Annotated in this window: 55 protein-coding genes and 1 riboswitch (2 of these 56 running past the window's edge); of the genes, 23 read left to right on the top strand and 32 right to left on the bottom strand. The window is 65.2% G+C overall.

Going from position 1 to position 56,151, the window contains the following annotated elements:
• On the bottom strand, window positions 1-38 hold the beginning of the coding sequence (locus MHM97_RS05780; protein ID WP_239320539.1) for an Lrp/AsnC family transcriptional regulator. 463 nt of this gene lie to the left of the window's left edge; 38 of the gene's 501 nt are visible here — the first part of the coding sequence; the start codon lies at window positions 36-38; its stop codon lies beyond the left edge, outside the window.
• A gap of 243 nt (window positions 39-281) precedes the next feature.
• On the opposite strand from MHM97_RS05780, the gene trxB reads away from it, so the two are divergent.
• Window positions 282-1,223, top strand: a complete 942-nt coding sequence (gene trxB / locus MHM97_RS05775; RefSeq protein ID WP_239320537.1) for a thioredoxin-disulfide reductase — start codon at window positions 282-284, stop codon at window positions 1,221-1,223.
• A 143-nt stretch (window positions 1,224-1,366) separates the two neighbouring features.
• Here the strand turns inward: trxB and MHM97_RS05770 are convergent, their stop codons facing one another.
• Window positions 1,367-2,371 (bottom strand): endonuclease/exonuclease/phosphatase family protein, encoded by a 1,005-nt coding sequence (locus MHM97_RS05770; RefSeq protein WP_239320535.1) that lies wholly within the window; start codon window positions 2,369-2,371, stop codon window positions 1,367-1,369.
• A 284-nt stretch (window positions 2,372-2,655) separates the two neighbouring features.
• Here MHM97_RS05770 and MHM97_RS05765 point away from each other — a divergent pair, with 284 nt between their 5' ends.
• From MHM97_RS05765 to MHM97_RS05745, 5 genes are all read left to right on the top strand, one after another.
• Window positions 2,656-3,387 carry an SDR family NAD(P)-dependent oxidoreductase gene (locus MHM97_RS05765; protein WP_239320533.1) on the top strand — a complete coding sequence of 244 codons (732 nt, stop codon included), beginning with the start codon at window positions 2,656-2,658 and terminating at the stop codon, window positions 3,385-3,387.
• A 114-nt stretch (window positions 3,388-3,501) separates the two neighbouring features.
• On the top strand, window positions 3,502-5,184 hold the full coding sequence (locus MHM97_RS05760) for an adenylate/guanylate cyclase domain-containing protein (protein ID WP_239320530.1): 1,683 nt from the start codon (window positions 3,502-3,504) through the stop codon (window positions 5,182-5,184).
• 226 nt (window positions 5,185-5,410) lie between these two features.
• Window positions 5,411-7,129, top strand: coding sequence for a bifunctional sulfate adenylyltransferase/adenylylsulfate kinase (locus MHM97_RS05755; RefSeq protein ID WP_239320527.1), 1,719 nt, complete (start codon window positions 5,411-5,413; stop codon window positions 7,127-7,129).
• A gap of 157 nt (window positions 7,130-7,286) precedes the next feature.
• Window positions 7,287-7,492: riboswitch (cobalamin riboswitch) on the top strand.
• A gap of 124 nt (window positions 7,493-7,616) precedes the next feature.
• Window positions 7,617-7,928 carry a hypothetical protein gene (locus tag MHM97_RS05750; protein WP_239320524.1) on the top strand — a complete coding sequence of 104 codons (312 nt, stop codon included), beginning with the start codon at window positions 7,617-7,619 and terminating at the stop codon, window positions 7,926-7,928.
• 324 nt (window positions 7,929-8,252) lie between these two features.
• Window positions 8,253-9,737, top strand: a complete 1,485-nt coding sequence (locus tag MHM97_RS05745) for an inorganic phosphate transporter (protein WP_239320521.1) — start codon at window positions 8,253-8,255, stop codon at window positions 9,735-9,737.
• A 142-nt stretch (window positions 9,738-9,879) separates the two neighbouring features.
• Here MHM97_RS05745 and MHM97_RS05740 read toward each other — a convergent pair whose 3' ends face one another.
• From MHM97_RS05740 to MHM97_RS05725, 4 genes are all read right to left on the bottom strand, one after another.
• Window positions 9,880-10,236, bottom strand: a complete 357-nt coding sequence (locus tag MHM97_RS05740; protein WP_239320518.1) for a GFA family protein — start codon at window positions 10,234-10,236, stop codon at window positions 9,880-9,882.
• A gap of 323 nt (window positions 10,237-10,559) precedes the next feature.
• Window positions 10,560-11,450, bottom strand: coding sequence for a PhzF family phenazine biosynthesis protein (locus MHM97_RS05735; RefSeq protein WP_239320515.1), 891 nt, complete (start codon window positions 11,448-11,450; stop codon window positions 10,560-10,562).
• A 259-nt stretch (window positions 11,451-11,709) separates the two neighbouring features.
• Window positions 11,710-11,934: a DUF1150 family protein gene (locus MHM97_RS05730; RefSeq protein ID WP_239320514.1), complete on the bottom strand. Its 225-nt coding sequence runs from the start codon at window positions 11,932-11,934 to the stop codon at window positions 11,710-11,712.
• 3 nt (window positions 11,935-11,937) lie between these two features.
• Window positions 11,938-12,351, bottom strand: coding sequence for an Hsp20 family protein (locus tag MHM97_RS05725; protein WP_239320512.1), 414 nt, complete (start codon window positions 12,349-12,351; stop codon window positions 11,938-11,940).
• A 241-nt stretch (window positions 12,352-12,592) separates the two neighbouring features.
• On the opposite strand from MHM97_RS05725, the gene MHM97_RS05720 reads away from it, so the two are divergent.
• Complete coding sequence (locus MHM97_RS05720) at window positions 12,593-12,817, top strand: YdcH family protein (RefSeq protein WP_239320510.1); 225 nt, start codon at window positions 12,593-12,595, stop codon at window positions 12,815-12,817.
• A 132-nt stretch (window positions 12,818-12,949) separates the two neighbouring features.
• On the opposite strand, the gene MHM97_RS05715 is transcribed toward MHM97_RS05720, so the two are convergent.
• Window positions 12,950-14,152, bottom strand: coding sequence for a hypothetical protein (locus MHM97_RS05715; protein ID WP_239320508.1), 1,203 nt, complete (start codon window positions 14,150-14,152; stop codon window positions 12,950-12,952).
• 309 nt (window positions 14,153-14,461) lie between these two features.
• Between MHM97_RS05715 and purE the strand changes: the two genes are divergently transcribed.
• A complete protein-coding gene (gene purE / locus MHM97_RS05710; RefSeq protein ID WP_239320506.1) occupies window positions 14,462-14,950 on the top strand; it encodes a 5-(carboxyamino)imidazole ribonucleotide mutase in 489 nt (162 codons plus the stop codon).
• Complete coding sequence (locus MHM97_RS05705) at window positions 14,943-16,040, top strand: 5-(carboxyamino)imidazole ribonucleotide synthase (RefSeq protein WP_239320504.1); 1,098 nt, start codon at window positions 14,943-14,945, stop codon at window positions 16,038-16,040. Before purE ends, MHM97_RS05705 begins: the two co-directional genes overlap by 8 nt.
• Before the next feature lie 187 nt (window positions 16,041-16,227).
• Here the strand turns inward: MHM97_RS05705 and MHM97_RS05700 are convergent, their stop codons facing one another.
• The 8 genes from MHM97_RS05700 to MHM97_RS05665 form a co-directional block, all read right to left on the bottom strand.
• Window positions 16,228-17,391: an alpha-D-ribose 1-methylphosphonate 5-triphosphate diphosphatase gene (locus tag MHM97_RS05700; protein WP_239320502.1), complete on the bottom strand. Its 1,164-nt coding sequence runs from the start codon at window positions 17,389-17,391 to the stop codon at window positions 16,228-16,230.
• A gap of 3 nt (window positions 17,392-17,394) precedes the next feature.
• Entirely contained in the window at window positions 17,395-18,126 is a 732-nt protein-coding gene (locus tag MHM97_RS05695; protein ID WP_239321404.1) for an alpha/beta fold hydrolase, read from the bottom strand.
• A gap of 85 nt (window positions 18,127-18,211) precedes the next feature.
• Window positions 18,212-19,069 (bottom strand): DMT family transporter, encoded by an 858-nt coding sequence (locus MHM97_RS05690; RefSeq protein WP_239320501.1) that lies wholly within the window; start codon window positions 19,067-19,069, stop codon window positions 18,212-18,214.
• 386 nt (window positions 19,070-19,455) lie between these two features.
• Window positions 19,456-19,719, bottom strand: a complete 264-nt coding sequence (locus tag MHM97_RS05685; protein ID WP_239320499.1) for a hypothetical protein — start codon at window positions 19,717-19,719, stop codon at window positions 19,456-19,458.
• 574 nt (window positions 19,720-20,293) lie between these two features.
• Window positions 20,294-21,163 (bottom strand): hypothetical protein, encoded by an 870-nt coding sequence (locus MHM97_RS05680; RefSeq protein WP_239320496.1) that lies wholly within the window; start codon window positions 21,161-21,163, stop codon window positions 20,294-20,296.
• A 182-nt stretch (window positions 21,164-21,345) separates the two neighbouring features.
• Window positions 21,346-22,992, bottom strand: a complete 1,647-nt coding sequence (groL, locus tag MHM97_RS05675; RefSeq protein ID WP_239320494.1) for a chaperonin GroEL — start codon at window positions 22,990-22,992, stop codon at window positions 21,346-21,348.
• A gap of 60 nt (window positions 22,993-23,052) precedes the next feature.
• Window positions 23,053-23,340 (bottom strand): co-chaperone GroES, encoded by a 288-nt coding sequence (locus MHM97_RS05670; RefSeq protein ID WP_239320493.1) that lies wholly within the window; start codon window positions 23,338-23,340, stop codon window positions 23,053-23,055.
• A gap of 275 nt (window positions 23,341-23,615) precedes the next feature.
• On the bottom strand, window positions 23,616-24,320 hold the full coding sequence (locus tag MHM97_RS05665) for a DUF2161 domain-containing phosphodiesterase (RefSeq protein ID WP_239320492.1): 705 nt from the start codon (window positions 24,318-24,320) through the stop codon (window positions 23,616-23,618).
• A gap of 173 nt (window positions 24,321-24,493) precedes the next feature.
• Between MHM97_RS05665 and MHM97_RS05660 the strand changes: the two genes are divergently transcribed.
• Together MHM97_RS05660 and MHM97_RS05655 are read left to right on the top strand one after the other, a co-directional pair.
• Window positions 24,494-25,480 (top strand): TraB/GumN family protein, encoded by a 987-nt coding sequence (locus tag MHM97_RS05660; protein WP_239320490.1) that lies wholly within the window; start codon window positions 24,494-24,496, stop codon window positions 25,478-25,480.
• A complete protein-coding gene (locus MHM97_RS05655; protein ID WP_239320488.1) occupies window positions 25,477-26,499 on the top strand; it encodes a TraB/GumN family protein in 1,023 nt (340 codons plus the stop codon). The genes MHM97_RS05660 and MHM97_RS05655 overlap by 4 nt, the downstream gene beginning before the upstream one ends.
• 109 nt (window positions 26,500-26,608) lie before the next feature.
• Here the strand turns inward: MHM97_RS05655 and MHM97_RS05650 are convergent, their stop codons facing one another.
• Window positions 26,609-27,343, bottom strand: a complete 735-nt coding sequence (locus tag MHM97_RS05650) for a hypothetical protein (protein ID WP_239320486.1) — start codon at window positions 27,341-27,343, stop codon at window positions 26,609-26,611.
• Window positions 27,344-27,544: 201 nt separating this feature from the next.
• Between MHM97_RS05650 and MHM97_RS05645 the strand changes: the two genes are divergently transcribed.
• A complete protein-coding gene (locus MHM97_RS05645; protein WP_239320484.1) occupies window positions 27,545-28,465 on the top strand; it encodes a manganese-dependent inorganic pyrophosphatase in 921 nt (306 codons plus the stop codon).
• 176 nt (window positions 28,466-28,641) lie between these two features.
• Window positions 28,642-28,878, top strand: a complete 237-nt coding sequence (locus MHM97_RS05640) for a hypothetical protein (protein ID WP_239320482.1) — start codon at window positions 28,642-28,644, stop codon at window positions 28,876-28,878.
• A 76-nt stretch (window positions 28,879-28,954) separates the two neighbouring features.
• Here the strand turns inward: MHM97_RS05640 and MHM97_RS05635 are convergent, their stop codons facing one another.
• Window positions 28,955-29,788: a M48 family metallopeptidase gene (locus tag MHM97_RS05635; RefSeq protein ID WP_239320480.1), complete on the bottom strand. Its 834-nt coding sequence runs from the start codon at window positions 29,786-29,788 to the stop codon at window positions 28,955-28,957.
• Between the two features lie 140 nt (window positions 29,789-29,928).
• Window positions 29,929-30,261, bottom strand: coding sequence for a DUF1801 domain-containing protein (locus MHM97_RS05630; protein ID WP_239320478.1), 333 nt, complete (start codon window positions 30,259-30,261; stop codon window positions 29,929-29,931).
• Between the two features lie 233 nt (window positions 30,262-30,494).
• Between MHM97_RS05630 and MHM97_RS05625 the strand changes: the two genes are divergently transcribed.
• From MHM97_RS05625 to MHM97_RS05605, 5 genes are all read left to right on the top strand, one after another.
• On the top strand, window positions 30,495-32,549 hold the full coding sequence (locus MHM97_RS05625) for a DEAD/DEAH box helicase (RefSeq protein WP_239320475.1): 2,055 nt from the start codon (window positions 30,495-30,497) through the stop codon (window positions 32,547-32,549).
• Between the two features lie 179 nt (window positions 32,550-32,728).
• Window positions 32,729-33,604, top strand: a complete 876-nt coding sequence (locus tag MHM97_RS05620; protein ID WP_239320472.1) for a TIGR01459 family HAD-type hydrolase — start codon at window positions 32,729-32,731, stop codon at window positions 33,602-33,604.
• 210 nt (window positions 33,605-33,814) lie between these two features.
• Window positions 33,815-34,258, top strand: a complete 444-nt coding sequence (locus MHM97_RS05615; protein WP_239320470.1) for a MaoC family dehydratase — start codon at window positions 33,815-33,817, stop codon at window positions 34,256-34,258.
• Between the two features lie 521 nt (window positions 34,259-34,779).
• Window positions 34,780-35,712 (top strand): bifunctional riboflavin kinase/FAD synthetase, encoded by a 933-nt coding sequence (locus MHM97_RS05610; protein WP_239320468.1) that lies wholly within the window; start codon window positions 34,780-34,782, stop codon window positions 35,710-35,712.
• 10 nt (window positions 35,713-35,722) lie between these two features.
• On the top strand, window positions 35,723-36,193 hold the full coding sequence (locus MHM97_RS05605) for a YcgN family cysteine cluster protein (RefSeq protein ID WP_239320465.1): 471 nt from the start codon (window positions 35,723-35,725) through the stop codon (window positions 36,191-36,193).
• A 35-nt stretch (window positions 36,194-36,228) separates the two neighbouring features.
• Here MHM97_RS05605 and MHM97_RS05600 read toward each other — a convergent pair whose 3' ends face one another.
• Together MHM97_RS05600 and MHM97_RS05595 are read right to left on the bottom strand one after the other, a co-directional pair.
• A complete protein-coding gene (locus MHM97_RS05600; RefSeq protein ID WP_239320462.1) occupies window positions 36,229-37,065 on the bottom strand; it encodes an alpha/beta fold hydrolase in 837 nt (278 codons plus the stop codon).
• Entirely contained in the window at window positions 37,062-37,676 is a 615-nt protein-coding gene (locus MHM97_RS05595; RefSeq protein ID WP_239320459.1) for a 2-hydroxychromene-2-carboxylate isomerase, read from the bottom strand. The genes MHM97_RS05600 and MHM97_RS05595 overlap by 4 nt, the downstream gene beginning before the upstream one ends.
• A gap of 104 nt (window positions 37,677-37,780) precedes the next feature.
• Between MHM97_RS05595 and MHM97_RS05590 the strand changes: the two genes are divergently transcribed.
• The 3 genes from MHM97_RS05590 to MHM97_RS05580 all read left to right on the top strand — a co-directional run bounded on the left by MHM97_RS05590 (window position 37,781) and on the right by MHM97_RS05580 (window position 40,697).
• Window positions 37,781-38,803: a ribose-phosphate pyrophosphokinase gene (locus MHM97_RS05590; RefSeq protein WP_011539399.1), complete on the top strand. Its 1,023-nt coding sequence runs from the start codon at window positions 37,781-37,783 to the stop codon at window positions 38,801-38,803.
• Between the two features lie 256 nt (window positions 38,804-39,059).
• Complete coding sequence (locus MHM97_RS05585) at window positions 39,060-39,479, top strand: hypothetical protein (protein WP_239320456.1); 420 nt, start codon at window positions 39,060-39,062, stop codon at window positions 39,477-39,479.
• A 633-nt stretch (window positions 39,480-40,112) separates the two neighbouring features.
• A complete protein-coding gene (locus MHM97_RS05580; protein WP_239320453.1) occupies window positions 40,113-40,697 on the top strand; it encodes a hypothetical protein in 585 nt (194 codons plus the stop codon).
• Between the two features lie 21 nt (window positions 40,698-40,718).
• Here MHM97_RS05580 and MHM97_RS05575 read toward each other — a convergent pair whose 3' ends face one another.
• The 9 genes from MHM97_RS05575 to MHM97_RS05535 all read right to left on the bottom strand — a co-directional run bounded on the left by MHM97_RS05575 (window position 40,719) and on the right by MHM97_RS05535 (window position 50,272).
• The gene (locus tag MHM97_RS05575) at window positions 40,719-43,166 is read right to left on the bottom strand and encodes a heavy metal translocating P-type ATPase (RefSeq protein ID WP_239320451.1); all 2,448 of its coding nucleotides are present in this window, start codon (window positions 43,164-43,166) and stop codon (window positions 40,719-40,721) included.
• A 139-nt stretch (window positions 43,167-43,305) separates the two neighbouring features.
• A complete protein-coding gene (locus tag MHM97_RS05570; RefSeq protein WP_239320449.1) occupies window positions 43,306-43,599 on the bottom strand; it encodes a hypothetical protein in 294 nt (97 codons plus the stop codon).
• Between the two features lie 240 nt (window positions 43,600-43,839).
• Window positions 43,840-44,196, bottom strand: a complete 357-nt coding sequence (locus MHM97_RS05565) for an H-type lectin domain-containing protein (RefSeq protein ID WP_239320447.1) — start codon at window positions 44,194-44,196, stop codon at window positions 43,840-43,842.
• A gap of 117 nt (window positions 44,197-44,313) precedes the next feature.
• Complete coding sequence (locus MHM97_RS05560) at window positions 44,314-44,727, bottom strand: F0F1 ATP synthase subunit epsilon (protein WP_239320445.1); 414 nt, start codon at window positions 44,725-44,727, stop codon at window positions 44,314-44,316.
• An 11-nt stretch (window positions 44,728-44,738) separates the two neighbouring features.
• Window positions 44,739-46,163, bottom strand: a complete 1,425-nt coding sequence (gene atpD, locus MHM97_RS05555) for a F0F1 ATP synthase subunit beta (protein WP_239320443.1) — start codon at window positions 46,161-46,163, stop codon at window positions 44,739-44,741.
• Between the two features lie 20 nt (window positions 46,164-46,183).
• Window positions 46,184-47,059, bottom strand: coding sequence for a F0F1 ATP synthase subunit gamma (locus MHM97_RS05550; RefSeq protein ID WP_011539411.1), 876 nt, complete (start codon window positions 47,057-47,059; stop codon window positions 46,184-46,186).
• Between the two features lie 15 nt (window positions 47,060-47,074).
• Window positions 47,075-48,616, bottom strand: coding sequence for a F0F1 ATP synthase subunit alpha (gene atpA / locus MHM97_RS05545; RefSeq protein WP_239320442.1), 1,542 nt, complete (start codon window positions 48,614-48,616; stop codon window positions 47,075-47,077).
• Window positions 48,617-49,177 (bottom strand): F0F1 ATP synthase subunit delta, encoded by a 561-nt coding sequence (locus MHM97_RS05540; protein ID WP_126136533.1) that lies wholly within the window; start codon window positions 49,175-49,177, stop codon window positions 48,617-48,619.
• Window positions 49,178-49,525: 348 nt separating this feature from the next.
• The gene (locus MHM97_RS05535; RefSeq protein WP_239320441.1) at window positions 49,526-50,272 is read right to left on the bottom strand and encodes a class I SAM-dependent methyltransferase; all 747 of its coding nucleotides are present in this window, start codon (window positions 50,270-50,272) and stop codon (window positions 49,526-49,528) included.
• A gap of 55 nt (window positions 50,273-50,327) precedes the next feature.
• On the opposite strand from MHM97_RS05535, the gene gloB reads away from it, so the two are divergent.
• Both gloB and clpA read left to right on the top strand, forming a co-directional pair.
• On the top strand, window positions 50,328-51,143 hold the full coding sequence (gene gloB / locus MHM97_RS05530; protein WP_239320439.1) for a hydroxyacylglutathione hydrolase: 816 nt from the start codon (window positions 50,328-50,330) through the stop codon (window positions 51,141-51,143).
• 201 nt (window positions 51,144-51,344) lie between these two features.
• Window positions 51,345-53,681, top strand: coding sequence for an ATP-dependent Clp protease ATP-binding subunit ClpA (clpA, locus tag MHM97_RS05525; protein ID WP_239320437.1), 2,337 nt, complete (start codon window positions 51,345-51,347; stop codon window positions 53,679-53,681).
• Window positions 53,682-54,037: 356 nt separating this feature from the next.
• Here clpA and MHM97_RS05520 read toward each other — a convergent pair whose 3' ends face one another.
• The 3 genes from MHM97_RS05520 to MHM97_RS05510 form a co-directional block, all read right to left on the bottom strand.
• The gene (locus MHM97_RS05520; RefSeq protein WP_239321402.1) at window positions 54,038-54,595 is read right to left on the bottom strand and encodes a hypothetical protein; all 558 of its coding nucleotides are present in this window, start codon (window positions 54,593-54,595) and stop codon (window positions 54,038-54,040) included.
• A 132-nt stretch (window positions 54,596-54,727) separates the two neighbouring features.
• Window positions 54,728-55,030, bottom strand: a complete 303-nt coding sequence (locus MHM97_RS05515; RefSeq protein ID WP_239320435.1) for a hypothetical protein — start codon at window positions 55,028-55,030, stop codon at window positions 54,728-54,730.
• A 277-nt stretch (window positions 55,031-55,307) separates the two neighbouring features.
• Window positions 55,308-56,151, bottom strand: the 3' end of a protein-coding gene (locus MHM97_RS05510) for a peptidoglycan -binding protein (protein ID WP_239320433.1). 1,511 nt of this gene lie beyond the right edge of the window; only the last 844 of its 2,355 coding nucleotides appear in the window; the start codon falls outside the window, past its right edge; it ends in the stop codon at window positions 55,308-55,310.

Below are 56,151 nucleotides of genomic sequence, written 5' to 3'. Positions count from 1 at the left end.
ATCTTGCGGTCGATCGGGTCCAGACGTGTGGTGACCATGGGGTGCATTCTCCTGAAATTTGCACTTCTTATAGCAGGGGCGCGTACTCACGCAACAATATTTCACAATATCGCAACATTCTTGTAACCCCGGCGCCCGCTGCGATGGCAGCTGCTTTGGAAACAGGCAGCCGGGCTTGCACAGGATGCAAGAATGAGGGTCTTTAAGCATGCGCGCGTCGCAGTTATATGCAGTCTCCGACGGCGGCAAGACCGCAAGCACATCTGACGTGGGGAAACACCATGAGCGACACGCGCCACACCAAGGTCCTGATCATCGGCTCCGGCCCGGCCGGCTACACCGCCGCCGTTTACGCCAGCCGCGCGATGCTGGAGCCGATTCTGGTGCAGGGCATCGAGCCCGGCGGCCAGCTGACCACCACCACCGAGGTGGAGAACTGGCCCGGCCATACCGAGATCCAGGGCCCCGACCTGATGGTCAACATGGAAGCCCACGCCAAAGCGATGGGCACCGAGATCATCGGCGACATCATCACCTCGCTCGACACCTCTGTGCGCCCGTTTGTGGCCAAGGGCGACAGCGGCACCACCTACACCGCGGATGCGGTGATCCTCGCCACCGGCGCGCGCGCCAAATGGCTGGGCCTGCCGTCGGAAGAGAAGTTCAAGGGCTTTGGCGTCTCCGCCTGCGCCACCTGCGACGGGTTCTTCTATCGTGGCCAGGAGATCGTGGTGATCGGTGGCGGCAACACCGCCGTCGAAGAGGCGCTGTTCCTCACCAACTTCGCCTCCAAGGTCACGCTGATCCACCGCCGTGACGAGCTGCGCGCCGAAAAGATCCTGATCGACCGGCTGATGAAGAACCCCAAGATCGAGCCGCTTTGGTTCCACGAGCTGGAAGAGGTCGTCGGCACCGATACCCCCCTCGGCGTCGAGGGCGTGCGGGTGAAACACACCAAAACCGGCGAGATCACCGAGATCCCGGCCAAGGGCGTCTTTGTCGCCATCGGCCACGCGCCCGCCACCGAGCTGGTCAAGGACGTGCTGGAGACCCACAATGGCGGCTATGTGAAGGTCAAGCCCGGCACCACCGAGACCTCGATCCCCGGCATCTTTGCCGCCGGTGACCTGACCGACCACAAGTATCGCCAGGCGGTGACCTCCGCCGGCATGGGCTGCATGGCCGCGCTGGACGCCGAACGGTTCCTGGCCGAGCAGGAGTAACCGCCCGCCCCGGTTTCCTGTCCCGGATCCCGGTTCCGAACCCTGCTCAGGATCTTGGCCCAAGACCCTGGCCCAAAATCAAAAAACGGCTCCCGGAGAGATCTCTTCGGGAGCCGTTTTCCATCGCCTGATCGCAACCGCTGTCAGAGCGTCAGCCAGATCGGACGGTGATCGCTGGCCCGCTGGGTCCGGGCCGCGCCGCTGCCCTCCAATTCGCGCTCGTATTCCGCATGTGCAATCCCGGCATCGCGGATGTCGCCGTGCAGACCCGGCGACACCGCAAAATGATCCAGCAGCAGGGGCCGATCCGGGATGTCGTCGACAAAATCGTCAAACCGCGCCGTGAACAGCGCGGTGGAGGGCACCCGCTCCAGCACCGGATGGCGAAAGATCAGATCGGGATAGAAGGTGCTGCCCAGCACGATGTCGGCGATATTGTGGGTCAGATACTGACGTTCAAAGAAATCCGGCCCCGGACCATCATTCCAGTCGCCGGTGACAATCACCCGTGCCCCGGCATCGGCAGCGACAAGCTGGTCCAGATAGCTGCGCAGGCGGAACCCCTCGGCAGAGATCCGGCGCCGGGCCTTCATCGCGGCGGCGATGAATTCATGCCGCCGCGCCGGGTTGCCAAACAGCGCCTGACCGTTGTGGACATATTTGGACTTGGTGTGCAGCACCACGATCCGCAGCGGCGCGCCCGCATGGGGGTCAAGGTCGACGACCATGGGAAGCCGCGTAAAATCATAGGGTTGCAACAGGAGGTCGCCATCGACATCGGCCTGCCACACGTTTTCCAGCTCTTGCGTCGGCGCATCGGTGGCATGGTCGATCGCCGCCACCGCGCCGCCCACCTTGGTCAGCACATAGAGCTTCTGCGCGCCGCCCGCCTTGCCGATCAGCGCCTCGTAGCGCGGCACGCCGTTATCGGACAGATGCGCCTCGATGAAGAGCTGCATTTCCGGCATCGCACTGGGGCCTTCCTGCACGCAGAGCACATCCGGGTCCACATCGCGGATGACATTGGCCACCCGCGCCGCCACCACATGGGCGTCCCCGGCGCCGAGCGACCCGCTGCCCCACTGCGGATCGTGATTGCCAGAGAACCAGTTGTTCATCCACTCGATGTTCCAGTTCATGATTTTCATCACAGCCCTCCCGATGGCCCGCGTGCCCCATCGGCACCCGCCCATGCAGCCCTGAGTTGATGACACCCGTATAACAGAGCAATAGCGGCCACCGTTAATTGTCCGTCACATACCGGCGCGCCTCCGCCCAGAGGAACGCGCGCGCCGGCAGGGTTCATCCGCGCACAGTCGTCTCCGGTCGCGATCATGACGGAAACCCACAGGTCGGATCCGCCCCGCCCTGCTAGCACGACCCCCTGCGTCGTGGCAGTCTGCGCGCAGAGTTTCACGACAGGAGGGACCCGATGCGTTTCAACGGCAAAACAGCGCTTGTGACCGGCGGCAGAACCGGAATTGGCCGCGCCATTGCCCAACGGCTGGCCGCGGAAGGAGCCCGGGTCATGACCGCGCAACGGGGCGACGACGAGGAGTTCGACAGCATCCGGGCGGATTTCACCGATCCCGAAAGCCCGCAGCAGGTGATCGACGCAGTGATCGCGCGCACCGGCCAGCTGGACATTCTGGTCAACAATGTCGGCATGATGCAGGAGGCCCGGATCGAGGACATGACCCTCACCGATTGGCAGCGCAATCTCGCGCTCAATCTCTCGGCCCCGTTCCTGACCATCAAGGCGGCGCTGCCGCACCTGCGCCGCAGCCAGGGCGTGATCGTCAACACCGGCTCGATCGAGGGCATCGGCACCAATCCCAACCACGCAGCCTATTCCGCAACCAAGGCCGGGTTGCACGGGCTCACCCGCGCAGTGGCGGTGGATCATGGTGCCGAGGGCATTCGCTGCAATGCGGTGGCGCCGGGCTGGATCGACTCCGACCTCAACCGGACCATGATCGCCGCCGCCCCGGACCCCGACGCCTTTGCCCGCGACCTGCGCCACATCCACCCGGTGGACCGGATCGGGCGTCCCGAGGATGTCGCCGGAATGGTGGCGTTTCTCGCCTCGGCGGAGGCCGGTTTCATCACCGGACAGGTCTATGCGGTCGATGGCGGACGCATGGCGAAACTCAGCCTGCCGTGATCCGGCGCCCGTGCCGATCCTGCGTGCGGCGCCCCCGCCTTGCCGATCCCGCAGGTGACAGCCCGTCGCGGATCGCCTAAACCGGGTGAAACACCTCATGGGGAACGTTCACACGTGGCGCAGGCACTCTGGCAGGGCAACTGGATTCAACGCAGTCGGCTGGTCTCGGGGCTGGTGCTGTTCACCTTTGCCTTCTTCCATTTCCTCAATGTCGCCGCCGGGCTGGTGTCGCCGGACCTGCTGGAGGCGGTGCAGGAGGCGCGCGAGGCGGTGACCAAATCCCTGCCCGGCCAGATCGTGCTCTATGCATCATTGCTGGTGCACGCCGGGCTGGCGCTGTGGCAGGTGGCGATGCGGCGGACCCTGCGCATGAGCCTCACCCAGTGGCTGCAACTGACCCTCGGGGTCTTGATCCCGCTGCAGCTGATCCAGCATGTGGTGCACACCAACTACGCCGCCCGGGTTTACGGGCTGGAGGACGAGATGTCCTCGATCATTCTCATGCTCTGGACCGGGCCGGAGGCGCTGCACCAGTATCTGCTGCTGCTGGCGGTCTGGGTGCACGGCTGCATCGGCCTGCACATGTGGCTGCGGCTGACCCGCTGGTGGCAGCATGCGGTGCCCTACATGATCGGCGTCGCGGTTCTGGTCCCGGCGCTGGCGCTGGCCGGTCTGGTGACCGAAGGGCGGCGCATGTGGGACTTTTTTGCCGAGGATGGTTTTGCCGCCCAGATCATGGCCGATTACAACTGGCCCGACGCCGCCGAACGTGTGGCGCTGGCCGATGCCACCAACATCGGCGTCTTTGTGTTCTTCGGCCTGCTCGGGCTGGCCCTGGGCTGTTTCGCACTGCGCCGCCTGATCCAGCGCAGCCGCTCGGTGCGGATCAGATATGAGGACGGCCCCGAGATCACCGCCGACCGGGGGCTGACGCTGCTGGAAATGTCGCAGATGAAAGGCATCGCGCATCCCTCGCTCTGCGGCGGCAAGGGCCGCTGCACCACCTGCCGAGTCGCCGTGACCGACGGGCTCGACAGCCTGCCCGCCCCCAGCCCCGCCGAGGCCCGCAGCCTCAGGGCGGTGAACGCCGCCGACAACATGCGGCTGGCCTGCCAGATCCGCCCCACCTCGGCGCTGACGGTGAAACGGGTCTATTCCCCCAAGGGCCGCCGCCAGGTCCATGCCGCCGGTGGCGAGGAAAAGACCATCGCGGTGCTGTTCCTCGACATCCGCGGCTTTACCGCGCGCTCGGCGGGACTCTTGCCCTATGACGTGGTGTTCCTGCTCAACCGGTTCTTTGACGCCATCGTGCCCGAGGTCACCCGCACCGGCGGCACCGTCGACAAATACATGGGCGACGGCATGCTGGCGCTGTTCGAAACCCGCGATGCGGCCTCCTCTGCCGAGGCGGCGCTGGCGGCGGCGGCCAATATCGGCGTCGCACTGGCGCGGTTCAACCGGGTTCTGGCCTCCGAAGGCGAGGATCCGGTGCGCATCGGCATGGGGCTGCACCTGGGCACCGTGGTGCTGGGCGAGATCGGCGCCGCCGGGCTGGCACCGCGCACCCTGATCGGCGCCACCGTCAATGCCGCCAGCCGGCTGGAGGCCAAGACCAAGGACCTCGGCGTCGAGATCCTGGTCTCGCGCGAGGTCTTCGACGCGGCCGGAGTGGCGGAGGTGCCGCTGGCCTTTGAGACCTTCACCCTGCGCGGCGTCGACGGCCCGGTGACCGCCCTGCCCCTGCCGCGCGCCTCCAGTCTCGACAGCCTGATTGCCGGCCAGCCCGCCGCCTCGTGACACAGCTCGCGCCCGCCCGCGGACCATCCGGCCTGCGCAGCTTTGCAAAAGGCTGAAATCTGTTCCGTTCCCGGCGCCAATTGCGGACCAGCGATCCAATCTCGGCAAAAATCGCCCATGTTTTCCTTTTTCTGTTGCATCACTAGACTTTCGTCATACGCACAGGCTATTGCCCGCCCGAGCACTGCCATTGCGCAGACCCGACGCCAGACGAGAGAGACGCCTCATGACCATGTTGAGCAATTTGGCTCCGATCCCGGAGCTCTATGTATCTTATGACTCCGCGCAGAAACTGAAGGTCGAAGCCGCTGAACTGACCAGCCATGACCTCACCCCGCGCCAGATTTGCGATCTAGAACTTTTGATGAACGGCGGGTTCAACCCGCTCAAGGGCTTCCTCTCCGAAGAGGACTATAACGGCGTTGTCGAGAACATGCGCCTGGCCGACGGCCAGCTGTGGCCGATGCCGATCACCCTGGACGTCTCCGAGGATTTCGCGTCCTCGATCGAGATCGGCCAGGATATCGCCCTGCGCGACCAGGAAGGCGTGATCCTCGCCACCATGACCGTCACCGACCGCTGGGAGCCGAACAAGGCCCGCGAGGCGGAAAAGGTCTTTGGCGCCGATGACGAGGCGCATCCGGCGGTGAACTACCTGCACAACCAGGCGGGCAAGATCTATCTCGGCGGCCCCGTGACCGGCATCCAGCAACCCGTCCACTACGACTTCCGCGCCCGCCGCGACACCCCGAACGAGCTGCGCGCCTATTTCCGCAAGCTGGGCTGGCGCAAGGTCGTGGCCTTCCAGACCCGCAACCCGCTGCACCGCGCCCACCAGGAGCTGACCTTCCGCGCCGCGCGCGAAGCCCAGGCCAACCTGCTCATTCATCCCGTCGTCGGCATGACCAAACCGGGCGACGTGGACCATTTCACCCGCGTGCGCTGCTACGAGGCGGTGCTGGACAAATACCCGGCGGCCACCACCTCCATGAGCCTCCTGAACCTGGCGATGCGTATGGCCGGCCCGCGCGAGGCCGTCTGGCACGGGCTGATCCGCAAGAACCACGGCTGCACCCATTTCATCGTCGGCCGCGACCACGCCGGCCCCGGCAAGAACTCCGCCGGCGAAGATTTCTACGGCCCCTATGACGCGCAAGATCTGTTCCGCGCCCATCAGGAGGAAATCGGCATCGAAATGGTCGACTTCAAGCACATGGTCTATGTGCAGGAGCGCGCCCAGTACGAGCCCAACGACGAGATCGCCGACAAGGATGACGTGACCATCCTCAACATCTCCGGCACCGAGCTGCGTCGCCGCCTGGCCGAGGGTCTGGAAATCCCCGAGTGGTTCTCCTTCCCCGAGGTGGTGGCCGAACTGCGCAAGACCAAGCCGCCGCGCGCCAATCAGGGCTTTACCGTGTTCTTCACCGGCTTCTCCGGCTCCGGCAAATCCACCATTGCCAACGCGCTGATGGTCAAGCTGATGGAGATGGGCGGCCGCCCGGTGACGCTCTTGGATGGCGACATCGTGCGCAAGAACCTCAGCTCCGAGCTTGGCTTCTCCAAAGAGCACCGCGATCTCAACATCAAGCGCATCGGCTATGTCGCCTCCGAGATCACCAAGAACGGCGGTATCGCCATCTGTGCCCCGATCGCGCCCTATGCGGCCACCCGCCGCCACGTGCGCGAGGAAATCGAACAGTACGGCGCCTTTGTCGAGGTGCATGTCGCCACCTCGATCGAGGAATGCGAACGCCGCGACCGCAAGGGGCTCTACAAGCTGGCGCGTGAGGGCAAGATCAAGGAATTCACGGGCATTTCCGACCCTTACGACGTGCCGCAGAACCCGGAGCTGAGCGTCGAAACCGAGAATGTCGAGGTCGACAACTGCGCCCATCAGGTGCTGCTCAAGCTGGAAAGCATGGGCCTCATCAACGGCAACTGATCCTGCCGCGCCCTGACCAATCGCAAACGGCCCGCCCTTCCCGGCGGGCCGTTTTTCTTTGCCCCCTCGCCAGTTCCCTGAGGCCAGTTCCCCGGGCCAGTTCCCTTGGGACAGCTCCCGGGGGCGTGAATTCCGACTGGACAGGCCACGCGGTTCCTGCAATCCTTTCCGCGATGGTGCCCGGATCGACAGGTCCGGCTGAAAAGGGAATACGGTGCAGGCGCCTTGCCTAAATCCGTGACTGCCCCCGCAACTGTAAGCGGCGAGCCTCTCCAAAGACGCCACTGGACCTCGGGTCCGGGAAGGTACGGAGACCGGCTGCGACCCGCGAGTCAGGAGACCTGCCATCTCGGGTGCGACGCGGTCGCGCCTCAGTCACTTTTTACCCGGGCGGGGTGCCCTGGGACGGAGAGACCGACATGGCCCGCACTGGACCTGAAACATCGCCGTTGCCCGTTTGTGCCCGCCCCTTTGCGCGGAGGGCGCTATGATACTGGAACTGACCATCCGACAACTGGACGTGGGCCCCCTGCCCGCCCAAGAGGCGGACCGCATGGCCCAGCTGGGCTACATGCAATGGCTGGGCGCGCTCAATGGCCGGGCGAACTACCACCGCGAGGTGCAGCATGCGCTGGAGCTGGCCGACCCCTTTGCCGAGGTGTCGCCGGCGGTTGCCGCCTTCTGTGACCTGCTGCGGGCCTCGCTGCATATGCCGCCTCAGCCGCTGACGTTGACGCTGCCGCCGCGCACCCGGCGTGGGGGCGCCGCCGCCCGGCGCAGCCGCCGCATGCCGCAGTGATCTCCTGACCCACCGGCCCGCGCACCCGCCGCCCCCCCCCGGACCAAGTCCCCGCCTGCACGGGCAAGCCAGAGGCGCCGCTGTTGCACAGAGATGAAGAATCACGTCAGGCACCGGCGCCTGATGTGTCTTGCCGCAGCGCGCTACGGCTTGCGGCCCGGCTGAAACTGGCTGTCCCGCCCCGGCATCTCCCGTCTCAGCACCTGTACGCGCGCGCCGCCGGCACTCTGGTCTGCGGCGCGGTCCGGTCGCCTGTTTGCCGCCATTGCCGGACTGTCACAAAACCGTTACAGACGCGACGCGCAGATACAGAGGAGAGGACAGGTGTCCAAGACCGATCTAGAGCCGCGTCACCTTGAAACGCTGGACCGCGACCTCGATCGCCTGTCCTCGCTGGAACAGGCCACCGCATTTGTGGGCCGATCCAACGTCGGGTTGGGGATCGCCTTCGTGTTCATCCTGATCGTCGCCGCGGCGACCGGTCTGATCGTGGGGGATGCGGACAATACCGTCATCGTCGTCATCGCCGCCGCTTTCGGGGCCTATATGGCGCTGAACATCGGCGCCAATGACGTGGCCAACAACATGGGGCCCGCGGTGGGCGCCAATGCGATGTCGATGGGCTTTGCCATTGTCGTCGCCGCGATCTTCGAAAGCGCCGGGGCGCTGATCGCGGGGGGCGACGTGGTTTCGACCATCGCCAAGGGCATCATCGCACCCAGCAGCATGGCCAGCTCCACCATCTTTATCGCCGCAATGATGGCGGCGCTGCTGGCCTCGGCGCTCTGGGTCAACCTCGCCACCTGGATCGGGGCCCCGGTCTCCACCACCCATGCGGTGGTCGGGGGCGTCATGGGCGCGGGCATTGCCGCTGCCGGGTTTGCCGCCGTGAACTGGCCCAAGATGGGGGCGATCGCCGCCAGCTGGGTGATCTCGCCGATGCTGGGCGGGCTGATCGCCGCCGCCTTCCTGTGGTTCATCAAGTCCCGCATCATCTACCGCGACGACAAGATCGCCGCCGCCCGCACCTGGGTGCCGGTGCTGGTGGGCATCATGGGCGGCGCCTTTGCCGCCTATCTCTCGGTCAAGGGGCTGAAACGGATCGTCAAGATCGAGCTGACCGACGCGCTGCTGATCGGGGTTGGTGTGGCGCTGGCGATCTGGCTGGTGATGATCCCGGTGATCCGCCGCCAGTCGCGCGGGCTGGAGAACCGCAACAAGTCGCTGAAGGTGCTGTTTGCAATCCCGCTGATCGTCTCCGCCGCGCTGCTCAGCTTTGCCCATGGCGCCAATGACGTCGCCAATGCGGTGGGGCCCTTGGCGGCGATCGTGCAGGCCTCGACCTCCGGTGATTTCACCCAGGCCGTCTCGATCCCCTTCTGGGTGATGATCATCGGCGCCTTCGGGATCTCCTTCGGCCTGTTCCTGTTCGGCCCCAAGCTGATCCGCATGGTCGGCAGCCAGATCACCAAGCTGAACCCGATGCGCGCCTATTGCGTGGCGCTGTCGGCGGCGATCACGGTGATCGTGGCGAGCTGGCTCGGCCTGCCGGTCAGCTCCACCCATATCGCCATCGGCGGTGTGTTCGGGGTTGGTTTCTTTCGCGAATGGGACACCGAGCGCCGCATGCGCAAGGCCAAGACCGCGGCCCCGGACGCCCCCCGCATCGGCGCTGCCGAGCGCCGGCGCCGCAAGCTGGTGCGCCGGTCGCATTTCATGACCATCGTCGCGGCCTGGGTCATCACCGTTCCGGCCGCCGCCACCCTGTCCGGCGGGCTGTTCCTGCTGATCTCCCGCCTGCTGGGCTGACCCGCCCCCGGACGGATCTGACACACGCGGCCCGCCCCTGCCGGCGGGCCGTTTTGCATGTCTAGCCGCCGGTCACCAGCGGCGGCGGCGCTGGCATCGCCAGGGCAGGCCCGCAGCCGCAGCCGTCCCCAGAGCCGCCGCCTCACGACATCACCGGATGCCCCTCGAACTGCTCGGCGGAATCACAAATCGGCAACCAGGCGGGCTTCTCGGCGACGAACTCGTGAAAGCGATTGCGCAGGTCGAGGTCGCCGTCCAGCGCATGGGCCGAAATCGGGAAGCTCTCCTCTTGCGACAGGATCTCCCCCAGCGAGGTGCCGCACCGCCGGCAGAAGCACCGCCCGTAGGTATAAGGGGCCTCTGGCTGATAGAGCACCACATCCTCGCGCCCCTGCACCCAGCTGAGACTGTCCCGCCGGATGAACACCATCACCGCCGCGCCGAGCTTGCGGCAGCGGCTGCAATGACAGGTGCCCATCATGGAGGGGGGCGCGCTCAAGGTGAACCTCACGGCCCCGCAGCAACAACTTCCGTCAATCATGTTTTCCTCCCGCAGCCCGGACGCTGTCCTATTCAAGATACAAGAACATAACATGAACAAAAATGACCTTTCAAGGCATTCACGGGGCGTTTGGACGGAGGTGTTTCGCTCCGGTCTGCGACCGGAGCGCCCGGCGCGGCGCGCGCCCTTCGGGCGCGCGCCGCGCCGGGCCCAACCAGAGGCCGGGTCCCGCCAGGGGCATGGCATATGGGCGGGAGCGCCCCCGCCACTGAGGGCTCGTATGCCGCAGGTGGTCGTTGCCGGGCGTGCGCGTCGGCCGCTCAGCCTGTCAGGGCTTCCGGCAGGACCACGCTCCCACGCATCAGCACAAAACCGGTGCCCCCGACGCGCACGCCCTCGATCGCATCAACCGGACCAACCCGAGAAACCACAGCCTGCCCGGGACGTCCCATCAGATGCCCCTGTTCGGCGACAAACCGCGCGGGCTCCATCAGCCCGTGGTGCCACAGGTAGGCCGCCATGGCGCCCGTGGCCGAACCGGTGAAAGGATCTTCCGGCGGGCTCGGCGGCAGCATCAACAGACGCGAAAACGTGTCCCCGCCTGCGGTCGCCCCCTCCAGCGTGACCAGGAAGGGCTCCATCACATCGCTGCCATCCGCACCTAGGGCCGCTCCCAGCGCTTGCATCGCCGTCGCATCCAGCCTTGCGGCCTTGAGCGCGGCGTGATCCTTCAGCACCGTGATGCAGAACGGCAGCCCGGTCGAAACCAGCTGCGGCTGGCCGACGATCTCCGCCACCGGCCGCGAAATCGCCGCCGCCACCAGCGCCGGATCCGGGCGTGGCCCGAACGTCGGCGCCACCTGCTGCATCACGATCTGATCGCCCTCCAGCACCACCGGCACGATGCCCGCGCCGGTCTCCAGCGTCAGCCGGTCGCCCGCGATCAGGCCACGGTCGCGCATCGCCGCCACCGTCGCGATGGTGGGATGCCCGGCAAAGGGGATCTCCCGGCTGGCAAGGAAATAGCGCACCCGGATGTCCGCCACCTCCGACGGGCCAGTAAAGGTGCATTCCACCAGCGATGTCTCACGCACATAAGCGCAGGCCACCGCCTCGGGCAGATGTGCGCCGCCATGCACCACCGCGCAGCCATTGCCGCCAAACGGACGGTCGGTGAAGGCGTCGACCCAATCGAACTGAAACTCCGGCATCTCCTGCTCCCCTCTGAGGCCCCTGCCCCCGATGCGCTGCTGCGCCCGGGGGCAATCCGGCGCAGGCAAGCAGCTTGGGGGGGAAAGCTCAAGCCCGCCGCCCTGTGCCGATACAAATCTCCCGCCGCATGCGCACACCGACCCGTACCGCGCACCCCGCAGCCGCAATGCAAAAGACCCCGCACCTCTGGCAGAGGTCCGGGGTCCGGTCATCTCTTTTGCGGTGGCCGGTCACTGCGGCCACGCGCGCCTGTCGGGGTTAGTGCACCGCGACGGGCGCATAGTCGTGCTGACGCGCCAGCACAAAGGCCATCTTGCGGTCCGCGACCAGCGCCAGCTGCTCGCCCGCCTCGTCATGGACCGCATAGAGCTGCTTGCGCCCGGGCACCGAGGCCTGCACATCCTTGGGCAGATCGGCGACGGCGACGGTCTTGACATAGACGGTGCGACCGCCGGTTTGCGCCATGTCCACTGGTGTCTGCATGATTTACCCCTTCTTGATGTTGATGGTTTGCACAACGGTTTCGGGCCGCGACCGGGTCAGGTCCACATGCAGCAGACCATTTTCCATCACCGCCTCGCCGACCTCGACGCCATCGGCCAGCACGAACATGCGCTGGAACTGGCGGGCGGCAATGCCGCGATGCAGGAAGATACGCCCGTCGGTATCGTCACGCTGCCGTCCCCGAATCACGAGTTGGCGATCCTCGACCGTGATCGCCAGATCCTCCTCGGCAAATCCCGCCACCGCGAGCGTGATGCGGTAGGAATCATCGGAGGTCTGTTCGATGTTATAGGGGGGGTAGCCTTCGTTGCCGGATTTGGCAGAGCGCTCCAGCAGGCGTTCCAGCTGCTCGAACCCCAGCATATGCGGGTATGAGCCCAAGGTAAGTTTCGACACTGTATTCTCGTCCTTAATTCTAAAGCGACGGTTTCTTTCGGTCCCAATCTGGCAACCGCTGTGATATAGAATATGGGATGTATCTGCCGTTTCACAAGTCCCGGGTTTCGCTTTCGGCGCACAGAGACCTCTGGCCTTGTGCCCGGACTGAGCCTAAACTGCCTATCGTTTCCCTGTTCTTAACACGCCTGTCCTTTGTGCCCCGCACCTGTCCCTCGATCCACCTGAGCAAGAGACCCACATGAACGAGCAGACCGATCTGTCCATGGCCACCGAAGATGTCCTGCGGGTGGAGCTTGAAGTGTTCCGCCGCGAACATCGGGATCTGGACGAGGCGATCCAGGCGCTGGAGGAAAAAGGCACCGCAGATCCGCTGACGATCCGGCGGCTGAAAAAACAGAAGCTGGTGCTGAAGGACAAGATCTCCCTGATCGAAGACCGTCTGCTGCCCGACATCATCGCCTGACCCCCGGCGACCCCCGGCGCAGTTGTCCGGGGCTGTGGTCTAGGACTGTGGTCGGGGCGCTGCCGTGGACATGTTGCGATATGCAGGCGCGCCCCCGCCTCCATCTGCGCGGGGAGGTAGCCCTGTGCCTGACTATTCCACGCCGGCCCCAAACACCACGATCACCGCGCCCAGCGCCGCCAGCGCGGCAAAGGCCAGCGCGCGCCGGCCCGCCCCCGCATGCCACGCCCGGCGGGCGGCGATCAGCGATTGCAGCGCGTAGTAAAATGCAAAGGCCCGCGAGGCATAGCCGATGATCTCGAACACGCTCAGCCCCCAGGTCATCAGCAGCCCCGCCGCCGCCAGCAGCGCATAGACCACATGCGCCGGGACCCGCCCGCCGGTGACCTCGGCCACCAGCCCGCCTGCGCCGCCGGTATCGGCCACCGCGGCCGAGAACTGCGCACTCAGCGCCGCCGCGATCAGCAGCATCGGCAGCACCGGCGCCACCTGCGCGGTAAAGGCGATGATCGCGGTCTCGCTGAGCGCCGCCTGACCCGGCTGGTAGAGAAAGGTCAGGAATAGGATGTAGACCATGTAGATCGCCGCCGAGAGCCCCTGCGCATAGCGCATCGACCGGATGCGTGTGCCGGCGTCATATTCCGCCCCCATGTAGCGGGTGATCTCGAACCCCTGCACCGTCACCAGCAGACCAAACACCAGCGTGACCGCCTGCCAGCCGACGGTGTCCGGCAGGTGCAGCACCAGCGCCCCAGCCCCGGCCTGATCCACAAACCGCCAGCCGAGCGCGACCAGAAGCCCCGCAATGATTGCCAGTTTGACCCCGACCGAGACCTCCTCCAGCCGCTCCAGCGCGCCAAAACCCCGGGTCCAGCCCACCAGCAGAATCAGCAGGAACACGCCCGAGGTGACCAGCCGCCCCTGCTCCGCGCCCTGCTGTGCCGTCTGATCCGTCAGGCTGACCGCAAAGGAGCCCAACAGGTTCAGGTAATAGGCCACCGACACGCAATAGGCGAAGGCCAGCGCCAGCGCGCCGAGCTGCTCCAGCCGGTGGTCCAGCCGATCCTGCGGCGTGCCGCTGTCGAGCCAGGCGATATTGTGGCGCATCACCGCGCCATAGCCGTAGGCCAGCGCGCAGAGCAGCGCCATCACCGCCGGGGCCCAGACCCCGAAATGGGTGTCGAGAATCGGTCCCAGCACCAGAAAGCCGCTGCCGATGATCGAGGCCAGCGGCGTCACCGTGGCGCGCCAGATCCGCGCCCCCGCCACCCGCGGCAGCATCAGGACCAGGCCGACCAGAACGCAGACCAGCACGATGGAGGCATTGAGGATCATGGCGTCTTCCCGATGTCGATGTCTTGTCACGGCGCGGGCCGCAGCCCAGCGCCGCGCGCGCCAACATGGCCCGAAACCGGCGCCAAAGACCAGAGGTCAGCGCCGGTTGTGCCATTCCCGCGTTGGGCGCATGCCCTGGCCCGATGCCGTGCACCGGCTTCCGTCCTGCGATATGTCCCGCCACCTGCGCGCAAGATCGCCGTCCCGGCTGCCCCCGGGGGGCGGCTGCGGCAAATCTGCTGCCGCAGCGCATTGCCATTTCAGGCAATTTCGCTAAGGTGCCGGCTCCTTCCACCGCAGAGGCAAGACATGGCCGATATCAAAGTAGGGATCATCATGGGGAGCCAGTCCGACTGGCCCACGATGAAGGAAGCCGCAAACATCCTGGATGAACTGGGCGTGGCCTATGAGACGCGCATCGTCTCCGCCCATCGCACCCCGGACCGGCTCTGGGACTATGGCAAGACCGCCGCCGACCGGGGCCTGCATGTGATTATCGCCGGGGCCGGCGGGGCGGCGCATCTGCCCGGCATGATGGCGTCCAAGACCCGCGTGCCGGTGGTCGGCGTGCCAGTGCAGACCCGCGCGCTCTCCGGTGTCGACAGCCTCTATTCCATCGTCCAGATGCCCAAGGGGTTTCCGGTCGCCACCATGGCGATCGGCGCCGCCGGTGCCGCCAATGCCGGGCTGATGGCCGCCGGCATCCTGGCCACCGGCGATGCCGCCCTTGCCGCCCGGCTTGATGCCTGGCGCGACGCCCTTGCCGCCTCCATCCCCGAGGAGCCCCGTGATGACTGATCTCGACCTGATCCTGGAACCCGGTGCCGTGATCGGCATCCTTGGCGGCGGCCAGCTGGGCCGCATGCTCTCGGTCGCCGCCTCGCGGCTGGGGTTCACCACCCATATCTTCGAGCCCTCCGCCAACCCGCCCGCGGGCCATGTGGCCGACCGGGTCACCACCGCCGGTTACGAGGACGAGGCCGCCCTGCGCGCCTTTGCCGAGACCGTGGATGTCATCACCTACGAGTTCGAGAACATCCCCACATCGGCGCTCGACATCCTGGAGGAGCTGAAGCCGATCCGCCCGGGCCGCGAGGCGCTGCGGGTGTCGCAGGACCGGCTGACCGAGAAGACCTTCCTGAAGGATCTCGGCCTGGCCACCGCCCCCTTTGCCGAGGTCAACGATGCCGCCGACCTCGACGCGGCGCTGGAGCAGGTCGGCACGCCGTCGATCCTGAAGACCCGCCGCTTTGGCTATGACGGCAAGGGCCAGGCCCGGATCATGGCCCCCGAAGAGGCCGCCGAGGCGCTTGCCGCCATGCAGGGCGCACCGGCGGTGCTGGAGGGGTTTGTGCCGTTCAGCCACGAGGTCTCGGTGATCGCGGCGCGCAGCCTCAACGGCAAGGTCGCCTGCTATGACCCCGGCGAGAACGTGCATCTGGAAGGCATCCTCAGCACCACCACGGTGCCCGCCAACCTCAACACCAGCCAGAGCATGGACGCGGTGCTGATGGCGGGCCGGATCCTGAACGCGCTGGATTATGTCGGCGTGCTGGGGGTGGAGATCTTTGTCACCGCCCACGGGCTGGTGGTGAACGAGATCGCGCCGCGGGTGCACAACTCCGGCCACTGGACGCAGGAAGGCTGCACCATCGACCAGTTCGAGCAGCACATCCGCGCCATCACCGGCTGGACCATCGGCAACGGCGCTCGTTATGCCGATGTGGTGATGGAGAACCTGATCGGCGCGGATGTGGAGCGCATCGCCGACCTCGCCCGTGACCCCGATTGCGCGATCCATCTCTATGGCAAGGCCGAGGCCAAGCCGGGGCGCAAGATGGGCCACGTCAACCGCGTGATCCACACCGAAGGCCGCGACGGCTACTGACCTCTGCGCATGTGATGTCATGCGGCCCGAACGGGCCGGATGACCGCGCCGCAAGGAGGGCCCACCGGGCCTGACGCGCGGCGCTCCCCTGCCCGCCGCAGGCGAAAGCGGCAAGGGCCGGACTGGGGGCTCTGCCCCCAAACCCCCGAGATATTTCTGAAAAGATGAAAGGAAATCCCCGGCTGTCTCAGCCGAGGAAACGGGCCGCGATGTCGCCGCTCATATGGCTGACACGCCCGCCGGACAGGGTGGCCGCCACCTGATCGGCCGCATCCAGGATCACCAGGTCCGCGCGCTTGCCCTCCGAGAGCACGCCGCGGTCCGACAGGCCCAGCACCCGGGCCGGCCCCGACGAGAGCAGCGCCCAGGCGGCCTCCAGCGACAACACGCCGGTTTTTGCCAGCATCAGCGCCGCCCGGCGGGGGCTGGGGTAATGGTAGTCCGAGGCCAGCGCATCACACAGCCCCATCGCGATCAGCTCCACCGCCGAGGCATTGCCCTTGTGGCTGCCGCCACGCACCACATTGGGGGCACCGAGGATCACGTGATCCTCCGCCGACCGGGCGGCCTCCGCCGCCTCTGCGGTTTCCGGAAATTCGGAGATCCGCGCCCCCCGCTGCCGCCAGGCGCTGCGGTCCTGCGCGCTGTGATCGTCGTGGCTGCCGATCCGCACCCCCTGGGCCTGCAGCGTCACGCAGAGCGCATCCAGCGCCGGGGCGACCTCTGCCCGGCGCCGGTGCAGCTCCAGCAGCATCTCGAAGTGTTTCTCCGGGTTGCGCCCGGCCTTCAGCGCCTGCCCGGTCAGCCGGGGCGGCTTCTTGCCCGCGGCAAGACGGTCATGCGGCAGGTGGTCGTTGAACACCACGTAGGACACGCCCCAGTCGGCGATGCGGGCGGGCAGCGTGGCATAGGCCTCCAGCAGATGGATCTCGAACCGCAGCTGCGGGATCAGGTCGGTGACCAGCTGGTCGCGTACCTCGGCAATCCCGGCAAAGACCTGATCGGCGAACTCCGGCCCGCGCAAGCCGCCCTCCCAGGAATAGAACTGCGCCAGCACGCCGGTGGTGATGCCGTTGGCAGCCAGTTCGGCCTCGGTGGCGCGAATGCCCTCGGCCATCTGCTTCATCGCGCCGCGCCGGGGCGCCACGTGGCGCTCGAAGCCATCGCCGTGCAGGTCGATGATCCCGGGCAGGATGCGATAACCCGACAGGTCCACCTCGCGCGCGCCATCGGCCGCATCGTCCCGCAACCGCCCCCCGGCAAGGCTCAGCACGCCCCCGCGGTCAAGCCCGTCCGGCCGCAACACATCCGCGCCGACCAGCCGCAGCGCCACCGTTCCATTCCCGCTCATGCCTCAGTCCACCCCGTTCAGGCCGCCATCCCAGTTGCGTCCCAATACCCCATCGAGCCAGCCAAGCGAAGGCTCAAACCGCTCCCGCTCCAGGAACTGCACCACCTGGGCGATCACCCGCGGATTGTTCATCAGATAGGTGTGGGTCACCGGCAGGATCAACTGGCTCTTCATGCCCTCGACCCGGGTGCTGGCGACCGAGACCTTGCCGTCATCCGGGCCCGGGATCAACGCCGAGAACACCGGGTTCAGCGACTGGCTGCCCGCGATCACCCCGACTGGATAGGTGACCGGCGGCAGGCGCCTCGGCAGGCTGGCGGGGCCGGTGCCCAGCTCCTGCCCGGCGGGCCCGTGCAACAGGTCAAACACCGCCCAGTCGCCCATCTCGTCGACCAGTTCGCTGCCCTGGTTCGGCGGCGCCAGCATCACCACCCGCCCCAGCGTCACCGGCTGCGTATGCGACAACCAGTAGCGCACCAGGATCCCGCCCATGGAGTGGGTCACCAGATGCACCGGCGTGCGCGTGCAGGCATCAAAGGCGCGCGGCAGCACCGCATCGGCAAGCCGTTCTACCGCATGTTCCGTCGACGGATAGCCGGGGCGCACCACCTCGTAGCCGCGGGCGGTCAGCGCCTCTTCCATCAGCAGAAAGGAGGTCTCGGTGCGCGCCAGCCCATGCAGCAGGATCACGCAGCCCTTCTGCGCCGTCTCGGCACGCAACGGCAGAGCGGTCATCAGCAGCACAAGGACAGGGACAAGGACACAGCGGATCATTGTGCTGACATAGGCGGTCCGGCGCGCGCAGGAAAGGGGGTTGACGCTACGCCACCCGGGCCCGGCGGGCGGGCGGACACAGGATCACCACCGCGATCCCGCCCAGCACCGCCAGCGTGCCGATCATCAGCCGCAGGCTCAGCGCCTCGCCCAGGATCAGCGCCCCCGCAAGGATCGCGATCACCGGCACCGAAAGCTGCACCGTCGCCGCCACCGGAGCCGGGATCTGCGGCAGCACCCGATACCACAGCGCATAGCCCAGACCCGAGGTCACCGCGCCGGAGATCACCGCCAGCAGGCAGCCAAACGGGGTCACCACGCTGCCGCCGCCCCAGATCCAGACCGCGGGCAGGATCATCAGGCTCGCCAGCGCGAAATTCACCGCCGTCGCCGGCAGCGGCGCCCGTGCTCCGCGCCCGATCAGGCTGTAGATGCCCCAGCCCAGCCCGCCGGCTGCCATGGTCAGCACCGCCCAGAGCGGCGCCTGCACCGTGCCGCCGGGCCAGACCACATAGGCCAGCCCCAAGAGCGCCAGAGCCGCACCGCACAGTTGCAGCGCCGACACCGGCTGGCGGTGCAGCAGGCTCCAGGCGAACATCGACACCTGCACCACCCCGAACAGCACCAGCGCCCCCAGACCGGCATCCAACGCCACGTAAGCCACGGAAAACCCGACCATATAAAGCGTCAGCGCCGCGCCCCCCGCCAGCGACCGCCGCCAGCCCTCGGCCGGGCGCTGCCCCTGCCACAGGCACAACAGCCACAGCATGCCCGCCCCGGAGGCCAGCCGCAGCAGGCCAAATCCGGTGGCATCCATATGCCCCGGCCCGATCGCCCAGCGCCCGAGGATCGAATTCGCCGCAAAGGCAACCATGACAAGACAGGTAAGGGCAATCAGCCGCATATGGGGTCTCCGCAGGCAAGAGGGGGCACGCCGGGGTGTGCCGGGGCACCCAGCCCGCTGCCGCGCGCGCTGTCAAGCAGCTGTCGCGTCGTGGCGGAACACAATCCTGTCGGTTGCCCCCTGGCCGCCGCCTGTCAGCCCTTGAAGACCTGTTCCCGGTGCCATTTCAGATAGTGCGGATGCGGCTGCCAGACCGGCTGCGCCGGCACCCGCAGTCGGCCTTCGGGTCCGGGCATCCGGGGTCATGCGGGGTCAATGGCGCTGACGTTTGCCGGTTTATCCTGCCAGGTCAAGCACATCGCGGTACCTGCAACGGGTCCGCGGACCATGGGGGAGCATGGCGGTGCCGGGCCGGAGGCACGCTCCGGCCCGGCACCGCCTCCGGCTTACATCAGGGGCGGGGGATACCACTGCGGTGGGTCCACGCGCTCATAGCCGCTGGGCAGGCCGACGTCGTTGCGGATGTGGTCGCTCAGACCGCTTTGCAAGGTCCCGGCGCGCGGCGCGCGACGGATCAGCACCAGCCGCAGCGCCAGCCCGAGGCGACGCAGCAGGCTCAGCGAGCGAAAATGCTCCTCCACCACCAGACGGCTGAGGGTCGGGCTGGTGGGCAGGGGCGACGACAGGTTTTCGGGTCCAATCGGGGTCATGATGTCTTTCCATTCCGGGGAGAATGGTCCTGTTCTCAATGGGTTGAAGTATTGACAGATCGACATCGCCCGGGCTGGCGGGATCAGACGCAGCTCTCCTGTTGGCCAGGAAGGGCGGGACGACGGGGCCGAGCAGGACAGCGCGCAGGATGAGGCGCGCAGACAAGCGGTCCGGACGAGAGATCTGTCAGAGGGTGGAAATTGTGTTCAGCTCAGACGGAGCCGAAATCGAATGGCAAACGGCCTCAGCAGCGCTGAGCGTCTCCCTTGGCACCGGCAAAAGATCCGGCCGGGCGGCCGGTGATGGGGCGCAACTGCATCAGTACAATGATCATATTGTGCCTCCTTCTGCCTTTGATTGAACACAAGCGTGTCGTAACACAGGTTCAAAAATTTTCGACAGCAAAAAATTGTCTCAACACATTAGGCTGTGGCAATTCGGATACAAAATCCCCGCGCCCGCCGCTGGGCGACAGCCAAACACCCGGACCGCAGGGCGCGGTCCGGGCTGGATGGGGCATGGTCTGGCGACACCAGCCCTACGCGGGGTGGAGACCGGATCGGCCCCGGCGGGTCAGTCGGTCGCCAGCTTGAATTTCTTGAACAGCTTGACCATGCCCTTGAGGTCGGTCTTGCTGGCGAGACTGTCCTTGGGTTCCAGTTTCATCAGCGCCTTATGCGCCGCCAGCAGCATCTTTTGGTCCGCCAGCACCAGCGCCTCGGCCATCCGGGTGGCCGCCGCGCGCAGGGTCTTGTCCTTCGGGTTGGTAAAGCCGCAGAGCTGCAGCTTCCGGGCATCGACATTCACCTGTTTGCCGAGGTCCGCAGGGGCGTCGACACTGGACAGTTTCTGGCGGTTGACCAATGCCTTGACCAGGGTCTTGGCGTCGCATCTGAGGCCGTTGTCCTGGATCACGAGGCGGCAATAGGCGGCGACCTTCTTCTGGTCCTTGGCGGTGATCGCCAGCATCAGCTGCTCCAGATCATAGGCGTTGACCACGCCCAGACGTTTCGCCGCCGCCTTCGTGTCGCCCATGACCATCTGCATGCGCTGGAACAGCTTCAGCCTGTGATAGTCCTCAAACAGCTTGCTCTTGAAGAATGTGGGCAGCTCCTTGCCGTTCATGAACTGCACGCAATGCAGGCGCAATTGCTGCACGATGGGCGTCCATTGGGTGGCATCCTGATTGCGGGGCGCCTGCATCGCCGCCTGCGCATCCTGCACGATCATCTTCGGCAGCCCCTTGATCTGGTGATCGCCGCCGGGACGGATGTAGAGGTTGTAGACCTGGAGCCCCTTCCGTGGCGGGTTGAGCAGGAAATGAAACCTGTTCTTGCGGTCCCCCTGCGGCAAGGCGTCGAGAAAGAACCGGGAAAACTCATCGTCCTTCAGCACCTCGTCAATGGTCTTCGGGTGCACAACGCCGTCGATCTTCTGGGGCATGGAATATCCTTTCTGTCAAATCTGTCCTGCGCGTCTTGCGCGGTCTGATCTGTAAACACCCCTGCCCCGCCACCTATTCGCCCCGCCGACGGAGAAAACGCACAGAAACCACAGAAAAAGGGCCGCCCGAGGGCGACCCTTTCGACCCCGAAGGGTCTTCATCCAGGACTGGATGGCGTGACTTACATCATGCCGCCCATGCCGCCCATGTCGGGCATGCCGCCGCCTGCGGGGGCTGCGCCTTCCTTGGCCGGCTTGTCCGCAACCATGGCTTCGGTGGTGATCAGCAGGCCTGCGATCGAGGCTGCATCTTCCAGCGCGGTGCGGGTCACCTTGGCCGGGTCGATCACGCCGAAGGAGAACATGTCGCCATATTCTTCGGTCTGCGCGTTGAAGCCGAAGTTCTTGTCATCGGATTCACGGATCTTGCCGGCAACCACGGCGCCGTCGACGCCTGCGTTTTCAGCGATCTGGCGCAGCGGTGCTTCGAGCGCGCGGCGCACGATTGCGATACCTGCGTTCTGATCCGCGTTCACACCGGTCAGACCTTCGAGAGCCTTGCCGGCCTGAACCAGCGCAACACCGCCACCGACGATCACGCCTTCCTGCACAGCTGCGCGGGTTGCGTTCAGAGCATCGTCCACACGGTCCTTGCGCTCTTTCACTTCGGTTTCGGTCATGCCGCCGACGCGGATCACGGCAACACCGCCTGCCAGTTTGGCAACGCGCTCTTGCAGCTTTTCACGGTCGTAGTCGGAGGTGGTCTCTTCGATCTGGGCGCGGATCTGGGCAACGCGTGCTTCGATCTCTGCCTTCTCGCCTGCACCGTCGACGATGGTGGTCTCGTCCTTGGTGATCTGGACCTTCTTGGCGGTGCCGAGCATGTCCATGGTCACCGACTCGAGCTTCATGCCGAGGTCTTCGGAGATCACCTGGCCGCCGGTCAGGATCGCGATGTCCTGCAGCATGGCCTTGCGGCGGTCGCCGAAGCCCGGTGCCTTGACAGCTGCGATTTTCAGGCCGCCGCGCAGTTTGTTGACCACGAGGGTTGCCAGCGCTTCGCCTTCGACGTCCTCAGCAATGATGAGGAGCGGCTTCTGGGACTGGATCACCTGCTCGAGCAGCGGAACCATCGGCTGCAGGGAGGAGAGTTTCTTCTCGTGCAGCAGGATGAGGCAGTCTTCGAGTTCTGCGGTCATCTTGTCGGCGTTGGTCACGAAGTAGGGCGACAGGTAGCCGCGGTCGAACTGCATGCCTTCGACAACATCGGTCTCGGTTTCCAGACCTTTGTTTTCCTCGACGGTGATGACGCCGTCGTTGCCGACTTTCTGCATTGCGTCTGCGATCTGACGGCCGATTTCAGCTTCGCCGTTGGCGGAGATGGTGCCAACCTGTGCAACTTCGTCGGAATCTTTGACTTCGCGCGCCATGGCTTTGATCGACTCGACAACTTTGTCGGTGGCCAGATCGATGCCGCGCTTCAGGTCCATCGGGTTCAGACCGGCGGCAACCTGCTTCAGGCCTTCGCGGACGATGGATTGTGCCAGAACGGTGGCGGTGGTGGTGCCGTCGCCGGCTTCGTCGTTGGTGCGGGAAGCAACTTCCTTCACCATCTGGGCGCCCATGTTCTCGAACTTGTCTTCCAGTTCGATTTCCTTCGCCACGGACACGCCGTCCTTGGTGATGCGCGGGGAACCGAAGGATTTCTCCAGAACCACGTTGCGGCCTTTGGGGCCCAGGGTCACTTTAACCGCGTCGGCGAGGATGTTGACGCCGTTGAGCATACGGTTGCGGGCATCGGTGTCGAATTTGACGTCCTTAGCAGCCATTTTTCAGTCTCCTTGAGAATACTGTCGTTATGCGATGTGGGATGTGCCGGAGCGTCAGGCTCAGACGATCACACCCATGATGTCGCTCTCTTTCATCATCAGCAGCTCTTCGCCGTCGACGGTGACTTCGGTGCCGGACCATTTGCCGAACAGGATGCGGTCACCCTCGTTCACGGCCATCGCGATCAGCTCGCCGCTGTCCTTGCGCGCGCCTTCGCCACACGCGACAACAACGCCCTCGGACGGTTTTTCCTTGGCGCTGTCGGGAATGATCAGACCACCTGCGGTTTTTTCTTCGCTTTCGGTACGGCGAACCAGCACACGGTCATGAAGCGGTTTCAATGCCATCTTTGCAGCTCCTCAAAAGGCTCAAAGTGTTTCCTTTCCCCACGCCCGTCATGGGCCGCGGAGACGTTAGCACTCACCTCAGTCGAGTGCTAACTGCGGGATAGTTAGGCAGAGGCTTTTTCCGAGTCAACTGCGACGGCAGAGAAATTTTGAGGAAATTTTCGCGGCACCCGGCGGCGGGCGGAACCTGGCCGCCGAACGTCCGGCGGTGGGCCGCGGTCGGAGCGAGGGGCCAGCCCCTCGCGCTCCCCGAGATATTTATAAAAAGCTGAAGATCAAGAGGGGGCTGCACCGTCCGCGGCCCGCGCAGCGGCGGGCAGCTGCGGGGCGGGCCAGGCGTGGCGTTCGGTTGCGCCGGTCTCGGTCAGGGTATAGATCCCCTGCCCCGCCCGTTCGAACCAGCCGTAGTGGTTGGAATACATCACTTGGGTGGCGCGGGAGATCCCGGTGGCCCGGGCGATTTCGGCGCCCCGCGCGGCGCCATGTTCCGCCAGGTAGGCCGCGCAGATCAGGGCATCCTGGCGATAGCCCGTGACGATGCCGCCCCGGGTGGTGCCGCCGGTGTTCGGGTCACCCTTGATGCGGCTGAACTCCCGCAGGAGCCGGGCGGTCTTCGCCTTCGATTTGCGCGGCGCGTAGGGGCCGGGATCGCATTGCACCTCGGTGCGGCCATCCGCGCGCACGGTGATGAGGCCGAGCCCGAGGCGGCGGCACAGCGCCAGATTGTCCTTGAGCGCCCGGCGGGCGGTCTTGCCGGTGGGGCGCGGCACGGCGATATATACCGTGTCCGAGACCGACAGCCGGGCGATCGCCTGATGGAAGAGGCCCAGCGAGAAGCGCAGTTTCAGCTCCACCACCAGCGGCGGCTCTTGGCCGCGGATCGCCACCACATCGGCAGCGCCCACCTCGCCCTTGACCGTGTAGCCCTGTGCTTCGAGCAGCGCTTTGACCGGGGCGTAGAGATCCTGTTCACGTTCCATCACCGCCATGCTTGCCCCGGCCGTGAGGCAATGGCAATGTGCGGCAACGGTAAAATTTCGAGCGGTGTGTCATGATCGGATTATTCTCTCGTCTCCGCCCACTGCGGGCGGCCCGGATGCGGTCTGTCCCGCGGCGCGGCGCATGGACTGGCGGCGGCGGCCGGCGACAGCCCTTGCGCGCACTGGTTCTGGCGGGGCTGACCTGTCTGGCCGGGGCACCGCTCTGGGCCGCCTGCACCGGCACCGATCTGCGCGAGACCGCCGCACCGGCGCTGCGCGCCGAGGTGGCGGCGGAGCTGGCCGCAACCCCCTATGCCGAGGGGCTGAGCTGGATCGCCACGAGGGGCGAACGCCGCCTGCACATCATCGGCACCATGCATCTGAACGACCCCCGCCACGACCGGCTGGTGCAGCATATGACCCCGGCGATCGAGGCCGCCGACGCGGTGCTGCTGGAGGTCAACCCCGCCGACAAATCGCGGTTGAACCGCACTCTGGGCACCACCCCGTCGATGGTCTTCATCACCGAGGGGCCCAGCCTCATCGACCGCATGCCCGCCGACGACTGGCAACAGATCGCGGATCAGGCGCAGGCCGCGGGCATCCCCGCCTTCATGGCGGCCAAGATGCGCCCCTGGTTCCTGTCGATGTCGCTGTCGGTGCCGCGCTGCGCCCGCAGCATCCGCGATGTCACCGAGGGGCTCGACGCCAAGCTGATGCAGGTGGCCGAGGCTGCGGAGGTGCCGATGCTGTCGCTGGAGGACCCGCTGCAGCTGTTCCGCCTGCTCGACGCCGCCCCGCTGGAGGAGCAAGTGGCGGAGCTGCGCAGCTATATCGCCATGATGGGAGTGGGGCCGGATGACTTCTACACCATGGTGGAGAGCTATTTTGACGGCGCGGTGCAGGAATACACCCTGTTGCAGCTGAAACAGTTCCTGCGCGCCGACAGCCCCCTGCCCCGGGCCGAACGGGAGGCGCAGGTGGCGGAGCTGCTGGAGCTGCTTCTGTATCAGCGCAACCGGGACTGGATCCCAGTGATCGAGGCCACCGAGGGCCGCCGGCTGGTGGTGGCGGTGGGGGCGGCGCATCTGCCCGGTGACGACGGTGTGCTGGCGCTGCTGGAGGCCGCCGGCTACCGCATCGAGCAGGTGCCGCTGTGAGACGCGCCCTGGCCGGCGCGCTGCGCCGCGGTCTCTGCGCCCTGGCGGTCGCGGCGCTGCCCCTCTGGGCCGGGGCGGATCCGGCCAGCGCCGCCTGCGACGGCATCGACCTGCGCCCGCATCTGACGCCCGACGCCCGCGCGCGGCTGGAGTCGGAGCTTGCCAAGGTGCCCTTTGCGCTTGGCAACCACTGGATTGCCACCCGCGACGGCCAGCGCATCGACATCATCGGCACCCAGCACAGCGGCGATGCGCGTATGTTTGCGATCATGCGCCCCTTGCGCCCGCTGATCCGCGCCGCCGATGCGGTGTTCCTCGAAGTGACCGAAGCGCAGATGCTGGCCGCCGACAGCGACCAGAGCGCCTTTGCCCGCTATTTCCTGCTGCCCCCGGGCCAGCGCCTTGACCGGATGATGTCCGCTGCCGACTGGCAGCGCCTGACCGCCCGGCTGACGATCCATGGCATCACCGCCGAGGCCGCAGCCCGCATGCAGCCGTGGTATCTCTCCGATTTCCTCACCGGCACCGATTGCCGCAAGCGCGGCTTTGGCGCCCGGCGGGGGCTCGACGACCGCATCGAGCGCAGCGCCCGAACCGCCGGCACCCCGACGCTGGGCCTGGAAGAGCCGGAGGCAGGATTGGCCGCACTGGCCTCGATGCCGCTCAGCGATCAGGTGCAGATGCTGCGCTACGACCTGCGCAGCGAGACCCGGCATCAGGACCTCTATGTCACCCTCTCCGAAGCCTATTTCGACAACCGGCTGACCGAGGGCCGCATCGTCATGCTCTGGATGAGCTACCGTGATCTCGACGTGCCCCGGCGCGAGGTGCACCGGCTGCTGGCCAGCTTTGACCGGGTGGTGCTGGAGCGGCGCAACCGCGCCTGGGTGCAGCGCCTGAGCGCCCGGCAGGAGCCGCGCCTGATGGTGGCCGTTGGCGCCGCGCATCTGGCCGGTGACAGCGGGGTGTTGAACCTGTTGCAGCAGGCAGGCTACCAGCTGCGCCGGGCGCCGGACTGACGCCCACCAGGCCCGGCGGGACCGGCCGCCCCGCCCTCGCCGCCGCCCCGCCCTCACCGGTGGTCCCGCACGGGTGCGGCGCTCCTACGGCAGGCAAACCGCAGCGGATCTATCGGGCGATGGAAAACAGCAGCGTCGGGATCTCATCCGCGCCACAGAGCCCATTGAACTTCGCCTCCACCGTCCGCCCGGTGCCAAAATAGCTGGCGTTGGGAGTCAGCAGCTGGGGCTGATTGTCCATGGTCACCAGCGGGGAGCCGTCGATAAAGAGCTGTGCCGTCAGGTCGCGACAGCCGGCGGTGTCGTCAAAGCGCACCGAGAACGCACGCGCCTGCACAAAGCCCCCCAGCAGGATGTTCTGCCCCGGCAGCACGTCCAACTGTAACGCACGCCCCGGGCGGCTGTCGCCATCGACGCGCGACCAGCGACAGGTCACCACCGCACCGCCGCTGCCCGCCTCGCGCAGTGCCAGCGTCTCCAACTCCACAAAGGCGCCGCCGCTTTCGTTGACCGGCCAGCGGTACTCGCCCGCCTCGGTCACCAGCAGGAAGGCCGGCGCTTGCTGGTCGCTGGCATCGCCCTCGCATTCGATCCGGATCAGGCTGCGCGCCGGCAGGCCATTGATGACCCATTGCTTGTCCACATCGACTTGGGTCCAGGCTCCACTGTAAAACCCCCGGTCCTCCGCATCCGTCTGCCCGTCGGAAGCACTCCCCCCCGCGGCCATCAGTGGCGGCGCAAGACCGGCCAGCAGGACCGCCGCCACCAGCGCCCCGCCCGCTAGCGCCCGGACGCGCTGCACCCGGCCCGATGGATACGGCGCTTGCTGCTTTATCTTCATCATAACGGCTCTCCTCTGTCCCAGTCCTTATCTCGGCCCGTAGCTGTGTCGCCGTGCCTGTGATCCGGGTGGCCCCCGCCCCATAGCACCCAGCGTCAAGCCATGCATTGCGCAGGACCCGGCCACGCGGCTGACGCGGGGTGACAAACCATGCCTCCCTGTTATAAGGCGCGGCAACAGACTTCGACAGACAGGATTGACCCCATGACCATTCAAGTTTTCGGCCACAAATCCCCCGACACCGATTCCACCGGCTCCGCGATCATCTGGGCCTGGTACCTGAACGAAGTGAAGGGCGAGGCCGCCACCCCCGTCCTCTTGGGCGCGCCGAACACCGAGGCCGCCTTCATGCTGAAGCGCTGGGGCTTTGAACAGCCCGAGATCATCGAAGACGTCGCCGCAGACGCGCCGGTGGTGATCGTGGACACCAACAACCCCGCCGAGCTGCCCGCCTCCATCAACAGCGCCGACATCCGCGCCATCATCGACCACCACAAGCTGGTCGGCGGCCTGGAAACCAAGGGTCCGATCGACATCACCGTGCGCCCGCTGGCCTGCACCGCCACCATCATGCACGACCTGATGGGCACCGACATCGACCGCATGCCCGACGACATCAAGGGCGCGGCGCTGACCTGCATCCTGTCCGACACGCTGGAGTTCCGCTCGCCCACCACCACCCCGCATGACCGCGCCGTGGCCGAGAAATTCGCCAAGGATCTGGACCTCGACCTGTCCGATTATGCCGCCGAGATGTTTGCCGCCAAATCCGACGTCTCCGCCTTTTCCGACGCCGAGCTGATCCGCATGGACTCCAAGGAATACGAGGTCGACGGCACCAAGTTCCGCGTCTCCGTGCTGGAAACCACCGCGCCGGAGATCCCGCTGGGCCGCAAGGACAGCCTGATGGAGACCTTCCAGACCGTGCAGGCCGAGGATGGCGTCGATCAGGTGCTGCTGTTCGTGGTCGACATTCTGAAGGAAGAAGCCACCCTGCTGGTGCCCAATGATCTGGTCAAGACCGTGGCCGAAAAGAGCTTTGACGCCACCGTCGCAGGCGACACCGTGGTGCTGCCTGGCGTGATGTCGCGTAAGAAGCAGATCATCCCCAACCTCAAGCTGTGATCCGGGCCCCGCGCCCGGGGCTGACACCTGCATTCCAAACGCCCCCTTTTTCGCAAAAGGGGGTGTTTTTTGCTCTGCCCGCTGCTCTGATGGACCCGGCTCCACGCCTTTTGCGCCGGTTAAGAGGATCTAAAGCCCTGCTATACTACCCTGGGGGCAAGGATGGAGTATGCGTGATGAGTCGTATGTTGCTAGATAATGCCAAGCTTGTCGCCTTTGTGGCGGGGCTGGTGCTGATCCTGACGGTGGAACGCGAAACCCTGGTGCTGGTCTATCTGGCCGGCGGGTTCCTGTGGTTCATCGTCTGGCTGCTGGCCGGAGAACACACCGTGGTGGAGCGCGACAATCGCCGCGCCCATGCCCGGATGATCGACCTCGGCCCGCTCAGCGGCAAATACTCGCAACCGGATTGAGCGCGGTGGCCGCGACCCCGCGATCCCTGCGGTTCCGCCCCGTTCCGGGGCTGGTGCAGGCGCGGGCGCGGGCCTTTTACTGTGCCCGGCGCAGGTCCTGTTGCGCGTCGATCTCCGCCTTTGTGGCCAGCACCGTGGCCACGCGTTTCTCGTCCGGCGGATGGGTTCCCCAGAACGAATAACCGCCGCCGCTGCCCCGGGACGGTTCCGCCCGGGCAAAGAACTTGGCCCCCTCGACCGGGTCATAGCCTGCGGCATCGGCGATCCGGGTGCCCAGGGTGTCGCTTTCCAGCTCATAGGCCTGGCTGTAGGCGATGGAGCCCGCAGCCGCGCCAACGCCCAGCCCCAGCTCCACCGCGCCGCCGTCATAGTCCCCGGCGGCGGCCGTTGCGACCCCGGCAATGGCGCCCACCAGCAAGGCGCCCGCCAACACCTGTTGCTGTTGCTTTTCGATATGGCGCCCGATCAGGTGGCCGTATTCATGCGCCAGCACAAAGGCGACCTCGTCATCGCTGGCGGTGTCGCGGATCAAGGGCAGCGAGATGCGGATCAACGGCTGTTTGCCCTGATAGGTGAAGTAGGCGTTGCGCTCTTTCATGTCGCGGTCGATGGCAATGTCGACGTCACAGTTGAACCCGGGCCGATCCGCCGTCAACTGCTGACAGGTGCTGCGCCCGGTGCGCGCAATGCGCGGCGCGACCCGGGCAAACCGCGCCTCTGCCGCCGCCGCCGACAGGGCCGCCGGCCGGGGGGCATTGCGCGCCGCCGCGAACATCGCCCGCGCCTGATCGGCATGGGCGCCGCTGCTGTCGGGCAGTTGGTAGGTGGTGCCGCAGGCGCTGGCGAGCAAAAGCGCCCCGCCCACCACAAGACTGCGCATCGCAACGCGGGAAAACCGCAGGATTGTCATCGCCGTATCGCTCCAAACCGGACTGCTGTGTCAGGGCCGCAGATTAGCAGCCTCCGCGCCCACCACAAGGGGCCGCTGGCGCCGTCAGCCCGGCACCGTCAACCCGACACTGTCAGCCCGACACTGTCAGCCCGACACTGTCAGCCCGACACCGACAGGGCCTGGGCCAGGAAGCCGCGCGTGTCCTGCGCAGCCACATCCGCAGAAGTGCGAAATTTCAGGTGCCGGCGCGCCTTGCCCTTGCCCTGCAGCCGCCCCGCGGGGTCGTCGAATCGCGCGCCTTCGGAAAACTCCAGCGAGACATGGCCGGTATAGACAAAGATGCCGCCGATAAAGCGGTCGCTGTCCGGCTCCGGCGCAATCACAACGCCGCCGTATTTCGGCAGGTATCGCGCGTCCGGCGCAAGATCGGCAACGATCAGGCGGAGCGCGGCGTCGATCGCCTCAGCCTCCGCGACGGTCAGCGTGGTCATATCTGCTCTCCCTGCTGCGGGCCTCGTGGTTGCGGCAGCATGCGTCTGCACCCCGGCAGCGTCAAGCCGCGCGGCCCCGCCCGCGCCGCAGACAGCGCGGCCCCTGCAAGGCAGCCATGCGCCGCTGCGGTGCGACTGGCGCTATACAAACCCGCATCCTTGCGTTATACGCGCGATCTTGACCCAACGGGCGCAGGACCGCGCCCTCTTTGTGATACGAACGGATCCCCCTCTTGATACCCACCTTGCAGCAGGCGCTGGAGCGCCGTGGTTACACCTCTCTCACGCCTGTGCAGGAGGCGGTTTCAGACCCGGCGCTGGCGGGGGCGGATCTTCTGGTGTCCGCGCAGACCGGTTCGGGCAAGACGGTGGGCTTTGGCCTGGCGATCGCCCCGACCATCCTCGACGATGACGGCCAGTTCCCGCGCGCCGCAACCCCGCTGGCGCTGGTGATCGCCCCGACCCGCGAACTGGCGCTGCAGGTGAAGCGCGAGCTGAGCTGGCTCTATGCCGAGGCGGGCGCGGTGCTGGCTTCCTGCGTTGGGGGCATGGACATGCGCGACGAACGCCGCGCGCTGGAACGCGGCGCGCATATCGTGGTCGCCACGCCGGGCCGTCTGCGCGACCACATCACCCGCGGCTCCATCGACCTCAGCGGCGTCGCCGCCGTGGTGCTGGACGAGGCCGACGAGATGCTGGACCTGGGCTTTCGCGAGGATCTGGAGTTCATCCTCGAAGAAACCCCGGAAGAACGCCAGACGCTGCTGTTCTCCGCCACCGTGTCCAAGCCGATCGCCACCCTGGCACAGACCTATCAGACCGATGCGCAGCGGATCTCGACGATCGACAAATCCGAACAGCACAGCGATATTTCCTATCTCAGCCATGTGGTTGCGCCGCATGACATCGAGAATGCCATCATCAACGTGCTGCGCTATCACGAGGCCCCCAACGCCATCGTCTTTGCCAATACCCGCGCCGCGGTGAACCGGCTGCTGACACGGCTGTCCAACCGCGGATTTCAGGTGGTGGCCCTGTCCGGCGAGCTGTCGCAATCCGAACGCGCCGGCGCCCTGCAAGCGATGCGCGACGGGCGCGCCCGGATCTGTGTCGCCACCGATGTGGCGGCGCGCGGCATCGACCTGCCCAACCTCGATCTGGTGGTGCATGCCGACCTGCCGTCGAGCCACGAGACCCTGCTGCACCGGTCCGGGCGCACCGGCCGCGCGGGCCGCAAAGGCGCCAGCGCCCTGATGGTCACGCCGCGCTCCGTGCGCAAGGCCGAGCGCCTGCTGCGCGACGCCAAACTCTCGGCCGACTGGGTCGATGCGCCCTCCGCCGACGAGGTCCGCGGCCGCGATCTGGAGCGGATGCTGTCCGATACCGTCTGGACCGAAGAGGCCCCCGAAAGCCAGCAGGAGACACTGGCCAAACTGGTCGAGAGCTTCTCGCCCGAGCAGCTGGCCGCCGGCTATCTGCGGCTGTGGTCCGCCGCCCGCTCCGCCCCGGAAGAGCTGACCGATGTGGCGGCGATGGACAGCCGCAAGAAGAAAGAGGACCGCGCGCCCTTTGGCCCCTCGGTCTGGTTTGCCATCGACGGCGGCCGCGATGCCGGTGCCGATCCGCGCCGCCTGCTGCCGATGCTATGCAAGGCTGGTGGCATCGACAAATCCGCCATCGGCGCCATCCGCATCGTTGGCGATAAGAGCTATGCCGAGATTGCCGAGGACAAGGTCGAGGGCTTCATGGCGACGCTCGGCGGTGAAATGGCGCTGGATGACGGCTCCGCACTGGAGCGGCTGAACGAGGCCCCGAACCTGCCCGAGCGCAGCAAGCCTCCGTTCCGCAAGGGCGGTGGCCGTGGCGGCTTTGGCGGCGGCAAGCCGGGCTACAAGGGCGGCGATCGTGGTGACTACAAGGGCGGCGGTGACCGCAAGGGCGCAGGCGACGACAAGGGCCCGCGCAAACCCTACCGCGGGCGGGATCGCGATGACGCCCCCGACCGCCCCGTGAAACCCCGCCCCGCCAAGCCGCGCCCCGCCGGTGACAAACCCGCCTTTGACAAACCGCGTGGCGACAAGCCCCGCAGCGACAAGCCGCGCGGAGACAAGCCGAAGTTCGACAAGCCACGCAGCGACAAACCCCGGAGCGACAAGCCGAAATTCGACAAACCCAAGGGCCCGCCACCGCCCAAGGGCAAGCCGAACAGCAAGAAGAACAAGGCCCGCCGGGGTGCGGATGCGTCCAACACTTCCAAGCGCTTTACCCCGCCGGGGCGCAAGGGCTGAGGGCACCCGCCCGATCTGGAACGGAAAACAGCGTCCTCGCCCCGGGGGCGCTGTTTTGCCGTCCGGTCGACCATCCGTGACCGCCTGACAACGCGATGGGCACCGCCCGCCTGCCCCTAGCCAAACGCCGCCGCCTCTGCCATAGGAAGGGCACTCCCAACCCTGCATGAGGCCCCGCCATGAGCCAGATCATCTCCGCCCTTTCCGAGGTCTCCGACCGCTACAAGGCCCTGTTCGTGGATCTCTGGGGCTGCGTCCACAACGGCATCACCGCCTATCCCGACGCGGTTGCGGCACTGCAGGCCTATCGCAAGGCCGGCGGCGTGGTGGTGCTGGTGACCAATTCGCCCAAACCCCGCGCCGGCGTGGCCGAACAGCTGAGCCAGTTCGGCGTGCCCGATGACGCCTATGACACCATTGCCACCTCCGGCGATTCCGCCCGCGCGGCGATGTTCACCGGGGCGGTGGGCACCAAGGTCTATTTCATGGGCGAATGGCAGCGCGATGCGGGCTTTTTCGAACCGATGAAGGTGATCCACGACCCCGTCGAGATCACCCGCGTGCCCCTGAAGGAGGCCGAGGGCATCGTCTGCTGCGGCCCCTTCGACACCCTGGCCGATCCGGAGGTGAACCGGGCGGATTTCCTCTATGCCAAACAGATGGGAATGAAGCTGCTCTGCGCCAATCCCGACATCATCGTCGACCGCGGCGAGGTGCGCGAATGGTGCGCCGGGGCGCTGGCGAAACTCTACACCGACATGGGCGGCGAGAGCCTCTATTTCGGCAAGCCCCACCCGCCGATCTACGACCTGGCGCGGCGCCGCCTGAGCGAGATCGGCCATGACATCGCCGACCGCGAGATCCTGGCGATCGGCGATGGCCCGCACACGGATATCTCCGGCGGCATGGGCGAAGGCGTCGATACGCTGTTCATCACCGGCGGCCTCGCGGCCCGGGACACCCAGACCGACCGGCAGCCCGACCCGGCCGCGCTGGAGGCCTATCTGGCGCAGGAACAGGTGGCCCCCACCTACAGCATCGGCTTTCTGCGCTAACCCCCGCGCCACCGTGCCAATCGGGCCCGTCTTCTCCGTCAGGAGAGGGCGGGCCTTATGCTGTCGCCCGCCAGGGCGTCCGCCGGGATGGCTGCGCCACATGGATCCGAGGGGCGGGCTTGACTTTCTGCGACTGCGAGGTAATAAAATTACCACTGAAACACAAACGCGGTCCATTTGTTGCGCCGCCACACTCCCGGAGAGGCCAGGATGTTGGACAATTTCCCCCGCGGCACCATCTGCATCGAAGACATCGAGATGGGCATGACCCGCTACCTGCGCAAACAGATCACCGACCGCGACATCGAGTTGTTTGCCGAAGTCTCCACCGACCGCAACCCGGTGCATCTCGACGACGGCTATGCGCAGGACACCATCTTTGAAGGCCGCATCGCCCACGGCATGCTGACCGCGGGGCTGATCTCGGCGGTGATCGGCGAGCAGCTGCCCGGCCATGGCACCATCTACATGAGCCAGAACCTGAAATTCCTCGCCCCCGTGCGTCCCGGCGACCTGGTGCTGGCCGAGGTCGAGGTGACCGACATCCAGATCGACAAGCGCCGGGTGAAACTCGACTGCCGCTGCATCGTCGAGGGCCAAAAGGTTCTGGTGGGCGAGGCGATGGTGATGGCCCCCTCGCGCAAGTTCGACTGACACAAGCCAGCACGTCTGACCGCCACGGGAGCACGCCCGGACGGGGGACCGACGATGAAGCCGGGTCATTTTCATGTTCGGAGCCGGTGATCTGTCCAATTCAGGACGGGTCGCGGTACCGCTTTGGCACGGAAGGGGGACAGGCCGCGCACGGCCTGCTGATCCTGCATCTGCAACACCATCCCCTTTTTATCGGGGCCGGTCTTCCTCTGGCGCGGTGCTGCCCACAGCCGTCCCGCGCCCCCATCGTCTGATCGATCCCGGCCAGTCTAGCCCGATCAGATGAGATCCCGGTGAAACGGGCGCACGGCGACAGCGCAACGCCCCTTCAGACCGGGATCGACTGCCGCAACGATGAAGCCTCCGGCGGGGATATTTATGAGAAGTTGAAACGGAGGGGGCTGGCTCTCTCTCCCTCTCCGGCCCGTAAGCCGTGGAATTCACGCGCCTGTCGGGCGACACGGCCCGCCTCCGGCTACAGCGCCCTTGCGCCGCGTCGCGCCGGGAGCTAGGGAAGCGCCATGCGCATCATCCGGGACTATCAATTTGTCGAAGAGCAGGATCGCGGGGCCACCGTCGCGATCGGCAATTTCGATGGCGTTCACCGCGGGCATCGCTCGGTCATTGATCTGGCGCGGCAGGCCGCGCCGGAGGCGCCGCTGGGGGTGATGACCTTCGAGCCGCATCCGCGTGAATTCTTTGCCCCCGAGGCGCCGCCCTTCCGGCTGATGTCGGCGGAGGCGCGCGCGCATCGGCTGGAGAAGATCGGCGTTGAAAAGCTCTATCAGCTGAATTTCAACCACGCGCTGTCGTCGCTGACGCCTGAGGAGTTTGCCCGCAAGGTGATCTTTGAAGGTCTGGGGCTGGCGCATGTGGTGGTGGGTGCCGATTTCTGCTTTGGCAAGGGCCGCGCGGGCACTGCTGCCGATCTCCAGCGTTTTGGACAGGAGATGGGCTTTGGCGTCACCATCGCGCCTTTGATGGAATATTCCGAACACACGGTGTCCTCCACCGCGATCCGCACTGCCCTGAGCGCAGGCCGCCCGCGCGACGCCGCCGCCATGCTGGGCCATTGGCACCGCATCGAGGGCGAGGTGATCGGCGGCGAGCAGCGCGGCCGCGAGCTTGGCTTTCCCACCGCGAACCAGTCCATCGACGGGCTGCACCCGCCTGCTTTTGGCGTCTATGCGGTGCTGGTGGATGTGCTCGACGGCCCCCATAAGGGCAGCTACCACGGTGCCGCCTCCGTCGGGGTGCGGCCGATGTTTGACGGCGATCAGCCCAACATCGAGACCTATCTCTTTGATTTCAAGGGCAACCTCTATGGTGCGCATCTGTCCGTCGGGCTGGTGGACTATCTGCGCCCGGAGATGACTTTTGACGGGCTGGAGCCCTTCATCGCCCAGATGCAGGCCGATTGCGATCAGGCCCGCGCCATCCTCAAAACGCTCTGAGAGGGCCGATATGACCAATCAGATCGACCGGGACGGGCTTGCGCCCAGGTTCTGGGAACAGAAACCGCTCAAGAAACTCTCGCCGCGCGAATGGGAAGCGCTGTGTGACGGCTGCGGCAAATGCTGCCTCAACAAGCTGGAAGACGAAGACAGTGGCGAGGTGGCGCTGACGCGCGTGGCCTGCCGCCTGCTGGACGATCAGAGCTGCCAATGCGCCCATTACGAGACGCGGCACAGTTTCATCCCCGAATGCATCGTGCTGAAGCCCGAAAACCTTGATACCCACGCCTATTGGATGCCGCAGACCTGCGCCTATCGCCGTCTGTGGGAGGGCAAATCCCTGCCCGACTGGCACCCGCTGGTGACGGGCGATCCGGACAGCGTGCACCGCGCCGGGGTCTCGGTGCGCGGCATGACCGTGTCGGAATTCGACACGTCGCTGGAGGAATGGGAAGACTATATCATCGAGGAACCGGTCTAAGGGGCTGACCGGCGCAAAAGCCGATCAGCAGAGGTTTAACCCTCGGGCCAGAAAGTTCCGATCACCTCGGCCACCGCCTCGGGATGGGTCACTGGCACCATATGGCCAGCGCCCTCAATGACCGCGACCTGCGCCTCCGGCATCCGCACCGACAGCGCAGATGTCACCGCAGACATGATCGGCTGGGTCGCGCCGCCCTGCATCACCAGCACCGGCATCGGCAGCGCTTCCAGCGCGCCCGGTGCCAGCAGCCCCGCCGCGTCCTCATAGACCTGACTGTCACACTCCATCACCGCCGGAAAAGACCGCACCATCGCCGCGCGGGCGCGCTCCGGCAGATCCGGCCATTTTGGATGTCCCGTGCCCCAGGCACGGTTAAAAAGCCGCGTGGCATGGTCCACATCGCCCGCCTCATAGGAGGTCCGCACCGCCATGTGATCGGCGCGCATCTGCGCCAGGGCCGCGGGGTTGTGCGCCTGGGTCGCGGCAAACAGGACCGGCTCGATCATCACAAGGCTGCGCACCAGATCCGGGCGGGCCTGCGCCATCGCCAGCGCCACCGTGGCGCCAAAGGAATGCCCGACCAGATCGACAGGGCCGCCGACACGCGCGGCCTCCGCCTCCAGCAGGCGCTCCCCGGCCTCGGCATTGCGCTGCTGCAACAGGCCCTGCCCGTCCCAATCGGGGCTCTTGCCATGCGAGAGCATGTCAAAGGCCTCAAACCTCACCTGATCCTCGCCCAGGGCCGCCACCAGCCCCCGCAAGGCGCCGGAATGCGCCAGCGAGCAATGCACCGCCACGACGGGGCGCGGGCCGGTGCCGAAGGAGCGGTGATAGACCTGTTGCGGCAGCCCCGCGAGATCCAGGCTCACGCCCCCTGCCCCCCAAGATGCCAGTCGAGATCGTCCAGCCGGTCCTGCCCCCAGAACTTCGCCCCGTCTGCGGTCACATAAAACGGCGCGCCAAAGACACCGGCGTTGACAGCATCCTCGAGGTTCTGCGCATAGATCTCCGCGCCGGTCAGGAGACCGCTATCCGCCAGCGCGGGGTCGAAACCGGCGCTTTGCAGCAGGGATTTCACCACATCATCCTGGGCGATGTCGCGCTCCTCGGCCCAGACCGCCCGCAGGGTGCCATGGACAAGTGCGCCAAGATCCCCGCCGCCGGCCTTCTGCGCCGCGATGATGGCATAGGACGAGGGCGCCGCATTGGTTGGCCAATGCGCAGGCGCCAGGTTGAGCGGCAGGCCGCTGCGTCTGGACTGGCGCTCCAGCTCGATCAACCGGTAGTCCTGCCGCGCCGGATGGCGGTCCTTGGGTGGGGTGCCGCCGGTGCGCGCAAACAGCGTCATGATGTCAAAGGGCTTGTAGGTCACCGACGCCCCGTGGCGGCGGGCGATCTCCTCCAGACGCTGCCCGGCCAGGTAGCTGAACGGCGACAGAGTCGAGAAATAATAGTCGATTGCGGGGGCGGAGGCGGACATGGGATGAATTCCTCGTGCTTAGAACTAGGCCCGAGACTATGTGCGTGTTAAGCGGGGTTCAATATCACGAATCTGTCACATTGCTGCCTGGGGAAAAACAGCCAATGCCGACCTTGAACGAACCCAAGTTGATCTCTGGGAACGCAAACCTGCCTCTCGCCAAATCCATTTCGCGCCGCATGAGCATGCACCGGGGGGTCGATCAGGACCTGGTGAACGCTCGGGTCGAACGGTTCAACGATGGCGAGATCTTTGTCGAAGTCTACGAGAACGTGCGCGGCGAGGATATGTTCATCATCCAGCCGACCTCGAACCCGGCCAACGACAACCTGATGGAGCTGCTGATCATCGCCGACGCGCTGCGCCGCTCCTCGGCTCAGCGCATCACGGCGGTCATTCCATACTTCGGCTATGCCCGCCAGGACCGCCGCACCAAGGCGCGCACGCCGATCTCGGCCAAGATGGTCGCCAACATGCTGACCGGTGCCGGCATCGAGCGGGTGCTGACCATGGACCTGCACGCCGCGCAGATCCAGGGCTTTTTCGACATTCCGGTGGATAACCTTTATGCCAGCCCGATCTTTGCGCTGGACGTGAAGGCGCAGTTCAAGGACCAGATGGACGACCTGATGGTGGTCTCGCCCGACGTGGGCGGCGTCGCCCGCGCCCGCGAGCTGGCCAAGCGCATCAACGCGCCGCTGTCGATCGTCGACAAGCGCCGCGAAAAGGCCGGCGAGATTGCCGAGATGACCGTCATCGGCGACGTCAAGGACAAGATCTGCCTGATCGTCGATGACATCTGCGACACCGCTGGCACCCTGTGCAAGGCGGCGCAGATCCTGCTCGACAATGGCGCCAAGGAAGTGCACGCCTACATCAGCCACGGCGTCATGTCCGGCCCGGCGGTGGAGCGCGTGACAAACTCGGTGATGAAATCGCTGGTGCTGACGGATTCGATCCAGCCCACCCAGCCGATCCTCGATGCGCCCAATATCCGCATCGTACCCACCGCGCCGCTGTTCACCCAGGCGATCCTGAACATCTGGCACGGCACCTCGGTGTCCTCGCTGTTCGAGGACAAGACCCTGATCCCGATCTACGAGTCGCTCTACAACAGCCAGAGCTAAGATCCCTCAGATCTCATCAAAACACCCCGCGAGATGTCGTGGGGTGTTTTTTTATGGACGGCCGTCAAATGCACCCCGCCATACGTGCGGGTGTTCGTTGGGCGTTCTGAGGGCGGGGGTGAGCCCATACCTACAAATTTCTGCACCCAACGCAAATGTATTCAAAGCGAATAGCCGTTTGATCTCATCGGCTTGATTATTGTTCGAAGCAATAGCTAATATGCGCGACTACGGTGGTTAATCAGAGCTCCTTCACATGCGCCTCAAGTCAATTCTTTTCGTCTGCTTAGTTTCGGCGCAACCAGCACAAGCAGAAACGGTTCGGGTGCCAAAGTTGCCTGATGGTAGTGTAAACGTAGAACAAGTGATGTCTGGTTTCGAGATCGTATTCCCCATTCTTTCCTCTGGCGCGCAAGATTTTGACTTTTCGGGAAAGTTGCTTGGTGAGGACTTTGGCGGGAGTGTGCTTGGGTCTGACATTACGGGAGACTTGAGCATTGCAATCGACGCGCCGACACTCTCTGAGCACGCTAATTTTCTGATAGCTGTATTGGCAACAGATGCGATTTGTGCGCGCAACGGGCTTCGGCCTGGGACTGTGCTTTGGAGAGAAACAAAAAAACGAAAGGGCAACAGCTGGGAGGCTTCGACGTCCTGCTCGCCTTCGAACGAATAGGTTCATTCGAACCGCTTTACTCGTGATTTTCGGACATTGAGGGGCCATCGATGAACGGCAAGTTTGTCCGCACAGCTGACGGTGAGCTGAGTGCGAGCCTGTTGGCAACGCCTATTTCCGCATTGAGGTGATCCTTCTGCCGCATATGCCGGACCGGTTTGGTATTCTCCCGGAAAAACCCAATTGGGCCGCATGATGCCCCCCCTCCAAACACGGCACGCACACGCCACAACATCGCGCAGAACGCGGTTAGGTGCGCCCACAACGCCTGACAGGGTCTTCCCCCCCCTCACGAAAGCTGCCCCATGAGACCAGTCGTCCTCCTGCGCCTTGCCGCCCTGGTCTTCGCCACCCTGACCTGCGTGGTGCTGGGCGACGCCGCCGGCAAGCCGCTGACCGCAAGGAGGTCGAACCGGTGGTGGTGGCCTGGTCGCGTTTCCTGATTGCGGCGCTGGCGCTGCTGCCGTTCAGCGGATTTGCGTATAATTGTCGATAAAATACCCGTCTTCGGCGTCGGCCCATGCCTCCGGCTCTGCCAGCAGTTGTCAGACCCGCCCTCACATGCTGTTCTCTAGATGCATGAGGCGGCGGTGTAACGCGCGACCGCACAGTTTCAGATCGAGGAGATCCCTGATGATGCTCGGACACCGGTTTCTTTGCCTCGCCGGCCTCTCTTGTGGCGCCTCTGGCGCCCTGCCTGCCCGATTTGTCCTGTCTCTCGTGGCCAGCCTCGCCGGAGTGTCGAGCGCGGCGGCCGAAGAGCAGCACTTTGCCGCCTATATCACCGGATACGGGTTCTGGGACAACACGCCACCGGGCACGGCCGTCATCTCGCACCCGGTCAAGCACCGGCGCGCGGGCGGCACTGGCACCCATGACGATCCGATCACCCTGGCGGTGGGGCATGCGCTCCATGGGCCGCACGAGACCCTCGATTTTCCGCCCGGCACGATGCTCTACCTGCCCCGGCTCAGGAAATACGCGGTGGTCGAAGACACCTGCGGCGATGGCCCCCGGCCTCAGGACGGCCCCTGTCACACCGGCGCCCGCGGCCATATTTGGCTCGACCTCTATGTCGGGGGGCAGACCGTCACCCCCGCCCAGGCCGAGCAGTGTCAGTACAGGATCACCGCGGTGCAGATGGTGTACCTGAACCCGGCGCCGCATTACGAGGTTCACCCCGGCGAGGTGATCGGCTCCGGCTGTGCGGTGTTCTAGGGGCGGGCCCCAGTCCCTGACCTATCCCGCCCGCCGCAGCCGCAGCGCATTGGTCAGCACCGACACCGACGACAGCGCCATCGCCCCGGCGGCGAACACGGGCGAGAGCAATATGCCGAACGCCGGATAGAGCGCGCCCGCCGCCAGCGGGATCAGCGCGGCGTTGTAGACAAAGGCCCAGCCGAGGTTCTGGCGGATGTTCACCAGCGTCCTGTGCGAGATATTGATCGCCGTCACCACGCCGCCGAGATCACCCGACATCAGCACCACATCGCCGGCCTCGATCGCCACATCGGTACCGGTGCCAATGGCGATCCCCACATCCGCCTGCGCCAGGGCCGGTGCGTCGTTGATGCCATCGCCGACAAAGCCCAGCTTACGCCCACGCGAGGCAAGATCCTTGAGCGCGACCACTTTGCCCTCGGGCGCGACCCCTGCGACCACATGGGAGATGCCCAGATCGCGGGCAATCGCCTCTGCCGTGGCCGGAGCATCGCCCGAGATCATCGCCACATCCTTGCCCATCGCCCGCAGCGCTTTGATGGCTGCGGCACTGGTCGGTTTGATCGGGTCTGCCACCGCCAGCAGCGCCGCAAGCTGGCCGTCGATGGCGGTGTAGAGCACACTTTCCCCCCGGTTGGCGCGCTCAAGCGCCTCTGCCGCCAGCGCATCGACGCTGATGCCCGCCTCGGACATCAATCGCGCGCTGCCGATATGGATCTCGCGCCCGGCCACCTTCGCGGTGACACCGCGGGCGGTGTGGCTCTGGAAATCACTGACCTCCGCGAGGGTCAGACCCTCGTCCTGCGCGGCTGTCACCAGCGCGCGGGCGATGGGATGCTCGGAGCGTGCCTCCACTGCGGCCACCGCACCCAATACCTCGGCGCGGTCAAACCCTGCGGTCGGGTGCAGCGCCACCAGCGACGGGCGACCCTCGGTCAGGGTGCCGGTCTTGTCAAAGGCGATGATATCGACCTCGTTGAGGGATTGCAGCGCGTCGCCCTTGCGAAACAGCACGCCAAGCTCTGCCGCGCGGCCCGTGCCCACCATGATCGAGGTCGGCGTTGCCAGCCCCATGGCGCAGGGACAGGCGATGATCAGTACCGACACCCCGGCCACCAGGGCGTTGGTCAATGTGGGCTCCGGCCCCACCATCAGCCACACCGCCACCGTCAGCAGCGCCAGCCCCATCACCACCGGCACAAAGCGCAGGGTGACCTTATCCACGAGGCTCTGGATCGGCAGTTTGGCGCCCTGGGCGTCCTCCACCATGCGGATGATCTGCGCCAGCGTGGTCTCGGCCCCGGTGCGGGTCACGCTGACGGTAAGACTGCCCTCGCCGTTTACAGTCCCGCCGGTGACCGCAGCGCCTGCGGATTTTTCCACCGGGATCGGCTCGCCCGAAATCATGCTCTCATCCACATGGGCGCTGCCCTCCAGCACCTCGCCATCGGTGGGGATGCGTTCGCCGGGACGCACAAGGATGCGATCACCGGGCACAAGATCATCCACGTCCACATCCTCGGGCTGGCCATCCTTGGTCAGTCGCCGCGCATGGCGGACCTGCAAGCCCACCAGCGCCTGAATGGCGGCCCCCGTGCGGCCCTTGGCGCGAGCCTCCAGCCAACGGCCGATCAGGATCAGGGTCACAATCATCGCCGCCGCCTCGAAATAGACGGCGCGCACATCGGCGGGCAGCAGCGCCGGGACAAAAGTCGCCACCAGAGAGTAGATCCACGCGGCCCCTGCCCCCAGCGCCACGAGGCTGTTCATATCCGGCGCGCCCTTGCGCAAGGCGGGCAGACCCAGCGCGAAAAAGGCCCGCCCGGGAAGGAACAGCACCGCCGTGGTCAGCACGGCCTGGACCCCCCATGAGGTCTTCATGCCGATGGTCTGCGCGATCCAGTGATGTACCGCCGGGACCATGTGGCTACCCATTTCCAACAGAAACACCGGCAGGGTCAGCATGGCGGCGATCCAGACCTGACGACGCAGATCGCGCGCCTCACGGTGCTTGCGGGCGCCGCGGTCCTCACTGTCGCGTGCCTCTGCCGGGCGGGCCCGATAGCCCGCTTCGGTGCTGGCTGCCGCCACCTGCGACGGCGTCACCACCCCTTGCAGGATCTCCACCTGCGCGCTCTCGGCGGCGAGGTTCACATTGGCCGAGACCACACCGGGCAGCGCCTTGATGGCACGCTCCACCCGGCCCACACAGCCCCCGCAGGTCATGCCTGCGATGGACAGTTGCACAGTCTGGTGCCGCGCCGGTTTGCCCAGATCGCGCAGGGCGCTGTCGGCCTGCTCCAGCGCCTCGGCGGTGTTGGCGGTGATCTGCGCGGTCTCATTGGCGAGGTTCACCGAGACATCGCTGAGCCCCGGCAGTGCAGCCAGGGTGCGGTCGACACGCCCCACGCATCCAGCGCAGGTCATCCCCTCGATCGAGAGGCGGGCGGTGATCGGTTGGGTCATGGAACGACTCCGTTATTGCCTGTTGTGTTCCATGTAGGGGTTCCAGTCACTGGAGGCTCAAGGGGCGATGTGAGTTTTTTTGCCGCGAACGAGGAACAGGCCACCGGACGCAATGATTGCCCCGGCTACCGTGCTCAGTTCAGGCATAGCGCGTGAGATACCAACTGTCGTCCGCCGGGACCGGGAGAACATAGGTCTGCATCCGATCCTCAACCTGCAACTGAAGGTGCAATTCCTTGCCGCCCGCCTCGGCACTGTCATAGACCGCAAAATCATCGCCGCATGTCACCAGATAGGAGAAAATCTTCTGTTGCGTCAGAGGCGTGCCGTTTGTGTCAGGCTCGATCGGGTGCAGGATCTGGTCTGCGTCCACATCGTCCGGGATAGACTTGAACCGGATCTTATCGCCTTGGGACAGTTTGGCAGGCGTCATCAGCCTTTCCTTGCGAAATAGCCAGTAAAGCCCCCCCAAGGCGACAACCCAATAAAAAAGCGACACCAGTAGGCGCGCCACATAGGCGCTCCCATAGGCCGCGGCAACGCCACTCAGCAGCAGCCACAAGCAAAAAGGCCCAGCGGCATAAGCCCCAAAGAGAATAACCGTGAACCGTTTGGTCTTAGAAAAATGCCACTGCCAGAATGTCAGCGGTTGTCGTGTCGCCACAGCGGCCCCCTACTCCACGTCCCAGTCATCCTCAAACGGCATATCGCCGATGGCCATCCAGGCGGCGCGGACGCGGGCGACGCGGCTGTCGGACCAGGTGCGAAAGACCACGTCGAACCCTTCGGCGGAGATCTCTTCGGCCACCAGTTCGGCACGATAGGCGGCGGCGTGGTCCATGTCCATCAGCGAGGCGGTCAGGTGGATGGCCGGCGGGGCCGCAAAGGCCTCGTCAAAGCGCAGGTGAAGGCGGCGTTCCCGCTCCCCCTCGCCTGTCCACATGGTGCCGCCCGAGTCGAACTCGGAAAACACCTCGACATCGCCCTGAACGATGCTGGTACGGGGATTTCGCAGTCGGGTGGTGCGCAAGGCGACCTCTGGTTTCAGATCCTCAACAGGTGAAGAGTATCACCCAGGCCTTACCAAAAAGAAACCGGCCCGCAGCATGCAGGCCGGTTTCATGTCTGTTGAGGTCTGACAGTGGTGTCAGAGGCTCATGTGGGTCCCGAGCGCTTCCATGTCTGCAAGCAGCTTGGCCGCGTCTTCCACCAGACCGTGTTCGGAATCGTCTTCCTTGGCGGTCTTGTACATGGCGCGGGCTTCCTCGATGAGCTCGTCCATATGGGCGCGGGTCATCTCGTCCATCGGAATTGCCCGTTCCGCGAGGACCGACAGGCCCTCTTCGGTGATCTGGGCAAAACCGCCGGTGACGAGATACTCCGACGCGCCGTCCGGTGCGTCGACCTTCAGGATGCCCGGGCGCAGAGTGGTGAGCGTCGGCGCGTGCAAGGGCATCGCCGTCATGTCACCCTCGGAGCCGGGGATCTGGACCGCGCGGGCCTGAAGCGAAGCAAGGCTCCGCTCCGGGCTCACGAGGTCGAATTGCATCGTATCAGCCATGAGGCCCCTCCTTAGGCCGCGTCAGCAGCCATTTTTTCGGCTTTTGCGATCACTTCGTCGATGCCGCCAACCATGTAGAAGGCGCCTTCGGGCAGGTGATCGTATTCGCCGGCCACAACGGCTTTGAACGACGCGATGGTGTCCTCGAGGGAAACCTGCACACCGTCGGACCCGGTGAAGACCTTTGCAACGTCGAACGGCTGCGACAGGAAACGCTGGATCTTACGCGCACGCGCAACGGTCAGCTTGTCCTCTTCGGAGAGTTCGTCCATGCCGAGGATCGCGATGATGTCCTGCAGCGACTTGTAGCGCTGGAGGATCTGCTGAACGTCGGAGGCCACTTTGTAGTGCTCTTCGCCAACGATCTGCGGGTCCATCAGGCGCGACGAGGAGTCGAGCGGGTCCACAGCGGGGTAGATGCCAAGCTCGGAGATCGCACGGTTGAGAACGGTGGTCGCGTCCAAGTGGGCAAAGGTTGTTGCAGGTGCCGGGTCGGTAAGGTCGTCCGCGGGAACATACACAGCCTGGATCGAGGTGATCGAGCCGTTCTTGGTGGAGGTAATACGCTCCTGCATCGCACCCATGTCGGTCGCCAGCGTCGGCTGGTAGCCCACAGCGGAGGGGATACGGCCCAGAAGTGCGGACACCTCGGAACCCGCTTGGGTAAAGCGGAAGATGTTGTCCACGAAGAACAGAACGTCGGTACCGGACTGGTCACGGAACTGCTCGGCGAGGGTCAGACCGGTCAGAGCAACGCGGGCACGCGCACCCGGAGGCTCGTTCATCTGGCCGTAAACCAGAGCAACCTGCGACTCTTCGAGGTTGTCGGGCTTAATCACGTTGGATTCGATCATCTCGTGGTAAAGGTCGTTGCCCTCACGGGTCCGCTCACCAACACCCGCGAACACGGAGTAGCCCGAGTGCACTTTTGCGATGTTGTTGATCAGTTCCATGATGAGAACGGTTTTGCCAACGCCGGCACCGCCGAACAGGCCGATCTTACCACCCTTCGCATAAGGCGCGAGCAGGTCGATCACCTTGATGCCGGTTTCCAGCACTTCGGATTCGGTGGATTGTTCGTTGAACTCGGGCGCAGGCTGGTGGATCGCGCGGGTCTCTTTCGCGTTGATCGGCTCACCTTCGTCCACGGGCTCACCCACAACGTTCAGGATGCGGCCCAGGGTTGCGTTACCGACCGGGATGGTGATCGGCGCACCGGTGTCGGTGACTTCCTGACCACGAACGAGACCTTCGGTCGCGTCCATCGCGATGGTACGGACAGAGTTCTCGCCGAGGTGCTGAGCAACCTCGAGAACCAGCGTCTTGCCATTGTTGTCGGTGGTGAGGGAGTTCAGGATCGCCGGCAGCTCGCCGTCGAACTGGACGTCCACAACGGCGCCGATGATCTGGGTCACCTTGCCTTTTGCATTTGCCATGTTTCGTCTCCGGTTGTCTCTTAGAGCGCCTCGGCGCCCGAAATGATTTCAATCAGCTCGTTGGTGATGACGGCCTGACGCGAGCGGTTGTACTCGATGGTCAGCTTGTCGATCATTTCGCCCGCGTTCCGCGTGGCGTTGTCCATCGCGCTCATCCGGGCCCCCTGTTCGGACGCCCCGTTCTCCAGCAGACCCGCAAAGATCTGGGTGGCGACGCCGCGCGGCAGAAGATCCGCAAGGATCGCCTCTTCGCTGGGCTCGTAATCCACCACACCGGAGGTCGCCTCGGCGCCCTCGGCATCGAATTCCGCAGGGATGATCTGCTGAGCAGTCGGGATCTGGGTCACGACGTTCTGGAACTTCGAGTAGAAGATCGTGGCAACGTCGAACTCGCCCGCGTCAAAGCGTGCAAGGATGTCCTTGGCGATGCCCTGCGCGTCGACATAGCCCACGCGCTTGACTTCGGTCAGGTCCACGTGGCCGACGAAGAGATCGCCGAATTCACGTTTCAGGACATCACGGCCCTTCTTGCCCACGGTGAGGATCTTGACGGTCTTGCCCGCGGCCTGAAGGTCGAGAACCTTCTGACGCGCCAGCTTGGCGATATTGGCGTTGAAGCCACCGCACAGGCCGCGCTCGGCGGTCATGACCACCAGGAGCTGAACCTGATCGGAGCCCGTCCCCGCGAGGAGCTTGGGCGCGGTATCGCTTTGACCGACAGAAGCTGCCAGCCCCGCCATCACGGCATTGAACCGCTCGGCATAGGGGCGTGCATCCTCAGCCGCTTCCTGGGCGCGGCGAAGTTTCGCCGCCGCGACCATCTGCATGGCTTTGGTGATCTTGCGAGTGTTTTTCACACTCGAGATCCGGTTTTTTAGGTCCTTGAGAGAAGGCATGTGCTGTCTCTCTCCTTACGCGAAGTCTGCGGCGAATTCGTCCAGAACAGCCTTCATCTTCTCGACCGGTTCACCCTTCTTGAACTTGGGATCCTCGTCGGTGATCCACTGCAGGAAGTCGGCCTTCTTGGAGCGCAGGAAGGTCAGAAGCTCGGCTTCGAAACGACCCACGTCCTTGACGTCGACGTTGTCGAGGTAGCCGTTGGTGCCCGCGAAGATGATGCAGACGATTTCAGAGTTGGTGAGCGGCGAGTACTGCGGCTGTTTCATCAGCTCAGTGAGACGCGCGCCACGGGCCAGCAGCTGCTGGGTTGCGGCGTCGAGGTCGGAACCGAACTGCGCAAAGGCTGCCATCTCGCGATACTGGGCGAGGGACAGTTTCACAGGGCCCGCAACGGAGGACATCGCATCGGTCTGTGCCGAGGAGCCCACACGAGACACCGACAGACCGGTGTTCACGGCGGGGCGGATGCCCTGGTAGAACAGTTCGGTCTCGAGGAAGATCTGACCGTCGGTGATCGAGATCACGTTGGTCGGAATAAACGCGGACACGTCGCCGCCCTGGGTTTCGATGATCGGCAGCGCGGTCAGCGAGCCTGCACCGAAGTCCTCGTTCAGCTTTGCCGAACGCTCCAGCAGACGGGAGTGGAGGTAGAAAACGTCACCCGGATAGGCTTCGCGGCCCGGCGGGCGGCGCAGCAGCAGGGACATCTGACGGTAAGCAACGGCTTGCTTGGAGAGGTCATCATAGATGATGAGCGCGTGCTTGCCGCTGTCGCGGAAGTATTCGGCCATCGCGGTTGCTGCGTAGGGCGCGAGGAACTGCATCGGCGCCGGGTCGGACGCGGTCGCGGCCACAACGATGGAGTATGCCATCGCGCCGGACTCTTCGAGCTTTTTCACCAGCTGCGCCACGGTGGAGCGCTTCTGACCAACCGCAACATAGACGCAGTAGAGCTTCTTGCTCTCGTCGTCGCCTGCCGCTTCGTTGTAGGATTTCTGGTTCAGGATGGTGTCCAGAGCGATCGCGGTCTTCCCGGTCTGACGGTCACCAATGATCAGCTCACGCTGGCCACGGCCAACGGGGATCATCGCGTCCACGGACTTGAGGCCGGTTGCCATCGGCTCGTGCACGGATTTACGCGGGATGATGCCCGGCGCCTTGACGTCTGCAACCTTGCGCTCTTTGGCTTCGATCGGACCTTTGCCGTCCAGCGGGTTGCCGAGGCCGTCGACAACGCGACCCAGCAGCTCGGGACCAGCAGGCACGTCCACGATGGAGTTGGTGCGCTTGACGGTGTCGCCTTCTTTAATGTCGCGGTCGGAGCCGAAGATCACCACACCGACGTTGTCGGATTCGAGGTTCAGCGCCATGCCCATGATGCCGCCGGGGAACTCGACCATTTCGCCCGCCTGGACGTTGTCGAGGCCGTAGACACGGGCGATACCGTCACCGACGGAGAGAACGCGGCCGATCTCGGCCACTTCGGCTTCTTGACCAAAATTCTTGATCTGGTCTTTAAGGATCGCGGAAATTTCCGCAGCTTGGATACCCATTTATCCGACCTCTTTCATTGCATTCTGTAGGGAGTTGAGCTTGGAGCGGATCGAGCTGTCGATCATCTTCGAGCCCACTTTAACGACGAGACCGCCGATGATGCTGGCATCGACGGTGGCATTGATGGTGACCTTCTTGCCCACGCGCTCGGCGAGGGTCTTGGCCAGTTTTTCGCTCTGGGTCTTGGTCAGCGCCTTGGCGGACACCACGTCGGCGGTGACTTCGCCGCGGGCCTCGGCCAGACGGGCGCGCAGGGCGTCGATCAGGGCGGGAACCACAAACAGGCGGCGTTTGGCCGCCATCAGCGCGAGGGTGTTGCGCAGCACCTCGGCAAGCCCCATCTTGTCTGCCACGGCAGAGATGGCGGCGGCCTGCTCGTCACGCGACACCAGAGGCGAGGTGATGAGAGTGCGCAGGTCTTCGCTGTCAGCCAAAGCGGCTGCCAGATCATTGATGCTTGTCTCGAGAGTATCGAGAGCATTGCTCTCGGCAGCGATGTCAAAGATCGCTGTGGCATAGCGGTCGGCAATGCCTGCGGAAATCGAAGCTGGTTCGGACACGTCCACCCTTCCGATATTATTTTGGCCCCGGTTTCTATGCGTCCTGGCAGGTAGCATCCGGGGGCGTGAGGTCGCCCGATTTTGGCCGGGCATCGAAATCAGCGTGGATGTAGCAGAGCCTTTGCGACCTAGCAACTCCCTCTGTCCGCAGGCCGAAAAACCGATTTCGCGATTTTTCAATGACTTAACAAAACCGTGACGCTTTGTGGCAGGGTCAGGTGTAAAAAAATTGCGGCATGGAACAACAGGAATGCGATTCCGCAGGGGGAATTTGCCCCGATGCAGCACACAACCGCATGCGAAGGTACACAATGTCGAATCTAGGCCCGGTCCTGTCGTGTCCGGTCTTCAGGCCGGTTCGGCGGTCGGATTGGACAGCCCTTCCAGCACCCGGATCGGATTGGCGCGGCGGGTCTTGATCATGTGGCCCTTCTGCGGGTGGGTCTGTTTGGAGACCTCGACCAGGAACACCCCCGCCGCCATCATCGCCGGCAGACGGTGGCCCATGCGCTCGATCATGGCGCCGGACTTGAGCCAGAAGCGGCGCTGGCTTGGTGGGCGGTAGAGCGCGGCGGCATGCTGCTCGATGGCGAATTGATGCCCCCGCAGCTGGTTTTCCACCTGGGTCAGCGTATAGGGCCGGCCATAGCCAAACGGCGTCGCATCGGAGCGCGCCCAGAAGCCGCCGCGGTTGGGCACGATGAAGATCGCCCTGCCCCCCGGCCCCAGCACCCGCCAGCATTCGTCCAGCAGATCGGAGGGGCGTTCGGAGGTTTCCAGCCCGTGCAACACCACCAGCCGGTCCACCCGACCGGTTTCCACCGGCCAGGATGTCTCCTCGCACAGGACCGAGACATTGGGCAGGCCGGCGGGCCATTGCATCACCCCCTGCGGCCCCGGCATCAGCGCCATGATCCGCCGCGCTTCCGGCAGATAGGGCCGCAACAGCGGCGCGGCAAAGCCAAACCCCGCCACCGTCTCGCCGGTGGCATCGGGCCACATCCGCAGCAATTGGCCCCGCACCGCCGTCTGGGCGGCACGGCCCAGCGTGCTGCGGTAGTAGAAATTCCTCAGATCCTGCACATCCAGATGCATTGCAGACGCCCACTGCTTCGGTCACTCTGGGCGCAGTCTAGCAATGTGAAAGCGAATGACCATGCCCGATCAGACCTCCACCCGCACCACCCGCGAAAATGGCCTCGAAATCGTCACGGTTCCCTGTCTGGCCGACAATTATGCCTATCTGGTCAAGGGCCCCGACGGGGTGGCGGTGATCGACGCGCCGGAGGCCGGACCGATCCTCGCGGCGCTGGAGGCGCGGGACTGGACCCCGGGGGTCCTCATGATCACCCATCACCACCCCGACCACGTGGGCGGCATCCGGCAGATCCGCGAGAAATACGGCTGCCCGGTCATGGGCCCAAAGGCAGAGGCCGACAAGATCGCCGCACAGGGCGAGGCGCTGGATATCGAACTCGATCCCGGTTTTGAGGGCGGCAGCGGCGCGGGGCGCTGTCAGGTGATCGCGGTGCCCGGCCATACGCTGGGCCATATCGCCTTTTACTACCCGGAGGGCGGCGCGCTGTTCACCGCCGACAGCCTGATGGCACTGGGATGCGGGCGCCTGTTCGAAGGCACGCCCGCGATGATGTGGCAGAGCCTGAGCACGCTGGCCGCCCTGCCCGATGACACGCTGGTGTACTCCGGCCATGAATATACACAGTCCAATGCCGCCTTCGCGCTCAGCATCGACCCGAACAATGTCGCCCTTCGACAGCGGGCCGAAGAGATCACGCAAACGCGCGCAAAAAATGACCCCACCGTGCCGGCCCGGCTGGGGCTGGAGAAAGCCACCAACCCGTTTCTGCGCGCCGGCGCTGCGGATCTGAAGAAAACCCTTGGCCTGGAGGGGGTTGAAGACGCCGAGGTCTTTGCCCATATCCGGTCGGCAAAGGACAGGTTCTGAGCCCGAAACGGGCCCGCATCCGCAATTTTGCGTAAGATATGTGAGCACAATAACATGTTTTGTGACCACAATCGCACAAAAAGCCCTTGAAGCTTACGCTCTATCAACCAAACTCTAACAGTATGAGGACATGGTCATGGGACAGGACCGGCCCGCCCGGTGGCGACCGATCCCCATGACCCAAGACAGAGGAGCACGCCTGTGCCTTCATTCTCGAGCACTTTGGAACAAGCCATTCACGCGGCGCTGGCGCTGGCGAATGAACGGCGACATGAATTTGCAACTCTTGAGCATCTGCTGCTGGCCCTGATCGAGGAGCCGGACGCCGCCCGCGTGATGCGGGCCTGCAGCGTGAACCTGGACGAGCTGCGATCGACCCTGCTGGAATTCGTCGATGAGGATCTGGCGAATCTCGTCACCGACATCGACGGCTCCGAGGCGGTGCCGACCGCCGCCTTCCAGCGCGTGATCCAGCGCGCCGCCATCCACGTGCAGTCCTCGGGCCGCACCGAAGTGACCGGCGCCAACGTGCTGGTCGCGATCTTTGCCGAACGCGAAAGCGACGCCGCCTTCTTCCTGCAGGACCAGGACATGACCCGCTATGACGCGGTCAACTTCATCGCCCATGGCGTTGCCAAGGATCCCGCCTATGGCGAAAACCGCCCCGTCACCGGCGCCACCGAGGCCGAAGAGGACATCGGCGGCGGCGCGGGCGCCGGCGCGCCAGAGGGCGAGCAGAAGGAATCGGCGCTGGCGAAATACTGCGTCGATCTGAACGCCAAATCCCGCGAGGGCGACATCGACCCGCTGATCGGGCGCGACAGCGAGGTGGAGCGCTGCATTCAGGTGCTGTGCCGCCGTCGCAAGAACAACCCGCTGCTGGTCGGCGACCCCGGGGTCGGCAAGACCGCCATCGCCGAAGGTCTGGCCCGCAAGGTTGTGCAGGGTGAGGTGCCGGAGGTGCTGTCGGAAACCACCATCTATTCGCTCGACATGGGCGCGCTGCTGGCGGGCACCCGCTATCGCGGTGATTTCGAGGAACGCCTCAAGGCCGTGGTCACCGAGCTGGAAGAACACCCCGACGCGGTGCTGTTCATCGACGAGATCCACACGGTGATCGGCGCCGGGGCCACCTCCGGCGGCGCGATGGATGCCTCCAACCTGCTGAAACCGGCCTTGCAGGGCGGCAAGCTGCGCACCATGGGCTCCACCACCTACAAGGAGTTCCGTCAGCATTTTGAAAAGGACCGCGCCCTGTCGCGCCGGTTCCAGAAGATCGACGTGAACGAACCGTCGGTGGAAGACAGCATCGAGATCCTCAAGGGGCTGAAACCCTATTTCGAGGAGCATCACTCGATCAAGTTCACCTCGGATGCGATCAAATCCGCGGTCGAACTTTCGTCGCGCTACATCAACGACCGCAAACTGCCGGACAAGGCCATCGACGTGATCGACGAGGCCGGCGCGGCCCAGCATCTGGTCGTCGAGAGCAAGCGGCGCAAGACCATCGGCGTCAAGGAGATCGAGGCCGTGGTGGCCAAGATCGCCCGTATCCCGCCGAAAAACGTCTCCAAGGACGATGCCGAGGTGCTGAAGGATTTGGAATCCAGCCTGAAACGGGTGGTCTTTGGTCAGGATGCCGCCATCGACGCGCTGTCCTCGGCGATCAAACTGGCCCGTGCGGGCCTGCGCGAGCCGGAAAAACCGATCGGAAACTACCTCTTTGCGGGCCCCACCGGCGTCGGCAAGACCGAGGTGGCCAAACAGCTCGCCGACACGCTGGGCGTGGAACTGCTGCGGTTCGACATGTCGGAGTACATGGAGAAACACGCGGTGTCGCGTCTGATCGGTGCGCCTCCGGGCTATGTGGGTTTTGATCAGGGCGGCCTGCTGACCGATGGTGTCGACCAGCATCCGCACTGTGTGCTGCTGCTCGACGAGATCGAGAAGGCGCATCCGGATGTGTTCAACATCCTGTTGCAGGTGATGGACAATGGCCAGCTTACCGACCACAACGGTCGCACGGTGAACTTCCGCAACGTGGTGTTGATCATGACCTCGAACGCGGGCGCGTCGGAGCTGGCGAAATCCGCCATCGGCTTTGGCCGTGACCGTCGCGAGGGTGAGGACACCGCCGCCATCGAACGCACCTTCAGCCCGGAGTTCCGCAACCGTCTGGATGCCACCATTTCCTTTGGCCCGCTGCCGAAAGAGGTCATCCTGCAGGTGGTCGAGAAGTTCGTGCTGCAGCTCGAGGCGCAGCTGATGGACCGCAATGTCTCCATCGAGCTGACCCGCAAGGCCGCCGAATGGCTCGCCGACAAGGGCTATGACGACAAGATGGGCGCCCGCCCCCTTGGCCGCGTGATCCAGGAACACATCAAGAAGCCGCTGGCGGAGGAGTTGCTGTTCGGCAAGCTCGCCAAGGGCGGTGTGGTTCAGGTCGGCATCAAGGACGGCAAGCTGGACCTGCGCATCGAAGGTCCCGGCAAACCGCGCCTCAGTGGCAACAAACCGCCGCTCCTGACCGCGGAATGAACATCAGGCCGCCGGCCTCCTCCGGGAGGTTGGCGGCCTCTCCCCCCTGATCCGCGTGGGCCACGGCAAATGCCCTTGGTCAGCGCAGGAGAACAGCGGACCTTGGCTGCGGGCCTACTTTGCTGTACCAAAGCCTCTCCGACATGTCTGACTAAAAGCCCGGCTGACTGGACAGTCTGGCTGGACTGGTTGATTGCGATTTGCGGCCATATGCGCGTTGCCATCCCTTTGCCAAGGCACGGCTCAGTTCCGGCCGCACGCGCACATCCGGGAACAGATGGATCAGACTGTCGCCGCGCCCGGAAACGACGCGCCCGGTCCGGCCGCCCCGGTGAATTCAGGGGTCAAGCCCACGGTCAAGTCCGGGGCGCGCGATGCCGCAGGGCGCGAAACACCAGCATCAGCACCAGCATTGCCGCCACCAGCCCCAGCATATCCCCCAGCGCATAGGTCACGATCACGCCCAGCTGATGGCCCGGTGACATCAGGCCGGAGAACACCACCGTCTGCCCGATCGAGTTCAGGATCGAGGCCAGCATCCCGGCCAGCAGCAACCGGCGCCAGTCCATCCGGCGCGCGCCGTCACGCTGGGTCAGAACGCCAAGCAGGCGCAAGATCGCAAAGGCGACGGGGGCGGACAGCGCCCCCACCAGGATCGAGAACCAGATCATGTGCTGCATCAGCGCCCGGATGTCGGCCTCGGTGAACCACCACTCCGACAGGAACGCCCCCACGACCAGCGGCACCGCAGCACGCCCGCCCATCAGCCAGGTGCTGAGCACGCGCACCCCGTGCGGCAGGTAGAGAACGCTGGCAAAGACGGTGATTTCGCTGAAGAAATAGCCCTGCACCGGCGCCACGATGCGGGCCGTGACGCCGTGGCACACGACGTAGATCACGGTCACCACCGCCATCGCCTTTATGCAGGAAAGAAACCCGTCAACCGCTCTCATGCCACCGGTCTAACGGCGCCCCACCTGCCAGACAATTGCCCGCGTGCCGAAACACGCGTTTCGAAGCCTGGTGCGACGCAGAGCCGCAACGGATCAATCGTGCAACAGATCGCGACGCACGATGTAGTGCTTTGCCTTGGCCCCTTCGGGCCGTTCCAGAAACCCGAGTTCCAGCAGCGACTTCAACGCCCGGTGAAAGGTGGCCTGTGCCACGCCCTTGACCAGGTCATGCTGGCGGATCTGCTCGGAGCGCACCAGTTGTCCCGGGGTATCCGTCAACCGATGCGCGGCCTGGAACACATCCTTTTCTGCCGGGCTCAGATCCTCCAGCCCGAGGTCGCGCTCCATGTCACGCAACATATCGCGAAGTTCAAAAATCGCGCGCAGCCTGTCCAATGCGCCTCACCTCCCATGCAGCTTGCAAACGGCAGACAGAACCGTTGCAGTGTTCGCCCCCATTATAGCACAAGAAAATTGTCACGCATGATAATTTATTGAAACTTAGGTATGTTCATGCTACCCCAATGGCGGACGAACCCAATGAGCCGTGAGTGGTGGAGGCGTCCATATTTCAGTCACGTTATAGTAGAGTTCTGGCTCTGGCGGTTCCTGATCGCCGGGGCCAATTTCTTTTGGCTTTGCCAAATCCGGTGCTGCCTCTTGCCCCCGCGACTCAGCGTTCCGTGAGCTTGAGTTCGATGCGGCGGTTCTGGGCGCGGGCGGCGGCGGTGTCGGCGGGGTTGATGGGCTGGAATTCGCCAAATCCGTTGGCGGCGAGGCGGCTGGGCGGGATGTCCAGCTCATCAATCATGTAGCGCACCACGGAGAGCGCCCGGCCCTGGCTGAGCTCCCAGTTGTCGGCGTATTTGCCGGTGCCGAAGAACGGCTGGTTGTCGGTATGCCCATCGACGCGAATGATCCAGTTGATCTCGTCCGGAATGGCGGCGGCGACGTTCTGCAGGATGCGGGCCACCTTGGCGATCTCCTGTTTGCCCTCTTGTGACAGCTCCGCACTGCCAAGTGCAAAGAGCACCTCGGAGGCAAAGACAAAGCGGTCGCCCTCGATGCGCACCCCTTCCTGATTGCCCAGCACGTCGCGCAGCTGGCCAAAGAACTCCGACCGGTAACGCTCCAGATCCTCGGCCTGATTGGCAAGCTGCTCCCGTTCGGCCTCCAGCCGTTTGCGCTCCTGTTCTTCGAGCAGGCGCCGGCGGCGTTCTTCGGCGGCAGCGCGGGCCAGCGCGGTGTTGAGATCCTGACCGAGGCTTTGCAGTTGCACGTTCTGGGCGGCGTCGCGTTCCTTGAAATCATCCAGAAGCGCCTGCAACCCGCCAAGCTGTTCGCGCAGCGCCGCCACCTGCTGGTTGAGCAGCGCGGTTTCGCGGCGGGCTTCTTCGGAGACCTGTTTTTCCTCGGCCAGAGCGGCGCGGGCCTGGGCCAGCAGATCGGCGCGCTGTTCGGCGAGGGTCTTCTGTTCGGTGATTTCCTCGGCAAAATCCTCCTTGTCGGCCAGCGCG

It is taken from the genome of Epibacterium sp. Ofav1-8 (genome assembly GCF_022348185.1).
Lineage (GTDB): Bacteria > Pseudomonadota > Alphaproteobacteria > Rhodobacterales > Rhodobacteraceae > Epibacterium.
Note: the sequence above shows the minus strand (reverse complement) of the source record. Positions and strands in the feature narration are given on the sequence as shown.

Bases quoted from the DNA above. Each gene is read 5' to 3' on its own strand.
- trxB (WP_239320537.1), top strand. From the start codon at position 282: ATGAGCGACACGCGCCACACCAAGGTCCTGATCATCGGCTCCGGCCCG.
- MHM97_RS05770 (WP_239320535.1), bottom strand. From the start codon at position 2,371: ATGAAAATCATGAACTGGAACATCGAGTGGATGAACAACTGGTTCTCT.
- MHM97_RS05765 (WP_239320533.1), top strand. From the start codon at position 2,656: ATGCGTTTCAACGGCAAAACAGCGCTTGTGACCGGCGGCAGAACCGGA.
- MHM97_RS05755 (WP_239320527.1), top strand. From the start codon at position 5,411: ATGACCATGTTGAGCAATTTGGCTCCGATCCCGGAGCTCTATGTATCT.
- MHM97_RS05750 (WP_239320524.1), top strand. From the start codon at position 7,617: ATGATACTGGAACTGACCATCCGACAACTGGACGTGGGCCCCCTGCCC.
- MHM97_RS05735 (WP_239320515.1), bottom strand. From the start codon at position 11,450: ATGCCGGAGTTTCAGTTCGATTGGGTCGACGCCTTCACCGACCGTCCG.
- MHM97_RS05730 (WP_239320514.1), bottom strand. From the start codon at position 11,934: ATGCAGACACCAGTGGACATGGCGCAAACCGGCGGTCGCACCGTCTAT.
- MHM97_RS05720 (WP_239320510.1), top strand. From the start codon at position 12,593: ATGAACGAGCAGACCGATCTGTCCATGGCCACCGAAGATGTCCTGCGG.
- MHM97_RS05715 (WP_239320508.1), bottom strand. From the start codon at position 14,152: ATGATCCTCAATGCCTCCATCGTGCTGGTCTGCGTTCTGGTCGGCCTG.
- purE (WP_239320506.1), top strand. From the start codon at position 14,462: ATGGCCGATATCAAAGTAGGGATCATCATGGGGAGCCAGTCCGACTGG.
- MHM97_RS05705 (WP_239320504.1), top strand. From the start codon at position 14,943: ATGACTGATCTCGACCTGATCCTGGAACCCGGTGCCGTGATCGGCATC.
- MHM97_RS05700 (WP_239320502.1), bottom strand. From the start codon at position 17,391: ATGAGCGGGAATGGAACGGTGGCGCTGCGGCTGGTCGGCGCGGATGTG.
- MHM97_RS05695 (WP_239321404.1), bottom strand. From the start codon at position 18,126: ATGACCGCTCTGCCGTTGCGTGCCGAGACGGCGCAGAAGGGCTGCGTG.
- MHM97_RS05690 (WP_239320501.1), bottom strand. From the start codon at position 19,069: ATGCGGCTGATTGCCCTTACCTGTCTTGTCATGGTTGCCTTTGCGGCG.
- MHM97_RS05685 (WP_239320499.1), bottom strand. From the start codon at position 19,719: ATGACCCCGATTGGACCCGAAAACCTGTCGTCGCCCCTGCCCACCAGC.
- MHM97_RS05680 (WP_239320496.1), bottom strand. From the start codon at position 21,163: ATGCCCCAGAAGATCGACGGCGTTGTGCACCCGAAGACCATTGACGAG.
- groL (WP_239320494.1), bottom strand. From the start codon at position 22,992: ATGGCTGCTAAGGACGTCAAATTCGACACCGATGCCCGCAACCGTATG.
- MHM97_RS05670 (WP_239320493.1), bottom strand. From the start codon at position 23,340: ATGGCATTGAAACCGCTTCATGACCGTGTGCTGGTTCGCCGTACCGAA.
- MHM97_RS05665 (WP_239320492.1), bottom strand. From the start codon at position 24,320: ATGGAACGTGAACAGGATCTCTACGCCCCGGTCAAAGCGCTGCTCGAA.
- MHM97_RS05650 (WP_239320486.1), bottom strand. From the start codon at position 27,343: ATGATGAAGATAAAGCAGCAAGCGCCGTATCCATCGGGCCGGGTGCAG.
- MHM97_RS05645 (WP_239320484.1), top strand. From the start codon at position 27,545: ATGACCATTCAAGTTTTCGGCCACAAATCCCCCGACACCGATTCCACC.
- MHM97_RS05640 (WP_239320482.1), top strand. From the start codon at position 28,642: ATGAGTCGTATGTTGCTAGATAATGCCAAGCTTGTCGCCTTTGTGGCG.
- MHM97_RS05635 (WP_239320480.1), bottom strand. From the start codon at position 29,788: ATGACAATCCTGCGGTTTTCCCGCGTTGCGATGCGCAGTCTTGTGGTG.
- MHM97_RS05630 (WP_239320478.1), bottom strand. From the start codon at position 30,261: ATGACCACGCTGACCGTCGCGGAGGCTGAGGCGATCGACGCCGCGCTC.
- MHM97_RS05620 (WP_239320472.1), top strand. From the start codon at position 32,729: ATGAGCCAGATCATCTCCGCCCTTTCCGAGGTCTCCGACCGCTACAAG.
- MHM97_RS05615 (WP_239320470.1), top strand. From the start codon at position 33,815: ATGTTGGACAATTTCCCCCGCGGCACCATCTGCATCGAAGACATCGAG.
- MHM97_RS05610 (WP_239320468.1), top strand. From the start codon at position 34,780: ATGCGCATCATCCGGGACTATCAATTTGTCGAAGAGCAGGATCGCGGG.
- MHM97_RS05605 (WP_239320465.1), top strand. From the start codon at position 35,723: ATGACCAATCAGATCGACCGGGACGGGCTTGCGCCCAGGTTCTGGGAA.
- MHM97_RS05595 (WP_239320459.1), bottom strand. From the start codon at position 37,676: ATGTCCGCCTCCGCCCCCGCAATCGACTATTATTTCTCGACTCTGTCG.
- MHM97_RS05590 (WP_011539399.1), top strand. From the start codon at position 37,781: ATGCCGACCTTGAACGAACCCAAGTTGATCTCTGGGAACGCAAACCTG.
- MHM97_RS05585 (WP_239320456.1), top strand. From the start codon at position 39,060: ATGCGCCTCAAGTCAATTCTTTTCGTCTGCTTAGTTTCGGCGCAACCA.
- MHM97_RS05580 (WP_239320453.1), top strand. From the start codon at position 40,113: ATGATGCTCGGACACCGGTTTCTTTGCCTCGCCGGCCTCTCTTGTGGC.
- MHM97_RS05575 (WP_239320451.1), bottom strand. From the start codon at position 43,166: ATGACCCAACCGATCACCGCCCGCCTCTCGATCGAGGGGATGACCTGC.
- MHM97_RS05570 (WP_239320449.1), bottom strand. From the start codon at position 43,599: ATGACGCCTGCCAAACTGTCCCAAGGCGATAAGATCCGGTTCAAGTCT.
- MHM97_RS05560 (WP_239320445.1), bottom strand. From the start codon at position 44,727: ATGGCTGATACGATGCAATTCGACCTCGTGAGCCCGGAGCGGAGCCTT.
- atpD (WP_239320443.1), bottom strand. From the start codon at position 46,163: ATGGCAAATGCAAAAGGCAAGGTGACCCAGATCATCGGCGCCGTTGTG.
- MHM97_RS05550 (WP_011539411.1), bottom strand. From the start codon at position 47,059: ATGCCTTCTCTCAAGGACCTAAAAAACCGGATCTCGAGTGTGAAAAAC.
- atpA (WP_239320442.1), bottom strand. From the start codon at position 48,616: ATGGGTATCCAAGCTGCGGAAATTTCCGCGATCCTTAAAGACCAGATC.
- MHM97_RS05535 (WP_239320441.1), bottom strand. From the start codon at position 50,272: ATGCATCTGGATGTGCAGGATCTGAGGAATTTCTACTACCGCAGCACG.
- gloB (WP_239320439.1), top strand. From the start codon at position 50,328: ATGACCATGCCCGATCAGACCTCCACCCGCACCACCCGCGAAAATGGC.
- MHM97_RS05520 (WP_239321402.1), bottom strand. From the start codon at position 54,595: ATGGCGGTGGTGACCGTGATCTACGTCGTGTGCCACGGCGTCACGGCC.